Annotated in this window: 49 protein-coding genes and 1 pseudogene (2 of these 50 running past the window's edge); 31 read left to right on the top strand and 19 right to left on the bottom strand. The window is 72.1% G+C overall.

Annotated features, from left to right (window positions below):
* From ACFV8T_RS09910 to ACFV8T_RS09885, 6 genes are all read left to right on the top strand, one after another.
* On the top strand, window positions 1–1,529 hold the 3' portion of the coding sequence (locus ACFV8T_RS09910; protein ID WP_385326148.1) for a phosphatidylglycerol lysyltransferase domain-containing protein. The gene continues 313 nt to the left of window position 1, outside the view; 1,529 of the gene's 1,842 nt are visible here — the last part of the coding sequence; its start codon lies beyond the left edge, outside the window; its stop codon occupies window positions 1,527–1,529.
* 94 nt (window positions 1,530–1,623) lie between these two features.
* Window positions 1,624–2,421, top strand: coding sequence for a dihydropteroate synthase (gene folP / locus ACFV8T_RS09905; RefSeq protein ID WP_385326256.1), 798 nt, complete (start codon window positions 1,624–1,626; stop codon window positions 2,419–2,421).
* Window positions 2,418–2,900 carry a nuclear transport factor 2 family protein gene (locus ACFV8T_RS09900; protein WP_266417642.1) on the top strand — a complete coding sequence of 161 codons (483 nt, stop codon included), beginning with the start codon at window positions 2,418–2,420 and terminating at the stop codon, window positions 2,898–2,900. The genes folP and ACFV8T_RS09900 overlap by 4 nt, the downstream gene beginning before the upstream one ends.
* Window positions 2,901–3,102: 202 nt before the next feature.
* On the top strand, window positions 3,103–3,462 hold the full coding sequence (gene folB, locus ACFV8T_RS09895) for a dihydroneopterin aldolase (protein WP_072487082.1): 360 nt from the start codon (window positions 3,103–3,105) through the stop codon (window positions 3,460–3,462).
* Window positions 3,459–4,070 (top strand): 2-amino-4-hydroxy-6-hydroxymethyldihydropteridine diphosphokinase, encoded by a 612-nt coding sequence (gene folK / locus ACFV8T_RS09890; protein WP_266417638.1) that lies wholly within the window; start codon window positions 3,459–3,461, stop codon window positions 4,068–4,070. Before folB ends, folK begins: the two co-directional genes overlap by 4 nt.
* A 99-nt stretch (window positions 4,071–4,169) precedes the next feature.
* The gene (locus ACFV8T_RS09885) at window positions 4,170–4,652 is read left to right on the top strand and encodes a DUF3180 domain-containing protein (RefSeq protein ID WP_385326146.1); all 483 of its coding nucleotides are present in this window, start codon (window positions 4,170–4,172) and stop codon (window positions 4,650–4,652) included.
* 78 nt (window positions 4,653–4,730) lie between these two features.
* Here the strand turns inward: ACFV8T_RS09885 and folE are convergent, their stop codons facing one another.
* The 6 genes from folE to dacB form a co-directional block, all read right to left on the bottom strand.
* The gene (gene folE, locus ACFV8T_RS09880; protein WP_385326255.1) at window positions 4,731–5,336 is read right to left on the bottom strand and encodes a GTP cyclohydrolase I FolE; all 606 of its coding nucleotides are present in this window, start codon (window positions 5,334–5,336) and stop codon (window positions 4,731–4,733) included.
* A gap of 151 nt (window positions 5,337–5,487) precedes the next feature.
* The gene (gene ftsH / locus ACFV8T_RS09875) at window positions 5,488–7,518 is read right to left on the bottom strand and encodes an ATP-dependent zinc metalloprotease FtsH (RefSeq protein WP_385326144.1); all 2,031 of its coding nucleotides are present in this window, start codon (window positions 7,516–7,518) and stop codon (window positions 5,488–5,490) included.
* A gap of 229 nt (window positions 7,519–7,747) precedes the next feature.
* Window positions 7,748–8,287 (bottom strand): hypoxanthine phosphoribosyltransferase, encoded by a 540-nt coding sequence (gene hpt, locus ACFV8T_RS09870; protein ID WP_072487175.1) that lies wholly within the window; start codon window positions 8,285–8,287, stop codon window positions 7,748–7,750.
* A 98-nt stretch (window positions 8,288–8,385) separates the two neighbouring features.
* Complete coding sequence (gene tilS, locus ACFV8T_RS09865; RefSeq protein WP_385326143.1) at window positions 8,386–9,468, bottom strand: tRNA lysidine(34) synthetase TilS; 1,083 nt, start codon at window positions 9,466–9,468, stop codon at window positions 8,386–8,388.
* A gap of 198 nt (window positions 9,469–9,666) precedes the next feature.
* On the bottom strand, window positions 9,667–10,800 hold the full coding sequence (locus tag ACFV8T_RS09860; protein WP_385326141.1) for a zinc-dependent metalloprotease: 1,134 nt from the start codon (window positions 10,798–10,800) through the stop codon (window positions 9,667–9,669).
* A 96-nt stretch (window positions 10,801–10,896) separates the two neighbouring features.
* Window positions 10,897–12,399, bottom strand: a complete 1,503-nt coding sequence (gene dacB, locus ACFV8T_RS09855) for a D-alanyl-D-alanine carboxypeptidase/D-alanyl-D-alanine-endopeptidase (RefSeq protein WP_385326139.1) — start codon at window positions 12,397–12,399, stop codon at window positions 10,897–10,899.
* Between the two features lie 86 nt (window positions 12,400–12,485).
* On the opposite strand from dacB, the gene ACFV8T_RS09850 reads away from it, so the two are divergent.
* Both ACFV8T_RS09850 and ACFV8T_RS09845 read left to right on the top strand, forming a co-directional pair.
* Window positions 12,486–12,980, top strand: coding sequence for an inorganic diphosphatase (locus tag ACFV8T_RS09850; protein ID WP_031090989.1), 495 nt, complete (start codon window positions 12,486–12,488; stop codon window positions 12,978–12,980).
* 180 nt (window positions 12,981–13,160) lie between these two features.
* Entirely contained in the window at window positions 13,161–14,870 is a 1,710-nt protein-coding gene (locus tag ACFV8T_RS09845; RefSeq protein ID WP_385326137.1) for a threonine/serine exporter ThrE family protein, read from the top strand.
* A gap of 74 nt (window positions 14,871–14,944) precedes the next feature.
* On the opposite strand, the gene ACFV8T_RS09840 is transcribed toward ACFV8T_RS09845, so the two are convergent.
* Window positions 14,945–15,655, bottom strand: a complete 711-nt coding sequence (locus ACFV8T_RS09840; RefSeq protein ID WP_385326136.1) for a DedA family protein — start codon at window positions 15,653–15,655, stop codon at window positions 14,945–14,947.
* 170 nt (window positions 15,656–15,825) lie between these two features.
* On the opposite strand from ACFV8T_RS09840, the gene ACFV8T_RS09835 reads away from it, so the two are divergent.
* Window positions 15,826–16,191, top strand: a complete 366-nt coding sequence (locus ACFV8T_RS09835) for a YbjQ family protein (protein WP_266417616.1) — start codon at window positions 15,826–15,828, stop codon at window positions 16,189–16,191.
* A gap of 45 nt (window positions 16,192–16,236) precedes the next feature.
* On the opposite strand, the gene ACFV8T_RS09830 is transcribed toward ACFV8T_RS09835, so the two are convergent.
* Window positions 16,237–16,995 carry a MerR family transcriptional regulator gene (locus ACFV8T_RS09830; protein ID WP_385326134.1) on the bottom strand — a complete coding sequence of 253 codons (759 nt, stop codon included), beginning with the start codon at window positions 16,993–16,995 and terminating at the stop codon, window positions 16,237–16,239.
* A gap of 137 nt (window positions 16,996–17,132) precedes the next feature.
* On the opposite strand from ACFV8T_RS09830, the gene ACFV8T_RS09825 reads away from it, so the two are divergent.
* The 3 genes from ACFV8T_RS09825 to ACFV8T_RS09815 all read left to right on the top strand — a co-directional run bounded on the left by ACFV8T_RS09825 (window position 17,133) and on the right by ACFV8T_RS09815 (window position 20,645).
* Complete coding sequence (locus ACFV8T_RS09825; RefSeq protein ID WP_385326132.1) at window positions 17,133–18,419, top strand: ion channel protein; 1,287 nt, start codon at window positions 17,133–17,135, stop codon at window positions 18,417–18,419.
* Between the two features lie 95 nt (window positions 18,420–18,514).
* Window positions 18,515–19,138, top strand: coding sequence for an NAD(P)H:quinone oxidoreductase (gene wrbA, locus ACFV8T_RS09820; protein ID WP_385326131.1), 624 nt, complete (start codon window positions 18,515–18,517; stop codon window positions 19,136–19,138).
* Window positions 19,139–19,220: 82 nt separating this feature from the next.
* Entirely contained in the window at window positions 19,221–20,645 is a 1,425-nt protein-coding gene (locus ACFV8T_RS09815; RefSeq protein ID WP_385326129.1) for a glutamate decarboxylase, read from the top strand.
* 17 nt (window positions 20,646–20,662) lie between these two features.
* On the opposite strand, the gene ACFV8T_RS09810 is transcribed toward ACFV8T_RS09815, so the two are convergent.
* The 4 genes from ACFV8T_RS09810 to ACFV8T_RS09795 form a co-directional block, all read right to left on the bottom strand.
* A complete protein-coding gene (locus ACFV8T_RS09810) occupies window positions 20,663–21,304 on the bottom strand; it encodes a PadR family transcriptional regulator (RefSeq protein ID WP_385326127.1) in 642 nt (213 codons plus the stop codon).
* Window positions 21,305–21,322: 18 nt separating this feature from the next.
* Window positions 21,323–21,874 (bottom strand): DinB family protein, encoded by a 552-nt coding sequence (locus tag ACFV8T_RS09805; RefSeq protein WP_385326125.1) that lies wholly within the window; start codon window positions 21,872–21,874, stop codon window positions 21,323–21,325.
* A gap of 116 nt (window positions 21,875–21,990) precedes the next feature.
* Window positions 21,991–23,448, bottom strand: a complete 1,458-nt coding sequence (locus tag ACFV8T_RS09800) for an aldehyde dehydrogenase family protein (RefSeq protein WP_385326123.1) — start codon at window positions 23,446–23,448, stop codon at window positions 21,991–21,993.
* A 53-nt stretch (window positions 23,449–23,501) separates the two neighbouring features.
* The gene (locus ACFV8T_RS09795; RefSeq protein WP_385326253.1) at window positions 23,502–24,383 is read right to left on the bottom strand and encodes a helix-turn-helix domain-containing protein; all 882 of its coding nucleotides are present in this window, start codon (window positions 24,381–24,383) and stop codon (window positions 23,502–23,504) included.
* Window positions 24,384–24,691: 308 nt separating this feature from the next.
* Between ACFV8T_RS09795 and ACFV8T_RS09790 the strand changes: the two genes are divergently transcribed.
* Window positions 24,692–25,210, top strand: a complete 519-nt coding sequence (locus ACFV8T_RS09790; protein ID WP_385326121.1) for an ATP-binding protein — start codon at window positions 24,692–24,694, stop codon at window positions 25,208–25,210.
* Between the two features lie 179 nt (window positions 25,211–25,389).
* Here the strand turns inward: ACFV8T_RS09790 and ACFV8T_RS09785 are convergent, their stop codons facing one another.
* Window positions 25,390–25,632, bottom strand: a complete 243-nt coding sequence (locus ACFV8T_RS09785) for a DUF397 domain-containing protein (protein WP_037690973.1) — start codon at window positions 25,630–25,632, stop codon at window positions 25,390–25,392.
* A gap of 253 nt (window positions 25,633–25,885) precedes the next feature.
* Between ACFV8T_RS09785 and ACFV8T_RS09780 the strand changes: the two genes are divergently transcribed.
* Complete coding sequence (locus ACFV8T_RS09780; RefSeq protein WP_385326119.1) at window positions 25,886–26,371, top strand: hypothetical protein; 486 nt, start codon at window positions 25,886–25,888, stop codon at window positions 26,369–26,371.
* Window positions 26,372–26,389: 18 nt separating this feature from the next.
* Here ACFV8T_RS09780 and ACFV8T_RS09775 read toward each other — a convergent pair whose 3' ends face one another.
* Both ACFV8T_RS09775 and ACFV8T_RS09770 read right to left on the bottom strand, forming a co-directional pair.
* Entirely contained in the window at window positions 26,390–28,609 is a 2,220-nt protein-coding gene (locus ACFV8T_RS09775) for an FUSC family protein (RefSeq protein WP_385326117.1), read from the bottom strand.
* Between the two features lie 104 nt (window positions 28,610–28,713).
* The gene (locus ACFV8T_RS09770) at window positions 28,714–29,916 is read right to left on the bottom strand and encodes a DUF2786 domain-containing protein (RefSeq protein ID WP_385326115.1); all 1,203 of its coding nucleotides are present in this window, start codon (window positions 29,914–29,916) and stop codon (window positions 28,714–28,716) included.
* Between the two features lie 105 nt (window positions 29,917–30,021).
* On the opposite strand from ACFV8T_RS09770, the gene ACFV8T_RS09765 reads away from it, so the two are divergent.
* The 6 genes from ACFV8T_RS09765 to ACFV8T_RS09740 all read left to right on the top strand — a co-directional run bounded on the left by ACFV8T_RS09765 (window position 30,022) and on the right by ACFV8T_RS09740 (window position 38,981).
* Window positions 30,022–30,867 (top strand): ABC transporter ATP-binding protein, encoded by an 846-nt coding sequence (locus tag ACFV8T_RS09765; protein ID WP_385326113.1) that lies wholly within the window; start codon window positions 30,022–30,024, stop codon window positions 30,865–30,867.
* Window positions 30,861–33,152, top strand: a complete 2,292-nt coding sequence (locus ACFV8T_RS09760; protein ID WP_385326111.1) for an ABC transporter permease — start codon at window positions 30,861–30,863, stop codon at window positions 33,150–33,152. Before ACFV8T_RS09765 ends, ACFV8T_RS09760 begins: the two co-directional genes overlap by 7 nt.
* Before the next feature lie 67 nt (window positions 33,153–33,219).
* Window positions 33,220–34,224, top strand: a complete 1,005-nt coding sequence (locus ACFV8T_RS09755; RefSeq protein WP_385326110.1) for a DUF1259 domain-containing protein — start codon at window positions 33,220–33,222, stop codon at window positions 34,222–34,224.
* Window positions 34,225–34,435: 211 nt separating this feature from the next.
* A complete protein-coding gene (locus tag ACFV8T_RS09750; RefSeq protein ID WP_385326108.1) occupies window positions 34,436–35,641 on the top strand; it encodes a cytochrome P450 in 1,206 nt (401 codons plus the stop codon).
* Between the two features lie 436 nt (window positions 35,642–36,077).
* Window positions 36,078–37,136, top strand: a complete 1,059-nt coding sequence (locus ACFV8T_RS09745; protein ID WP_385326106.1) for a type III polyketide synthase — start codon at window positions 36,078–36,080, stop codon at window positions 37,134–37,136.
* Window positions 37,137–37,268: 132 nt separating this feature from the next.
* On the top strand, window positions 37,269–38,981 hold the full coding sequence (locus tag ACFV8T_RS09740; protein WP_385326104.1) for a bifunctional 3'-5' exonuclease/DNA polymerase: 1,713 nt from the start codon (window positions 37,269–37,271) through the stop codon (window positions 38,979–38,981).
* Here ACFV8T_RS09740 and ACFV8T_RS09735 read toward each other — a convergent pair.
* From ACFV8T_RS09735 to ACFV8T_RS09725, 3 genes and pseudogenes are all read right to left on the bottom strand, one after another.
* Entirely contained in the window at window positions 38,944–39,192 is a 249-nt protein-coding gene (locus tag ACFV8T_RS09735; RefSeq protein ID WP_385326102.1) for a hypothetical protein, read from the bottom strand. The two genes, ACFV8T_RS09740 and ACFV8T_RS09735, sit on opposite strands and share 38 nt — an antisense overlap.
* A 196-nt stretch (window positions 39,193–39,388) precedes the next feature.
* On the bottom strand, window positions 39,389–40,222 hold the full coding sequence (locus ACFV8T_RS09730) for a carbohydrate-binding protein (RefSeq protein WP_385326100.1): 834 nt from the start codon (window positions 40,220–40,222) through the stop codon (window positions 39,389–39,391).
* A 207-nt stretch (window positions 40,223–40,429) separates the two neighbouring features.
* Window positions 40,430–40,873, bottom strand: a pseudogene (locus ACFV8T_RS09725) (S1 family peptidase); the annotation flags it as partial.
* A 194-nt stretch (window positions 40,874–41,067) separates the two neighbouring features.
* On the opposite strand from ACFV8T_RS09725, the gene ACFV8T_RS09720 reads away from it, so the two are divergent.
* A complete protein-coding gene (locus ACFV8T_RS09720) occupies window positions 41,068–41,748 on the top strand; it encodes a phosphotransferase (protein WP_385326098.1) in 681 nt (226 codons plus the stop codon).
* Here the strand turns inward: ACFV8T_RS09720 and ACFV8T_RS09715 are convergent.
* Window positions 41,640–42,086: a serine hydrolase gene (locus ACFV8T_RS09715; protein ID WP_385326096.1), complete on the bottom strand. Its 447-nt coding sequence runs from the start codon at window positions 42,084–42,086 to the stop codon at window positions 41,640–41,642. The genes ACFV8T_RS09720 and ACFV8T_RS09715 overlap by 109 nt on opposite strands.
* Before the next feature lie 138 nt (window positions 42,087–42,224).
* Between ACFV8T_RS09715 and ACFV8T_RS09710 the strand changes: the two genes are divergently transcribed.
* The 10 genes from ACFV8T_RS09710 to ACFV8T_RS09665 form a co-directional block, all read left to right on the top strand.
* Window positions 42,225–42,782: a hypothetical protein gene (locus tag ACFV8T_RS09710; protein WP_385326094.1), complete on the top strand. Its 558-nt coding sequence runs from the start codon at window positions 42,225–42,227 to the stop codon at window positions 42,780–42,782.
* The gene (locus ACFV8T_RS09705) at window positions 42,779–46,168 is read left to right on the top strand and encodes a CHAT domain-containing protein (protein WP_385326092.1); all 3,390 of its coding nucleotides are present in this window, start codon (window positions 42,779–42,781) and stop codon (window positions 46,166–46,168) included. Before ACFV8T_RS09710 ends, ACFV8T_RS09705 begins: the two co-directional genes overlap by 4 nt.
* Window positions 46,165–46,851 (top strand): hypothetical protein, encoded by a 687-nt coding sequence (locus ACFV8T_RS09700; protein ID WP_385326090.1) that lies wholly within the window; start codon window positions 46,165–46,167, stop codon window positions 46,849–46,851. The genes ACFV8T_RS09705 and ACFV8T_RS09700 overlap by 4 nt, the downstream gene beginning before the upstream one ends.
* Window positions 46,848–47,513 (top strand): RES family NAD+ phosphorylase, encoded by a 666-nt coding sequence (locus tag ACFV8T_RS09695; RefSeq protein ID WP_266417549.1) that lies wholly within the window; start codon window positions 46,848–46,850, stop codon window positions 47,511–47,513. The genes ACFV8T_RS09700 and ACFV8T_RS09695 overlap by 4 nt, the downstream gene beginning before the upstream one ends.
* Window positions 47,514–47,569: 56 nt before the next feature.
* Window positions 47,570–48,643: a macro domain-containing protein gene (locus tag ACFV8T_RS09690; RefSeq protein WP_385326088.1), complete on the top strand. Its 1,074-nt coding sequence runs from the start codon at window positions 47,570–47,572 to the stop codon at window positions 48,641–48,643.
* A 262-nt stretch (window positions 48,644–48,905) separates the two neighbouring features.
* A complete protein-coding gene (locus ACFV8T_RS09685; RefSeq protein ID WP_385326086.1) occupies window positions 48,906–50,762 on the top strand; it encodes a hypothetical protein in 1,857 nt (618 codons plus the stop codon).
* 27 nt (window positions 50,763–50,789) lie between these two features.
* Complete coding sequence (locus ACFV8T_RS09680) at window positions 50,790–51,989, top strand: hypothetical protein (RefSeq protein WP_385326084.1); 1,200 nt, start codon at window positions 50,790–50,792, stop codon at window positions 51,987–51,989.
* Window positions 51,983–54,595, top strand: a complete 2,613-nt coding sequence (locus ACFV8T_RS09675) for a hypothetical protein (RefSeq protein WP_385326083.1) — start codon at window positions 51,983–51,985, stop codon at window positions 54,593–54,595. The genes ACFV8T_RS09680 and ACFV8T_RS09675 overlap by 7 nt, the downstream gene beginning before the upstream one ends.
* Window positions 54,592–56,025, top strand: a complete 1,434-nt coding sequence (locus tag ACFV8T_RS09670; RefSeq protein WP_385326081.1) for a hypothetical protein — start codon at window positions 54,592–54,594, stop codon at window positions 56,023–56,025. The genes ACFV8T_RS09675 and ACFV8T_RS09670 overlap by 4 nt, the downstream gene beginning before the upstream one ends.
* Window positions 56,022–56,874 carry the 5' portion of a VWA domain-containing protein gene (locus ACFV8T_RS09665; RefSeq protein WP_385326080.1) on the top strand. Its footprint extends 716 nt past the window's final position, so only the first 853 of its 1,569 coding nucleotides appear in the window; its start codon is at window positions 56,022–56,024; its stop codon lies beyond the right edge, outside the window. The genes ACFV8T_RS09670 and ACFV8T_RS09665 overlap by 4 nt, the downstream gene beginning before the upstream one ends.

Here is a 56,874-nt window from a genome sequence, read left to right as displayed (position 1 = left end):
TGCTGCCGGCCGGTGCGCTGGCGCAGTTCACCTACCGGCACTCGGTCATCGGCGCACTCGTCTCGCTGACACTCTGCCTGCTGCTCATCCGCAACCGCGGCGAGTTCGCCGCGCTCCCCGACCCCAGGAGCCGCTGGCGGGCCCTGGCCAACTTCGTGCTCCTCGGCGCGGGCTCGCTGGCCCTCGGACTGGTCGTCGTCAGCGCGCACCCCGGCCGGGTCGTGGGCAGCCCCAGCGTCGCCGACCGGCTCCAGCACGTGCTGTACGGAATGCTCGGCTTCGAGGGGCCGGTCGAGTACGCCGGCGACACCTCCTGGACCGTGGCGTACTCTCTCGGCGCCCTCGGTCTGCTGACCGCCGTCACCACCATCTACTTCGCCTTCCGCCCCGAGCACCCGGCCGCCCGCCTCACCGAGGACGACGAGGCCCGGCTGCGCACCCTGCTGGAGAAGCACGGCGGCCGCGACTCGCTCGGCCACTTCGCGCTCCGCCGCGACAAGGCCGTCGTCTTCTCCCCCAGCGGCAAGGCCGCCGTCTGCTACCGGGTCGTGTCCGGAGTGATGCTGGCCAGCGGCGACCCGATCGGCGACGTGGAGGCCTGGCCCGGCGCCATCGAACGGTTCATGGACGAGGCCAGGGCCCACTCCTGGACCCCGGCCGTGATGGGCTGCAGCGAGACCGGCGGCGAGGTCTGGACCCGCGAGACCGGCCTCGACGCCCTGGAACTCGGTGACGAGGCGGTGGTGGACGTCGCGGATTTCTCGCTCGCCGGGCGCGCGATGCGCAACGTACGCCAGATGGTGAAGCGCATTGAACGCCTCGGCTACGAGACCCGGGTCCGGCGCGTGAGCGACATCGGCGAGGCCGAACTGGCCCGCATCCGGCGCGCCGCCGCCGACTGGCGCGGCACCGACAACGAGCGCGGCTTCTCCATGGCGCTCGGCCGGATCGGCGACGCGGCCGACGGGGACTGCGTCATCGCCACCGCGCACAAGACCGACGAGCACACCGCCGACTCCCCCTACGGCGACCTGAAGGCCGTACTCCACTTCGTCCCGTGGGGCCGCGACGGCATGTCCCTCGACCTGATGCGCCGCGACCGCTCCGCCGACCCCGGCATGAACGAGCTGCTGATCGTCGCCGCGCTGCAGGCCTCCGCCCGGCTGGACGTCCAGCGCGTCTCGCTGAACTTCGCGATGTTCCGCTCGGCGCTCGCCCGGGGCGAGAAACTGGGCGCGGGACCGGTGCTGCGGACCTGGCGCGGGCTGCTGATCTTCCTCTCGCGCTGGTTCCAGATCGAGTCGCTGTACAAGTTCAACGCCAAGTTCCGGCCCCGCTGGGAGCCGCGCTTCGTCGTCTACCGCGCCGCGCGCGACCTGCCCCGCATCTCGCTGGCGGCCATGCAGGCGGAGGGCTTCGTGAACCTCGCCCTCCCCCGCCCCTTCGCCCGCCGCTTCCCGGCCCGCCGGCCCCGCCCCTGCGCCCACACCCAGGCGCCGGGCCAGGAAGGGCACGCGCGCGCGGCGTAGCGCCGCTCCGTACGGGGCCTACGCTGGTCGCATGAGTACGTTGCGTGGACGAGGCACGGTCCAGGGCCTGCCGGAGTGGGACCGCTGCGCGGTCATGGGTGTCGTGAACGTGACCCCGGACTCCTTCTCCGACGGAGGCCGCTGGTTCGACACCACGGCCGCGGTCAAACACGGCCTCGACCTGGTCGCCGAGGGCGCCGACCTGATCGACGTCGGCGGCGAGTCGACCCGCCCCGGCGCCAGCCGGGTGGACGCGTCGGAGGAGCTGCGGCGCGTGGTCCCGGTGGTCAGGGGCCTGGCGTCCGAAGGGGTCACGGTCTCCGTGGACACCATGCGGGCCCGGGTCGCCGAGGAGGCGGTCGCGGCCGGGGCCGCCCTGGTCAACGATGTGAGCGGCGGCCTCGCCGACCCCGACATGGTCCGGGTCGTCGCCGCGGCCGGCGCCCCCTTCGTCGTGATGCACTGGCGCGGCTTCAGCGAGTCCATGAACAGCCGTGCGGTGTACGGGGACGTCGTCGCCGAGGTCGCCCGGGAGCTGCGGGAGCGGATGGACGCCGTGATCGCGGGCGGCGTCGCCCCGGAACGGATCGTGATCGACCCCGGTCTCGGCTTCGCCAAGGACGCCTGCCACGACCTCTCCCTGGTCGCCCACCTCGACGAGCTGCGCGCCCTGGGCCGTCCGCTGCTGGTCGCCGCCTCCCGCAAACGTTTCCTCGGCCATGTGCTGGCCGGCGACGGCGCCGCACCGCCGCCCGCCCGCGAACGCGACGCCGCCACCGCGGCGATCTCCGCGCTCTCCGCCCACGCCGGCGCCTGGGCCGTCCGGGTCCACGAGGTACGGGCCACGGCCGACGCCGTACGGGTCGCCCGCGCCGTCGAGGGAGCCGCGTGACCGGGCCCCGCGACGAGCACGCGGAGGCGGCCGCCGACATCGCGGCCGTCGAGCAGGCCAACACCGCCTTCTACGAGGCGATGGAGCGCGGCGACCTCGAAGAGCTCTCCGGGCTCTGGCTGCCGGGCGAGGACCTCACCGTCTCCTGCGTCCACCCGGGCTGGCCGGTGCTGACCGGGCGCGGCGAGGTACTGCGCAGCTACGCGCTGATCATGGCGAACACCGAGTACATCCAGTTCTTCCTGACCGACGTCGGGGTCTCGATGACCGGCGACACCGCCCTGGTGACCTGCACGGAGAACATCCTCAGCGGCGGCCCCGCGGAGGACGGCAACGCGCTCGGACCGCTGGTCGGCCAACTCGTCGTGGCCACCAATGTGTTCCGGCGCACACCCGACGGCTGGAAGCTCTGGTCCCACCACGGCTCGCCCGTACTGACCGAAACCGGTGAGGAAGAGGACGAAGAGACACCCTCCTGACCGGGTGGTCGAGCGGCTGCACCCCGGAAGGGGATTGGATCCGGGCAGTACGGGTATACGCGGCTACCAGTCCCGTGAGGCCGTGTCCGCGGCCCCCACGGGCGAGCACTGTCGGTGCTCGCAGGTAGATTCGAAAGAGGGCACCTTGCCGTCCGCACGCGGCCCCGTGTCTCTACGACCAACGACAGCAGGAGTGATTCGCGTGGATCGTGTCGCGCTGCGCGGCCTCAAGGCCCGTGGGCACCATGGCGTCTTCCCCAAGGAACGGGAAGAGGGCCAGACGTTCATCGTGGACCTGGTGCTCGGCCTCGACACCCGCCCCGCGGCGGCCGCCGACGACCTGACGAAGACCGTGCACTACGGCGTCGTCGCGGAGGAGGTCGTCGAGGTGGTGCAGGGTGAGCCCGTCGATCTGATCGAAACGCTCGCGGAGCGCATCGCCCAGAAGTGCCTCAAGCACGAAGGAGTCGAGGAGGTGGAGGTCGTGGTGCACAAGCCGGATGCGCCGATCACCGTCCCCTTCGACGATGTGACCATCACCATCACCCGGAGCCGAGTATGACTGCGTTTTCCACCGAAGGGCAGAGCGACCCGACCGTACAGCCGGTGCCCGCCTCCGTGGTCGAGCAGGTGGACGCGGCGGACATCACCCTCTCCAACCCCAAGCGTGCCGTGATCTCCCTGGGCTCCAACCTCGGCAACCGCCTGGACACCCTCCAGGGCGCCATCGACGCCCTGGAGGACACCCCTGGCCTGCGGGTCAAGGCCGTCTCCCCGGTGTACGAGACGGAGCCCTGGGGCGTCGCCCCCGGCTCCCAGCCCTCGTACTTCAACGCGGTGATAGTCGTGAAGACGACGCTCCCCCCGTCCTCCCTCCTGGAGCGCGGCCAGGCCGTCGAGGAGGCCTTCGACCGGGTCCGCGAGGAGCGCTGGGGTCCGCGCACCATCGACGTCGACATCGTGGCGTACGCGGACGTCGTCTCCGACGACCCGGCGCTCACCCTCCCCCACCCCAGGGCCCATGAGCGGGCCTTCGTCCTCGCCCCGTGGCACGACATCGACCCCGAGGCCCAGTTGCCCGGCGCCGGCCCCGTCGCGGAGCTGCTGGCCGGGGTCGGCCGGGACGGCGTACTGCCCCGGGCCGATCTGGAACTCCGTCTGCCCGAGTAGTCGTTAGGCTCAACGGAAACGGATCACCGACGCCGCGGAACACCGGGCGACGGTGACCACGGCGACATGGATCACTGGCGGCGAAGGGCGGACCACTCGGTGAAGCAACTCAGGCTCGGGGTACTGGCCGGCCTCTTCGCCGCGGCCGTGGTGCTGTCCTGGGCCGGCGCCCGCCTCTGGGACTCCCTGGGCAACCTGCCGGGCGTACCCCTCGCCGCGCCGATCGTGCTCGCGGTGATCGCCGTCATCCTGCTGGCGACGGCGCTCTCCATCCGGTCCCGGCTGCGCGCCCAGCGCGAGCGCCGGCCGGGGGCCAAGGGCGTCGAGCCGCTGATGGTGGCCCGAGCGGTTGTCTTCGGCCAGGCCAGCGCCCTGGTCGTCTCCCTGGTCTCCGGCATGTACGGCGGCACCGGCGTCTTCCTGCTCGGCTCCCTCGACATCCCGGCCCGCCGCGATCAGGCGATCTACGCGGGCTTCGCGGTCCTGGCGGGCATCGCGGTGGTCGCCGCGGCCCTCTGGCTGGAGCACATCTGCAAGCTCCCGGAGGACGAGGACAAGGACAGGAGCTCGGCGCCCGCGTAGGGCCGTTCGTCCGGACCGGGCCGGATCCGGACGAAAGCCCCTGGGGCACCGAGCTCTGTCACACGGCTCCGTGGGCGTTCAGCGCGCCATGATCAGGCTCATGGCCTCGGCGCGCGTCGCGGGGTCGCGGAGCTGTCCGCGCACCGCCGAGGTCAGCGTCTTCGCCCCGGGCTTGCGGATACCGCGCATCGACATGCACATGTGCTCGCACTCGATGACGACGATGACCCCGCGCGGCTCCAGGATCTCCATCAGGGACTCGGCGATCTGCGTGGTGAGCCGCTCCTGGACCTGCGGGCGCCGGGCGTAGACATCGACCAGCCGGGCCAGCTTGGAGAGGCCGGTGATCTTGCCGCTGGTCGCCGGGATGTACCCGACATGCGCGACTCCCCGGAACGGCACCAGATGGTGTTCACAGGTGCTGAACACTTCGATGTCCTTGACCAGCACCATCTCGTCGTGACCGAGGTCGAACGTGGTCGTCAGGACGTCCTCGGGCTTCTGGTGGAGGCCCGCGAATATCTCCTTGTACGCCCGTGCCACCCGCCCCGGCGTCTCGCGCAGACCCTCACGGTCCGGGTCCTCGCCCACCGCGATGAGGAGTTCACGAACGGCGGCCTCGGCCCTCTTCTCGTCGAACTCGCCGATCGAACCCTGGCCGTCCAGCGTCACCGGGTCGGTCATCTGTGCCTCGTTCCTCTGAGCTGTCACCTGCGCATACCTCCGCACGGGCGTACGAAAAAGCCGCGCCCCCACAGGCTAGAACCTGTGGGGGCGCGGCTTCCATTCCGGGCCCGGTGCGACTCCCGTGAAAGGGGCCACACCGGGGAACGGCTCAGCTCTCGGGCCGGTCCTCCGGGACGACCTCGGTGGCCGGGACGGTGTCCGTGGGGACGGCCGTTCCGTTCGCCGTGGTGGCGCCGTTGGTGAGGGCGAGCTCCTTGGGCGAGAGCACCGGGGGTCGCGTCGACGGGGTGCGCCGGGCGGAACCGGTCCACGCCGGACGGGCCGGGCGCTTCACGATCGGGGCGAAGATCTCGGCGATCTCCTCCTTGCCGAGCGTCTCCTTCTCCAGGAGCTGGAGAACGAGGTTGTCGAGCACGTCGCGGTTCTCGACGAGGATCTCCCACGCGTCGTTGTGGGCGGTCTCGATGAGCTTCTTGACCTCTTCGTCGACGAGGGCCGCGACCTCTTCCGAGTAGTCGCGCTGGTGGCCCATCTCCCGGCCCACGAAGGGCTCGGTGTTGTCGCCGCCGAACTTGATCGCGCCGAGCCGCTCCGTCATGCCGTACTGCGTGACCATCGCGCGGGCCGTTGCGGTGGCCTTCTCGATGTCGTTCGCAGCGCCGGTGGTCGGGTCGTGGAAGACCAGCTCCTCGGCCGCGCGCCCGCCCAGCATGTAGGCCAGCTGGTCGAGCATCTCGTTGCGCGTCGTGGAGTACTTGTCCTCCTCCGGGAGCACCATCGTGTAACCGAGGGCACGGCCGCGGGAGAGGATCGTGATCTTGTGGACCGGGTCCGCCTGAGGGGAAGCCGCCGCGACCAGGGCGTGTCCGCCCTCGTGGTACGCGGTGATCTTCTTCTCCTTCTCGGACATGATCCGGGTCCGCTTCTGCGGGCCCGCCACGACGCGGTCGATGGCCTCGTCGAGCATCTTGTTGTCGATCAGCTTCAGATTGCTGCGCGCCGTGAGGAGCGCGGCTTCGTTCAGCACGTTCGCCAGGTCGGCACCGGTGAAGCCGGGCGTACGACGGGCGACGGCGCCGAGGTCGACGTCCTTCGCGACCGGCTTGCCCTTCTGGTGCACCTTGAGGATCTCCAGACGGCCCAGCATGTCCGGCCGGTCGACCGCGATCTGCCGGTCGAAACGCCCCGGGCGCAGCAGCGCCGGGTCGAGGATGTCCGGCCGGTTCGTGGCGGCGATCAGGATGACGCCGCCCTTCACGTCGAAGCCGTCCATCTCGACGAGCAGCTGGTTCAGCGTCTGCTCGCGCTCGTCGTGCCCGCCGCCCATACCGGCACCGCGGTGCCGGCCGACGGCGTCGATCTCGTCGACGAAGACGATCGCCGGAGCGTTCGCCTTGGCCTGCTCGAAGAGGTCACGGACCCGGCTGGCACCGACACCGACGAACATCTCGACGAAGTCGGAACCGGAGATCGAGTAGAACGGGACGCCCGCCTCGCCCGCGACGGCGCGTGCGAGCAGCGTCTTGCCCGTACCGGGAGGCCCGTACAGCAGGACGCCCTTGGGAATCTTGGCGCCGACGGCCTGGAACTTCGCCGGCTCCTGGAGGAACTCCTTGATCTCCTGGAGCTCCTCGACGGCCTCGTCCGACCCCGCCACATCGGCGAACGTCGTCTTCGGGGTGTCCTTGGTGATCAGCTTGGCCTTGGACTTCCCGAACTGCATGACCCGGGAGCCGCCGCCCTGCATCTGATTCATCAGGAACAGGAAGACGACCACGATCAGGACGAAGGGCAGCAGCGAGAGGAGGATCGAGATGAACGGGGACTGCTTCGACGGCGAGACCGTGTAGCCCTTGTCGATCTTGCCGCTCTCGAACTTCTTCTGCAGCGTGTCGGCGAGCTGGACACCCTGGTCGCCGATGTAGCTCGCCTGGAACTTGGCGCCGGACTCGCCCGAGAGCTTCTGGTCCTTCTTCAACTCGATCTTGATGATCTGATCGTCACCGGTGGTCAGCTTGGCCTGCGCCACCTGGTCCTTGCTGATCGCCTGGATCACCTTGCCGGTGTCCACCGATTTGTAGCCGCCCGACGAGCCGACGACTGTCATCAACACGACCACGGCGAGGACGGCCAGCACGATCCACATGACCGGCCCACGGAAGTATCGCTTCACGTCCATCCATACGGGGCGAAGCCGCCCCGTCCCTCCTGCCCGTAGGTAAATGCTGCTGTGAGAAAAGACTGTTCTTCGGACGGTACCCCAGCATTGTCACCCGCGACCGCCGGGGACGTCTGTCAAAACCCGCCTTCGAAGGCTCAACGGCGGGACCCCGGTGAAAGGTTCCCCACCGTCGCCCCCGGTCCGGTCCGGGCGCCCCGGGGGCCGGGCGAAGGGCTCCGCGAGGAGGTCAGCCCCCGTAGACGTGCGGGGCGAGCGTGCCGACGAAGGGGAGGTTGCGGTACTTCTCGGCGTAGTCGAGCCCGTAGCCGACGACGAATTCGTTGGGGATGTCGAAACCGACCCACTTGCAGTCGAGCGCGACCTTGGCCGCGTCCGGCTTGCGCAGCAGGGTGCAGATCTCCAGGGAGGCGGGCTCGCGCGAGCCGAGGTTCGACATCAGCCACGACAGGGTCAGGCCCGAGTCGATGATGTCCTCGACGATCAGGACGTGCTTGCCCTTGATGTCGGTGTCCAGGTCCTTGAGGATCCGGACCACTCCGGAGGACTGGGTGCCCGCGCCGTACGAAGAGACGGCCATCCAGTCCATGGTGACGGGGGTGGACAGCGCGCGCGCCAGGTCCGCCATCACCATCACTGCGCCCTTGAGGACGCCGACGATGAGCAGGTCCTTGCCCGCGTACTCCGCGTCGATCTTCGCGGCCAGCTCGACGAGCTTCGCGTCGATCTCTTCCTTGGTGAGGAGCACCGACTGAAGGTCGGTGCCCATGTCCTTCTCGTTCACCCGCGTCTCTTTCCTGCCTGCCGGGTCCGGGCTGTTGCCCCGCACCCGTGCGGCCGCTCGCCTGCGTGTCGGCCGCTCGTGCTTCAGCTCTGCCGAATGACCAGTCTGCCACCCTGGCGCATGGCTTCGACCCGTCCGGGCAGGTTGATGGCCCGCTGGCCGCGCCAGCCGGTGATCAGACGGTCGACTTCCTCGATGTGCCGGGCGAAGAGCGAACCGGCCGGGGAACCCGCCTCCATGGCGGCCCGGCGCAGGACCCGGCGGCGTACGGCGGGCGGCAGCGCGTACAGCTTGGCGCACTCCAGACGGCCCGCGTCGTCCCGCACGGCGCGGTCGGCCTCGGCGGCCCAGGTGTCCAGCGCGTCGGCGTCGTCGCGGGAGAGCTGGGCGGTACGGGCCAGGGCCTCGACGACCCCTTTGCCCAGCGCCTTCTCCAGTGCCGGCAGGCCCTCGTGGCGCAGCCGGGAGCGGGTGTAGGCGGGGTCGATGTTGTGCGGGTCGTCCCAGACGGGCAGGGACTGGACGAGGCAGGCCTTGCGGGCGGTCTGCCGGTCGAGCTGGAGGAAGGGGCGGCGGTAGCGGCCGGCCGGTCCGGACGCGGCGGCCATGCCGGAGAGCGAGCGGATCCCGGAGCCGCGGGCGAGGCCGAGCAGCACCGTCTCCGCCTGGTCGTCACGGGTGTGTCCGAGCAGGACGGCGGCGGCGCCGTACCGCTCGGCCGCCGCGTCCAGGGCGGCGTAGCGGGCGTCACGGGCCGCGGCCTCGGGGCCGCCGTCGTGGCCGACCTGCACGGCGACGGACTCGACCGGGTCGAGACACATGTCGGTGAGGCGGTCGACGACCTCGGCGGCGCGGGTGTCGGAGCCGTCCTGGAGGCCGTGGTCGACGGTGATCCCTCCGGCCCGGACGGCGAGTTTGGGGGCCTCGAAGGCGAGGGCGGAGGCGAGGGCCATGGAGTCGGCGCCGCCGGAGCAGGCCACCAGCACCAGCGGAGTGTCGGGGCGTTCGGGGAGTGCGGCGCGCTGCCTGCCCGCACCGGCTTCGGCGAGCTCGGGGTGCGGGGTGCGCCGGGTGTGTCCGGCGCTTCGGGTGTGTTCGGTGAGTACGTCGTGGAGTACGCGGCGGACCGCCAGGCGTATCGCCGCGACCGCAGGATGGGGACCCATGTCCGGTGCCCTTCGTGAAGTTTGGGGAGGTGGCTCGAAGTGCCGGACGGGAAGTGCGCCGTCACTCAGAGTGCGTCGATGGTGACAGAGGCAAGCCGTCCATCGAGCATTGCACGCCTTCCCATGCCCTTACGGTCCCTCGGATGGGTGATTACCGGCGCGTTCTCATCCTGTCGTCCGCCGTCGGAGCGGTCGCGATCAGGGCTCTGCCCTACGGTGCACCCTCGCGATCCAGTCCGCCGGCTTCGCGATCTCCGCCTTGGTGGGCAGGGTGTTCGGCGAGGTCCAGACCCGGTTGAAGCCGTCCATGCCGACCTCGTCGACCACGGCCCGGACGAATCGTTCGCCGTCGCGGTACTGGCGCAGCTTGGCGTCGAGGCCGAGGAGCTTGCGCAGCGCCTGGTCGAGTCGGCCGGCGCCGCGGGCCCTGCGCTGCTGGAACTTCTCCCGGATCTCGCCTACGGAGGAGACGACCTCGGGGCCGACGCCGTCCATCACGTAGTCGGCGTGGCCTTCGAGCAGGGACATCACTGCGGTGAGCCGGCCGAGGATCTCGCGCTGGGAGGGCGTCTGGACGAGCTCGACCAGGCTGCGGCCGCCGTCCTCGCCGTCCTCGCCCTCGGGACGGCCTCCGGCCAGGGACTGGGCGGCCTCGCGGAGCCGTTCCAGCACGGTCATCGGGTCGATGTCGGTCTCTTCGAGGAATGACTGGATCTCGCCCTGCAGATGGTCACGGAGCCAGGGCACTCCGGTGAACTGGGTGCGGTGGGTCTCCTCGTGGAGCGCGACCCAGAGCCGGAAGTCGTGCGGGTCGACCTCCAGTTCGCGCTCGACGTGCACGATGTTCGGGGCGACGAGCAGCAGCCTGCCGCCGCCGTCGGCCGAGGCCGGGAACTCGCGGGTGGCCGGGGCGAACGTCTCGTACTGGCCGAGGACCCGGGAGGCCAGGAACGACAGCAGCATCCCCACCTCGACGCCGGTCACCTTGCCGCCGACCGCGCCGAGCACGGCGCCGCCGGGACCGCCCGCGCGCCGGTCCTGCATCTTGCCCAGCAGCGGGCGGAGCAGTTCGCGGAAGCCCGCGACATTGGCCTTGATCCAGCCGGCCCGGTCCACGACCAGGACCGGGGTGTCCTCCGGCTCGGTCCCCTCCGGGATCATCCGGGTGAAGGAACGGACGTGCTCCTCCGCGGCCTTGGCATGCCGGCGCAGCTCCGCGACGACCTCGCGGGCCTCCTCGCGGCTGATCTCCGGCCCCGGCCGCACAAGGCGGGTCGCGGTCGCGACCGCGAGATTCCAGTCGACCATCTCGGCACCACCGATGCTCGTCATGCGTCAACCGTACGTGCTCGGGTCCGTCCGCGGTGCGGTGTTGACCGGCTCAATGGGTGCGGGCGGCGAGGGCTGTCCGGTGCTCCCCGCCGGGGATCACCGGACGGCGCTCAGGGCGGTGGCGAGGGCGTCGAGGGCGGACTGGGCGTCGGAGGGGGAGGTCGTGCCGGAGGCCAGGAAGGCGAAGGCGAGCAGCCGGCCCTGCCGGTCGACGACCGTCCCCGCGAGGGTGTTCACGCCTGTGAGGGTGCCGGTCTTGGCGCGGATCAGGCCGGTGCCCGCGGACTTGCCGGTGTAGCGGTCGCTGAGCGTGCCGCTGAAACCGGCCACGGGCAGTCCGGTGAGGACGGGGCGCAGTTCGGGGTGGTCCGGGTCGGCCGCGCGGGCGAGGAGGCCGGCCAGCAGTCCGGCGGTGACCTTGTCCTTGCGGTTGAGTCCGCTGCCGTCGGCGAGGTCCGCGCCCTTCAGCGGCAGGCCGAGCTTCTTGAGCTGTGCGGTGACGGCCCGTCGGCCGCCGTCGAAGTCGGCCGGTTCGCCCGCGGCGAGGGCGGTCTGCCGGGCGAGTGCTTCGGCGATGTCGTTGTCACTGTTGGTCAGGGCCCGTTCGACCAGGGCGCAGAGCGGTACCGAGCGGTGTTCGGCGACCTTCCGGGACCCGGCAGCCGGGCGGCCGGGCTTCGGGTCGGCCCCGGTGGCGATCCCGGCGTCGTCGAGAAGCTCAGCGAAGGTACGGGCGGTGTCGCCGGCCGGGTCGTCGCTGCGCGGGGCGGGTCCGCTGTCGGTGCTGTCGAGCCTGCCCTCGTCGGTCATCAGGGCGCTGACGGGCGCGATGTTCTCGTTGGGGCCGATCGGGTGCCGGGCGGGCCCGGAGTAGCGGGAGGTGTCGTACCCGAGGCGGACCTTCTCGACGCCGTGGTCCTTCAGGGCGCGGGCGGTGTCGGTGGCCAGCCTGCGCAGGGCGGCCCTGTCGAGGGTGGGGTCGCCGCCGCCGACCAGGGTGAGGCCGCGGAAGTCCGCGGACGCCCGGACCGTCGTGGCGATGCGGTGATCGGGGCCGAGGGCGCTCAGGGCGGCGACCGTGGTGGCGATCTTGACGGTGGAGGCGGGCGTCATGGGGGTGCCGGCGCCCTGGCCGTACAGCTGCTCGCCGCCGGCGGTGTCGATGACGACGGCGGCGTGCCGGCTGCCCAGGGCGGGGTCCTTCAGCAGCGGGCCGAGAACGGCGCGGAGGGCGTCGGCCGCGCCGTTCGGGCCGGTGCGGGCGTCCGGGGCGGAGTTGTCGACGGCGGAGGAGAGCGCCGCGAGGACGGCCGGGGCGCTGGGCGCGGGATCCGGTCCGGACGGTGCGGTGGAGTCGTGATGTGCGCCACCTGTACGGTTCCGGGCGGCGGCCCAGTCCGTCTCGGCCTTACGCTGACCCGAGTCCCAGGGGCCGGCGGCAAGGACGACGCCGGCTGCGAGCGCCAGGCCGAGGCCGGCGGAGACGGCGGTGAACTGCCGGTCGTTCAGTCCCTTCGACCTGATCATGGCGGCCCGTCGGGTCAGCCTGCTCAGCTTGTCCAGCGGGTTGACCGACGGTCTTTTCACCGGCTCGTCCACCGTTGACCAGCCCCTTTCGCGAGCACACATCTGCGTGGGGGACACTTAATCACCAGTCGTATGTGTTGATCATGGAGGAGCCACCCGTGGAGTTCGACGTCGTTATCGAGATCCCGAAGGGTTCGCGGAACAAGTACGAGGTGGACCACGAGACCGGTCGGATCCGCCTGGACCGTCGACTCTTCACCTCGACCAGCTACCCGGCGGACTACGGCTTCGTCGAGAACACCCTCGGCGAGGACGGCGACCCGCTGGACGCGCTGGTCATCCTGGAGGAGCCGACCTTCCCCGGCTGCCTCATCAAGTGCCGCGCCATCGGCATGTTCCGGATGACGGACGAGGCCGGCGGCGACGACAAGCTGCTGTGCGTGCCGGCCTCCGACCCCCGGGTGGAGCACCTGCGCGACATCCACCACGTGTCGGAGTTCGACCGCCTGGAGATCCAGCACTTCTTCGAGGTCTACAAGGACCTGGAGCCCGGCAAGTCCGTCGAGGGCGCCGACTGGGTCGGCCGCGCCGAGGCCGAGGCCGAGATCGAGGCCTCCTACAAGCGCCTTGAGGCGCAGGGCGGCGCGCACTGACCCGAGGGTCGTGATCCGGTTCCGTTTCCACGGTTCCGGAGCTGGAACGGGCGGTACTCCTTCCGAAGGAGTGCCGCCCGTTCCGCATGCCCGCCCGGTCCGCGGGCAGGCCTCTTCGTACCCGTGCCCCGGCCCGTGGCCATACTGGGCACAAGGGCAGCCGACGAGGAGCGAGATCTGGTGGTGGCGGAAAAGGGCGGTCCGGAGGACCAGAAGCCCCAGTCCGACGAGGCGCGCAGCGCCTTCGTCCCGCCGACCGGGGTGGGCAGGCGCGTGTCCGCCTCCGAGGACGACCAGCCGACATCGGAGTTTGCCATTCCGGCCGGTCTGGCGCATGAGCCCCCGGGGCCGGGAACAGGTTCCGCTTCGGGTTCCGGCCCGGGGCCGGGAACGGGTTCGGACACGCCCGGCTCCGCCTTCGCCCCGCCGCGCACCTACAGCGCCCAGCACTCGCCGCCCGCCTTCACCCCGGCACACGGCAGCCCGATGATCCGGCTGACCAAGGAGGCGCCCTGGCAGGACCGGATGCGCACGATGCTGCGGATGCCGGTCGCCGAGCGCCCGGCGCCCGAGACGGTGCAGAAGCCCGACGAGACGGGGCCCGCGGTGCCGCGCGTGCTCGACCTGACGCTGCGCATCGGGGAGTTGCTGCTGGCCGGCGGCGAGGGCGCCGAGGACGTCGAGGCGGCCATGTTCGCGGTGACCCGCAGCTACGGCCTGGACCGCTGCGAGCCCACGGTCACCTTCACCCTGCTGTCGATCTCGCACCAGCCGTCGCTGGTCGACGACCCGGTCACGGCGAGCCGTACCGTACGCCGCCGCGCCACCGACTACACCCGGCTGGCCGCCGTCTTCCGGCTGATCGACGACATCACCACCGAGGACGCCGAGGTCTCGCTGGAGGACGCCTACCGGCGGCTGGCGGAGATCCGGCGCAACCGGCATCCGTACTCCGGCTGGGTGCTGACACTGGCCGCCGGCGGTCTCGCGGGGGCGGCGTCGGTGCTGCTCGGCGGCGGTCCGCTGGTGTTCCTGGTGGCGGCGGTCGGCGCGATGCTCGGCGACCGGCTCGCCTGGCTGTGTGCCGGGCGCGGGCTGCCGGAGTTCTACCAGTTCGTGGTGGCGGCGATGCCGCCGGCCGCGCTGGGGGTGGCGCTGACCCTCACCCACTGGTCGGACGTACGGCCGTCCGCGGTCATCACCGGTGGGCTGTTCGCGCTGCTGCCGGGGCGGGCCCTGGTGGCGGGTGTGCAGGACGGGCTGACCGGTTTCTACATCACCGCGGCCGCGCGTCTGCTCGAAGTCATGTACCTGTTCATCGGCATCGTCGTCGGTGTGCTGCTGGTGCTGTACCTGGGGCTTCAGCTGGGCGCACAGCTGAACCCCGAGGCCAGGTTCGTCGGCCAGGACCGGCCGGTGGTGCAGATCCTGGCGTCGATGGCGCTCTGTTTCGCCTTCGCGATCCTGCTCCAGCAGGACCGGTCCACGGTGCTGGCGGTGACCCTCAACGGCGGTGTGGCCTGGGTGATCTACGGGGCGATGGCCCGCACCGGCCATATCTCGGCGGTGGCGGCGACGGCGACGGCGGCCGGTCTGGTGGGGCTGTTCGGGCAGCTGCTCTCGCGCTACCGGTACACCTCGTCGCTGCCGTTCATCACGGCGGCGATCGGCCCGCTGCTGCCCGGTTCGGCCACGTACTTCGGGCTGCTGGCCGTGGCGCAGGGAAGGGTGAACGCCGGGCTCGCCTCGCTGTCGACCGCGGTGGCCACGGCGCTGGCCATCGCGATCGGGGTGAATCTGGGGAGCGAGATCTCCCGGCTCTTCATGCGGGTGCCGGGAGCGGTCGGCGGGGCGAACCGCCGCGCGGCCAAGCGGACGCGCGGCTTCTGATTCCGAGGGTGTCGGGCGGCCTTCGACCGGAGGTCGCCCGACAGGCCCGCAGGCCCGCGGCGGCGGAGCGTACGTCAGCGCTTGGCGTGCCGGCCGCGCTGGCCCGAGGCCGGGCTGCCCCCCGCGGACGGGCCGGGGCCCTCGCCGTGGGACGCCGCTTCCTTCTTCGACTTGGAGCGGGCCCGCAGGAACTCGATCCCGATCGGCACCACCGAGATGAGCACGATCAGGATGAGCATCGCCTCGATGTTCTCGTGGACGAAGTCGATCTTGCCGAGGGCCGAGCCGAGCAGCGTGACGCCGACGCCCCAGAGCACCCCGCCGATGATGTTGAACACGATGAACGAGCGGTAGTTCATCCGGCTCACACCGGCGATGATCGGGGTGAACGTACGCACCACGGGCACGAAGCGGGCCAGGATCAGCGACTTCGGTCCGTACTTCTCGAAGAATTCGTGCGCCTTCTCGACGTTCTCCTGCTTGAAGAGGCGGGAGTCCGGGCGCTTGAAGAGCGAGGGGCCGACCTTGCGGCCGAAGAGATAGCCCACCTGGTCACCGATGATCGCCGCCAGCGCCACCAGGAGGCAGACCAGCCAGAGCGGGGTGTCCAGCTGGTTCGTGGTGACCAGCAGACCCGTGGTGAACAGGAGCGAGTCGCCGGGGAGGAAGAAGCCGATCAGCAGTCCGGACTCGGCGAACACGATGAGGAGGACGCCGGGAAGTCCGAAGGTGTTGATCAGATAGTCCGGGTCCAGCCAGCTCGGTCCGAGCGCAAGCGTATTCAAGGGTCCGGGGCTCCTGGATCGATCGATGGCGGCTGCGTGGCCGCCCAAAGCTATCAACGCAGGATGACACCCCCGGGTTCCAGACGGCCCGCGCGAGGACGCACACTGGGCCGACCGGGGATGCACTCCGGATCAACCGGGACAAAGCTGTCCCCAGGAGGTACCACACGATGGGCATTGAGGAATACGGCGGCGGGCAGACGGCCCAGTCGGACGTCCTGGTCGTCACCACGAACGACGTACCGGGCTACCAGGTGACCCAGGTGATCGGGGAGGTGTTCGGCCTGACCGTGCGCTCCCGCCATCTGGGCAGCCAGATCGGCGCCGGACTGAAGTCCATGATCGGCGGCGAGCTGAAGGGGCTGACCAAGACCCTCGTCGAGACCCGGAACCAGGCGATGGAACGGCTCGTCGAGCAGGCGAGGGCCCGGGGCGCCAACGCGGTGCTGATGATGCGCTTCGACGTGACCGAGGCGGCCGACGTGGGCACGGAGGTGTGCGCGTACGGCACCGCGGCCGTGATCAGCCGGAGCTGAGCGGGCGCGGCCACGGGGGTGGGGGTGCCCCCACCCCCGTGGCGGTCACGCCGGGCGCCGGGCGTTGGCGTCGATCGCGTCCCGCAGATGCTCGGCCAGGCCCGGCCGCATCGACTCGTAGAACGCGCGGAACCGCGGGTCGGACACGTACATCTCGCCGAGCCCGCGGTGCATCTCGGCGGTGCACTCGTAGAACCACTTGCCGATGTGGAGCCGGTGGGCCTCGGCCAGCTCCATCGCCCGCTCGCCGGTGGCCGGCTCCCCGGCCGCCATCAGCGCGTCGTAGGCGGCGCCCCATTCGGCGACCTCCGCCTGCATCCGCTTCCAGTCGTCCTTGGTGTACCCGGCGGCCCGGCGCTGCGACTCGGCGTACGCGGCCGTGCCGCCCCAGCGGCGTTCGGCCTCCTCCGCGTGCTCCTCGGGGTCCTTGCCCCCGAAGACCTCGAACTTCTCCTCGGGTGTGAGGTTGATGCCCATCTTCCGTGCCTCCATGGCTGTTTCGACGGCGTCGGCCATCCTTCGCAGCTCGGCGATCCGGTCGGACAGCAGCCGGAGCCGGCGCCGCAGATGCTCCTGCGGGTCCGCCCGCGGATCGTCGAGCAGTACCGCGATCTCGTCGAGCGGGAAGCCGAGCTCCCGGTAGAACAGGATCTGCTGGAGCCGGTCGAGATCACCGTCGTCGTAGCGGCGGTGCCCGGCCCGGCTGCGCGCGCCGGGCGAGAGCAGCCCGATGCCGTCGTAGTGGTGCAGGGTGCGCACCGTGACTCCGGCGAATCCGGCGACCTGTCCCACGGGGTACTCCATGACTTCCCCGCTCCCTTCTCCGATCGGGTACGTCCCGAGCCTGGGTCCTGACGTGACGTGAGGTGCAAGCCCGAATTGCCGCCACTCCCGGCGCCATTCGAGGGGTTATGTTCCTTTTAGGCCGTTATGGTGAGCCGGTGGCCACCGATTCCTCCGCTCTCGCCGGACCCGCTCCCGCAACCACGCCCGTGCACCGGCTGCTGCCCGTCATCGTGCCCGCCCTGGCCGTCGGGATCCTCTGCGCGCTCGTCCTGCTCGGCATCAGCCTGCTCGCGGAGAAGCTCCAGGACGTGCTCTGGCAGACGCTCCCCGACGCGCTCTCCGTCGGCCGCTACTCCGCGCTCTGGATGATCGTGACGCTCACCGCGAGCGGGCTGGTGGTCGGGCTGCTCATCCGGGTGGTGCCCGGTCACGCGGGCCCCGATCCGGCGACCACCGGGCTGGTCGATCCGCCGCTGCCGCCGGGCGTGGTCCCGGGGCTGCTGCTGGTCACGGTCCTCACCCTGGCGGGCGGGGTCAGCCTCGGTCCGGAGAACCCGATCACGGCCGCCAACATCGCGCTGGCCTTCTGGCTCGGCCGCCGCCTCGCACCCGGCACACCGGCGGCGCTCTGGCTCTCCCTCGCCGCGGCCGGCACCATCGGAGCCCTCTTCGGCACCCCGGTGGCCGCCGCGCTGATCCTCTCCGAGACCCTCGCCTCCCGCGCCGGACCGGGCGCGCTCTGGGACCGCCTCTTCGGCCCGCTCGCGGCGGGCACCGCGGGTGCGCTCACCATGACCCTGCTGGCCCATCCCAGCTTCGACCTGTCACTGCCGGCCTACACCCGCCCGCACCGGGGCGACCTGCTCTCCGCAGTCGTCATCGCACTGGCGGGGGCGGTGCTCGGCATGCTGGCGGTGTACGCGTTCCCGCACGCGCACCGGCTCTTCCGGACCCTGAAGCACCCGGTCCTGGCGCTGACCGCGGGCGGGCTGCTGCTCGGTCTGCTGGGGGCGCTCGGCGGCCGTCTCACCCTGTTCAAGGGGCTCGACGAGGTGAAGGAGCTCGCCGCCGACCCGAGCGGCTGGTCGGCCGGGCAGTTCGCGGTCATGGCCGTGGTGAAGACGGCCGCGCTGGTGATCGCGGCGAGCTGCGGCTTCCGGGGCGGACGGATCTTCCCCGCCGTCTTCGTGGGTGTCGCGCTGGGGCTCTGCGCCCACGCCCTGGTCCCCTCGGTGCCGGTGGCGCTCGCGGTGACCTGCGGGGTGCTGGGCATTCTGCTGGCCATCACCCGGCAGGGCTGGCTGAGCCTGTTCACCGCGGCGGTGCTGGTCGGCGACGCGGCCGTGCTCCCGATGCTGTGCGTCGCCTCACTGCCCGCCTGGCTGCTGGTGACCGGGCGGCCCCAGATGCAACTGCGCGAGGACGGCGAGCCGCTGCGCTGAGCCGGGGCTCCCGCCCGACGCGCCGGATGCCCGGCCCTTCCGTATCGTCGCATCCGTATGGATTCGTCCCATCAGGTCCGCCGGAGGTTTCCGCGATGCCCACGCCCGTCAACGTCGCCGTCATCTACTACTCGTCGACCGGAACCATCGCCACGATCGCCAAGGCCATGGCGCAGTACGCCGAGAAGGCCGGTGCCGAGGTGCGGCTGCGCAAGGCCGGTGAGCTCGCCCCGCAGGCGGCCATCGACTCCAACCCGGCCTGGGCCGCCAACGCGAAGGCCACCGCCGACATCACCGAGGCCTCGCCCGACGACATGATCTGGGCGGACGCCGTGATCCTCGGCACGCCGACCCGGTTCGGCAACGTCACCGCCCAGCTCAAGCAGTTCCTCGACACCCTCGGCGGCCTCTGGCAGGCGGGCCACCTCGCGGACAAGGTCTACAGCGGCTTCACCTCCACCAGCACCGCGCACGGCGGCCAGGAGTCCACGCTGCTCGCGCTCTACAACACGGTCCACCACTTCGGCGGAATCCTGGTCGCCCCCGGCTACACGGACCCGTCGAAGTTCGTGGACGGCAATCCGTACGGCACCTCGCACGTGGCCGGCCAGGGCGACATCCCGGTCGGCGAGCAGACCCTGACCGCCGCCCGGGTCCAGGCCGAGCGGGTCGTGAAGTTCACCCGGGCCATCAAGGACGGCCTCGCCGCCGGGAGCTGACGGCACCGCACACACCCCGACCGGACCATCACGCGTCGCGCGTCACGAAAGACCGCCGAGAGCCGAGAAGGGCTGCCCGCCGATGCCTCTCCACAAGGGTTCGTCCCCGAGCACGGAACCGTCCGAAGCCCGCCGCAAGCTCGCCCTCAACCCGTTCTACGGGGAGGCCGACCCGGCCGCCGGCATGGAGTCGGCGCCGCCCCGGCACCGGCTGCCCGACGGGCCGATGCCGCCGTCGACCGCGTACGGCCTTGTCCACGACGAGCTGATGCTCGACGGCAACTCACGGCTCAACCTCGCCACCTTCGTCACCACCTGGATGGAGCCCCAGGCCGGGGTGCTGATGGGCGAGTGCCGCGACAAGAACATGATCGACAAGGACGAGTACCCGCGCACGGCCGAGCTGGAGCGGCGCTGTGTGGCGATGCTCGCCGACCTCTGGAACGCCCCCGATCCCTCGGCGGTCGTGGGCTGTTCGACGACCGGATCCAGCGAGGCCTGCATGCTCGCGGGGCTGGCGCTGAAACGCCGCTGGGCGACCAGGAACGCCGACCGCTATCCGGCGACCGCCCGGCCGAATCTGGTCATGGGCATCAACGTGCAGGTCTGCTGGGACAAGTTCTGCACCTTCTGGGAGGTCGAGCCGCGGACAGTCCCGATGGAGGGCGACCGCTTCCATCTCGATCCGCAGGCCGCGGCCGACCTCTGCGACGAGAACACCATCGGCGTCGTCGGCATCCTCGGCTCCACCTTCGACGGTTCGTACGAGCCGGTCGCGGAGCTGTGCGCGGCGCTGGACGCCCTGCAGGAACGCACCGGTCTCGACATCCCCGTCCATGTGGACGGGGCCTCCGGGGCGATGGTGGCGCCGTTCCTGGACGAGGACCTGGTGTGGGACTTCCGGCTGCCGAGGGTGTCCTCCATCAACACCTCCGGGCACAAGTACGGCCTGGTCTACCCCGGCGTCGGCTGGGTGCTGTGGCGCTCGCCCGCCGAGCTGCCCGAGGAGCTGGTGTTCCGGGTCAACTACCTGGGCGGCGACATGCCGACCTTCGCGCTGAACTTCTCCCGGCCCGGCGCACAGGTGGTCGCGCAGTACTACACCTTCCTGCGGCTGGGCCGGGACGGCTACCGGGCCGTGCAGCAGGCGTCCCGGGACGTGGCCCGCGGGCTCGCGGGGCGGATCGAGGCGATCGGCGACTTCCGGCTCCTCACCCGGGGCGACCAGCTGCCCGTCTTCGCGCTGACGACCGCGCCGGAGGTGGAGGCGTACGACGTCTTCGACGTGTCGCTGCGGCTGCGCGAACAGGGCTGGCGCGTGCCGGCGTACACCTTCCCGGCCAACCGGCAGGACCTGGCGGTGCTGCGGGTGGTGTGCCGCAACGGCTTCTCGTCGGACCTCGCCGAGCTGCTGCTGGAGGACATCGGGCTGATCCTTCCCGACCTGCGCCGCCAGCCGCACCCGCTGAGCCGCGACCGGCAGGTGGCGACGGCGTTCCACCACTGAGCGCGATCGGCGCCCGGTCACTCGTCGTCGCCGGGATCCGGGACCCCCGTCGCGTACGGATTGCGCTGCCCGTCGGCGAGCACCCCGACGAAGGGCTCGCCCTCCCCCGCGAAGGTGTACGCCCCGCTCTCGATGCGGGCGATCAGCCCGCGCGTCCACTCGGCCCCGGCGTCCGCCGAGTGGACCCACAGGTTCATGATCTCGCCGATGTGGCCGAGCGATTCGGGCCCCGCCTCCGGCACGTAGTGCTCGGTGACCGTGGCCCGCCAGGCCGCGAGACCGGCGACCCGCTCCCGGAGCAGCGCGACCGCCTCGGACCGCTCCAGGTCGACGATGCCGCCGAGGGCCGCCGACAGCAGGTCCGGCTTCTGGTCGTACGAGGTGAGCGCCGCGCGCAGCAGCGTGAAGTACTCCGCGTCGCCCCGCTCGGTGATCTCGTACTCGGTACGGGGCGGGCCGCCCGCCGTGCTCGGGGCGGTCTCGTGGGCGAGCAGCAGCCCTTGCTTCGCCATCTGCTTCAGCGCGTGATAGACCGACCCGGGCTTGGCGTTGGACCACTCGTGCGCACCCCAGTACTCCAGGTCGTTGCGGACCTGATAGCCGTGCGCCCGGCCGTGCTGGCGCACGGCGCAGAGGACCAGCAGCCGGATCGCGGACATGTCACGCACCCTTTCTATTCAACTTTGATTAGAGTAGCCCCCCGCCTCGGCGACCAGCTCGAACGCGGTACGGCCGTCCAGGGACTCCCGGATGATGTCGGCGTGCCCGGCGTGCCGGGCGAGCTCCTCGACGAGATGGGCCAGCAGCCACCTCATCGAGACCCGCCCGTCCTTCGGGAACCAGGGCGCGTCCGGCAGCGGGAAGGTGTCGTCCAGGCTGGGCACCGAGCGGATGAACTCCTCCTCCTCGGCCACGACGCCGTCCCAGAACTTCAGCACCTGCTCCACCGTCTCGTCGCCGACGAGCCGGAAGCCGTCCGCCCAGGTGCTCTCGTTGCGGACGGTCTCGTTCAACCGCTGCTGGGCCATCCGCAGCCAGTTCAGCTCGACCTCGGCGACATGCTTGGCCAGTCCGGAGAGGGAGAGCTCACTGGCGCTGGGGCGGCTCGCCGCCTGCTCCTCGGTCAGCCCGATCAGGGAGCGCCGGATCGCACCGCGCTGGGCCTCGATGAAGGAGAGGAACATGCCGCGCTCGTCGCCGGGGGCTTCCGAGGGAACGTGAGTGACCATGGTGTCCGCCTTGATGATCCGTGCCGGTTCTTCCTGACACCGATCACGCTACGACCCCTTGAGGTCAGCCTCTGTCCTCAACGAGAAGGAGAGGGCGCCCGGATGGGGAAGGGCGGTCAGAAGGGGAAGACGGCCCGGCCGTGCTGAATGGAGATCCACTTCTGGGTGGTGAAGGCGTCGACGGTCGCCTCACCGTTCAACCGCCCGGTCCCGGAGGACTTCTCCCCGCCGAAGGCCGCCGGCGGATCGTCCTGGACGGTGGAGTCGTTGACGTGGAACATCCCGCTGACCACACGCCGCGCGAACCGCACCCCGCGTTCGGCGCTGCGGGTGTGCACGGCGCCGCTCAGCCCGTACGGGGTGTCGTTGGCGATCCGTACGGCCTCGTCCTCGCCGTCGAACGTCACCAACAGGGCCACCGGGCCGAATATCTCCTGGGACAGCAGCGGGGAGTCCTCGGGGAGCCCGGCGAGCACGGTCGGCTCCACGAGGTTGCCGCGGGTCCGGCCGCGGACGAGCGCGGTGGCCCCGTCGGCGACCGCCTGGTCGACCAGGGCGGTCAGGGCGTCGGCCTGGAAGGAGTTGATGACCGGGCCAATCCGGGTCTCCGGGTCGCGCGGGTCACCGGTCTTCAGCGCGGCCACCCTGGCGGTGAACTTCTCGGTGAACTCCCGCTCGACACGGCGGTCCACCAGGATGCGATTGGCCGCCATGCAGACCTGCCCCTGGTACACGAAGCGGCTGAAGACGGCCGCGTCGACCGCGTAGTCGATGTCCGCGTCCTCCAGCACCACCAGGGCGCTGTTTCCGCTCAGTTCGAGGATGGTCCGCTTGAAGTGCCCGGCCGCGACCGCGCCGACATGGCGGCCGACCCGGTCCGAGCCCGCGAACGAGATCACCTTGGGTACGGGGTGCTCGATGAACGCGTCCCCGATCTCGGCGACATCGGTGATCAGGATGTTGAGCAGCCCGGCGGGCAGTCCGGCGTCCTCGAAGATCTTCGCGATCAGCGCGCCGCCGACGACCGGGGCGTTCTGGTTGGGCTTGACGACGACCGCGTTGCCGAGCGCGAGGGCCGGTGCGACGGACTTCATCCCCACCAGGAAGGGGAAGTTGAAGGGGCTGATCACCCCGATGACGCCGACGGGCAGGCGGTAGAGGCGGTTCTCCCTGCCGTCCGCCGAGGAGGGCAGGATGCTGCCCGGCGGGCGCAGCACCCGATGGATCGCGTCGCGCAGGAATTCCTCGGCGACACGGACCTCGTACTCCGCCTTGACCCGGGTTCCGCCCAGTTCGTCGGTGATCGCGTCGACTATGTCGTCGTGCAGTTCCCCGGTGATGTGCAGTGCGCGTTCCAGGACCTCGCGGCGCTCGTACGGTCCGGTGGCGGCCCAGGAGCGCTGGGCACGCTCGGCGGCGCGGTAGGCCAGGTCGACCTCCTGCGCGGTCGCGATGGTGATCGCGGCGAGTTTCTCCCCGTTGTAGGGGTTGAAATCGATGATGTCCCACGAGCCGGTTCCGGTCCGCCACTCACCGTCGATGTATTGGTCGGCCAGCTCGTAGAAGAAGGACATGCGATCCCTTAACTCAGGTGCAGACTCCGTCGAACCGTCATCGTACTGACGAATCAGGTGAGTTGGAGCAGACCACGAAGCAGATCGCGGCTCCCCTCGGGCCCCGGGCTGTCTTCGTGCAGTCGCGTCATGGCCTTTTCGTACTGAGCGACTTCTTCGACCTTGTCCAGATAGAGCGCACTTGTCAGCTGCTCCAAATAGACGATGTCCGACAGATCGGATTCCGGGAATCGCAGCATCGTAAAAGAACCGCTCTCTCCGGCATGCCCGCCGAAACTGAAGGGCATGACCTGGAGAGTGATGTTGGGCTGTTCCGACATTTCGATCAGATGCCGCAATTGCGCGCGCATCACTTCACGGTCGCCGTACGGACGGCGCAGCGCCGCCTCGTCCAGCACGGCATGGAAATGGGGTGCACGTTCGGAGACGAGGGCCTTCTGGCGCTCCAGTCGCAGCGCCACGCGGCGGTCGATCTCGACGGCGGGCGCGGCGCCCATGCCCCGGGCGACGACCGCGTGCGCGTAGGCCTCGGTCTGCAACAGGCCGTGGATGAACTGGACTTCGTACACTCGAATGAGCGACGCCGCCCCCTCCAGACCGATGTACGTCTGGAACCAGCCGGGCAGTACATCTCCGTAACTGTGCCACCAGCCCGCCACGTTGGCCTCACGGGCCAGGCCGAGCAGAGCGTCCCGCTCCGCGTCGTCCGTGACTCCGTAGAGCGTGAGCAGGTCCTCGACGTCCCTGGCCTTGAAGCTCACCCGTCCCAACTCCATGCGGCTGATCTTCGATTCGGAGGCCCGGATGGAGTAGCCGGCCGCCTCACGGGTGATGCCGCGCGAGTCGCGCAGCCGCCTGAGCTGCGAGCCCAGCAGGATGCGCCGCACCACCGATCCACTCGACTCGCCTGCCGCCACTGGTCCGGTCCTCCCCATCGCTTCCTGGGCACCGGGGCTCCCCCCTGAACCCCAAGTGCCGGATTCTGCCATCAAAACGCTTCAGCCCGTACTCATTCGATTACGGAAATGAGAAGCCTTCCAGAAGGCTGCGAAAATACACACAGGAAGAAATGACCAAGAACCGGCACGGGTTCGGACAGGTCAGGCGCGTGCACGTGCATCTGCCCTTGCATCTGCCCAACGCATTGGGAACCATGGGGCTCGCGCACCTGCGTGCTCGTTCGTGTTGTGCCGCTGTACCCCCCGTCGTACCGATACAGCCGCGAATCCCGGGAGTGCCTCGCATGGGGACGAATGGATCGACGATGCTCGCGCCGTTACGGCAGGGGCTTCCCCCCATCGATCCCTCAGCCGTCTCCGGATCGGCCACCTGCACACTGCCCGCCCGCTACGAAGCCGTGGGCGGAGCAAGGCGGTTCACCCGGACGACGCTGAACGCATGGGGCCTGGCCGAGCGCTTCGACGATGTCGCGCTGGTGGTCTCCGAACTCGTCACCAACGCTCTGCGGCACGCCCTGCCCTCGGACAGCACCGCGCCCGACCCCCAGGACCCGCCCGTACGGCTGCACTTGATGCGCTGGAGTTCACGCCTGGTGTGCGCCGTGCGCGACCCCAGCCAGGAGAGCCCGATCGCCTCCGAGGCACCGGACTGCGCCGAATCCGGCCGCGGTCTCTTCCTCGTGGAGTCGTTCAGCGACTCCTGGGGCTGGCACCCTTCGCCGGAGCCGGAGAACCCGAACGCCCCTTCCGCGTCGCGCGGCAAGGTGGTCTGGGCGCTGTTCCGGCTCTCCGACGGCGTGTGACCCGTACGGGCGTGTGACCCGTACGACTGCGGCAAGGCCTCTCGTTCGGATCGGTCCGGACGAGAGGGGGCTCGGGCCGGCGATCCGGGCCGGGCGAAAGGGACTTGAGCCGGCCGTACGGGCCGGGCGAGAGGCGCTTGGGCCGACGGTTCTGGCCGGCCACGGCTCGCGGGATGCGGTCAGCCGCCCGCTATGAGGTGGTCGAACTCCCCGTCCTTCACGCCGAGCAGCAGCGCCTCTATCTCGGCCGGCGTATAGACCAGCGCCGGCCCGTCGGGGTGGCGCGAATTCCGCATCGCCACATCCCCGTCGGGCAGTTTCGCGAACTCCACACAGGAACCCTGGGAGTTGCTGTGTCTGCTCTTCTGCCAGACGACTCCGCGAAGCTCTGTGGCCGCCATGCCGTTGTACACGTGGTGCACAGGACGCTCCCCGAGTTGCAAGGTGCAAGTGTCAACTGTCTCGGATCATAGCTCTGTTCAAATTTCCTTGCATGCGCAGATGCATGCGCGGATGCACGTGCACGCGGGGTGTTCCCGCGATTACAGCTTTACTCCGTATGGAGAGACGCACCGGATGCCGTTTCGGCTCCGTCTACCCGCGATCGAGCTCCCCATCCCGTCGTATCGCGCTGATAACTTGGCTCGGTCTTTCGTCGACAAGGGGGAATTGCAGATGCACGGAGTCATACGTACGGGTGCCGTGATCGCCGCCGGAATCCTCACCGCGGTCGCGCTGAGCGGCTGCAGCAGCGACAGCAAGAAGAGCGACGCCCCGGGCGGCGGCTCCGGCACGGAACAGTCCAGCCCGGCTCCCGGCGGTGACGACGGCGGCTCCAAGACCAGTGCCGCGGCGCTGGAGGGCGGCTGGGCCGGCAAGACCGACGGCAAGGCGGTCGTCCTGTCGGTGGCGTCGGGGAAGGCCGTACTCGTCACCGAGAAGCACGCCTGCACGGGCACCGTGCAGGACGCGGACAAGGTGACGCTCGCGCTGAAGTGCGTCGACGGCGGCGAGGACCGCACCACGGGGTCCGTCGAGTCCAACGACGGCAAGACCGTCGTGGTGTCCTGGGACAGCGGGGTCCAGGACACCCTGGCCAAGACCGCCCCGGGCGCCCTGCCGTCCGGCCTGCCGGACCTGGAGGGCCTGCCGACCCCCTGACGGCCGCCGCACGGTCCGTCAACCCGCGTGGTTCCCGGGCGGGTTCGGGTCCGGATTGCCGGGCGGCTTCGGGTCCGACTTCTGCTCGGGCCTCGGGTCCGACTTCTGCTCGGGCTCGGGCTTCCCGTCCAGCCCCCGGGAGAACTCCTCCAGGGCTTCGAGGAGGAGGTGGGCCCCTTCCCGTACGAAGGGGTCCGCCTCGCCCTCGTCCGCACGCTGCCGTTCGTCCCACTCCGCCAGCGCCTCGCGCACCTCGGTCCAGTCCGGAACGCGCCGCTCCCGTACCGCCTTCGCGCCCTGTTCGGTGGCCCGGCGCAGCGCCTCGGCCAGGCGCGCCGCGTCCGGTACGGGGGTGGCGCCGCCGCCCGGGAGATGGGCCTCCAGCAACATCGCGGCCCGGCCGAGCTGGGCGAGCGCGTGCTGGGTGTCGTCGGCGGCGGCACGGGAGAGGCCGCGGTTGCGCACCGGTTCGTGCTGGGCGGTGGCCAGCGCCTCCTGCCAGGCGACGCGGGCCTCGCGGGTGTGGAGCAGCGCGGAACGCACGTCGTGGTGGCCGCGCTCGGCCGGTTCGGCGTACTGGTCGACGACCGAGGCGGCGTACCGCCCGTCCGCCTTCAGCCAGTCGCCGAGCCTGCCGCGGAGTCGCGGGGTCTCCCAGGCCGGGTAGAGGGCGTACGAGATCATCGCGAGGAGGCCGCCCACGAGGGTGAGGACGACCCGTTCGAGCACGGTCTGCGACCAGTTGTCGCCCGCCATGCCGAGCAGGAGGACGACATACGCCGAGACGCAGGCCTGGCCGACCACGTACCCGGTGCGCATCAGCAGATACATCAGCAGGGCGCAGAGCACGGAGAGCATCGCGGCCAGGGTCACACCGGGGTGGGTGGCCTGGACGATCGCGGTGGCGAGCGAGACACCGACGATCGTGCCGCCGAACCGGGCCACGGAACGCGCGTACGTCTGGGAGAACTCCGGCCGCATCACCATGACGGCGGCCATGGGCGCCCAGTAGCCGTGACCGAACGGCAGCGCGGTGCCGATGAGATAGCCGACGGCCGCGACGACGGACACCCGGACGGCGTGCCGCAGGATCGGTGACCCCGGGCGCAGCTCCGCGCGCATCGCCTTCGCGATGACGGGGACCAGCCGCAGCAGGGTGGGGCGGCGGCGGTGCGGGGCGCCGGGTGTCCCGTCCCCGGTGGCCTTGATGGCCTCGGCGGCCTCATCGGCCCTGGCATCCTGCTCCTTCGTACCCTCGCCCTCGGCCGTCTCGATGACGTCGGAGAGCAGGGCGCCGAGCCGGTCGGCGGCACGCAGCGGCGGGCCGGTGAGCAGCGTTCCGGTGTCCGGGGTCTTCAGCACGGCCACGGCGGACGGGGACAGTTCGACCGGGTCGCCGTGCCGGATCGCGCGGGCCGCCGAGTCGAGCACCGATCCGGCGGCGGCGAGCAGCTCGCGGACCCGTGCCCGCTCCGGCCCTTCGGACGGCACCCCCAGCGACGGGTCGGCGAGCGAGGCGAGCACCGGTCTGATCCGTTCGGCGATCCTTCGGGAACCCCGCAGCTCGGGCGGCCGGCGGCGGGCCTGGTGCGGGGTGACCGCGGCCGCGCTGCGGGCCGTCATCAGCGGCACCGGGTCGAAGAGTGCGACCGGGTCGTGGCGCAGCCGGCGGGCGTAGTCGGCCTCGGCGGCCAGCGCGTCGGCCAGCGCGTCGCGCTGGGCGCCCCATCTCCGTACCGGGAACAGGACGATCAGCGCCGCCTGCACCACTCCGCCGAACAGGATCATCCCGGCGTGCACGGCCGAGTTGGCGACGGAGGTGGGCAGGGTGACCGTGACCAGCATGATCGCCACGTTCGACGCCGCGATGATGCCGGCGGTGGGCCCCGCCGCCCAGGCCAGGCCCGCGACGAACGTCCAGAGCACCAGCAGGACGAGGAACAGCGGCAGTCGGGAGCCGGTGAGATAGCCGAGGAACGTCGACACGGCGAGACTCGCCCCGGAGACCAGGGCCAGCACGGGCCGGGGGCGCCAGCTGCGCTGGAAGGTGGCGATGGCCGCCTGGAACGCGCCGAACGCGGAGCTCGCCGCGACGACGGGCCCGAAGAACGCGAGGCTGATCCCGAGGACGAGAGCGAGACCGGCCGCACCGCGGATCGCGATGAGCGGTTCGAGACGTCGCCGCTCGATCGACAGCCCCGAGCGGGCGGTCTCTTTCAGCGCCCGGAGCCAGCTCATGCCGAGAGCCTAACCGGAATCACCGATTGGCCCGAGTTGTCATGAATCGGCTCGCCGGGCGGTCCCCAGGAACGCCCGACGGAACACGCCTGAAACGAAAGGCCCTAAGGGCTGTCCCGTCCATCGCGGAGCTCCGGACCGTTCCCGCCCATCCGCGCCCGGTCCGCCGCGGCCGTTCCATGGGTCCAGCCGTCCAGGTCCGTGGCGCCCCGGACCCGGGTGGTCGTGGTCTCGGGGAACATCCGCTCGGCGGTGTCCGTGACGGCCATGTCGCGGGCGGCGAGGACCGGGAGCAGATGAGGGGCGCCGGACCCGGCCGACACGGCCCCGGCCCCGCCCTCCGTCTCGGCCTCGGCGGCCGCGGTGACGCGGGCGGTGTCGGCGGCGAGCCGGCTGCCCAGCCGCTGGGCGTACGCCATCAGGAACGACTGCCGGAACGTCTTGGTCCGCTTGCGTCCGCCGGCCCGCTGTCCCGCCTCCGCCTTCGTCATCGCCACCGTGCCCTGGACCAGCAGGGAGGTGTACAGCAGCTCCACGGCGTCCAGGTCCGGCTCGAAGCCGACCACCGTGGAGAAGCCGAGGTCGCTGTTCCACACCGCACGGCAGCGGTTCGCGGCGGCGACCGCGTCGAGCAGGATCGCCTTCGCCGTCTCGTACGGCGCGTCGACCCCGATCCGGCACGCCCCCGGCGCCTCCTTGCTGTGGGTACGGGCGGCGAGCAGGGCCTCGTCGATGGAGTGCCGGGCCATCAGCTCCTGCGCCTTGGTGGTGAGGGCCTCCGCCTCCTCGGGGAAGCCGGTCGCCTCCGCCTTGGCGAGCAGGGCGCGGATCCGGGTCAGCATCCGGGGCTCGTCGTGCGCGGGTGGCAGCCGGAGGCCGTGCGCGGGGGTGCCCGGCGGGGGCCCGACCGGTTCGATGGCGGGGAGCCGGAGCAGCAGCCGGTACAGGCCGAGAACGGCGGAGGCGTAGGAGAAGCGGTCCGGCCGGTTCCGGGGCGGTGCGGCGGGGAGCCCGTCGAGCTGGGACCGCCAGCGGGGCGGGAGCCGCTCGTACCGCGCGGTCTCCGAGGCGATCAGCCCGGCGGCGAGGCAGGCCGCGGTCTCGTCGAGCTCGCGGCGGACGAGGCGTACGACGTCGGCGGGCTGCCAGCCGCGCTCCCAGGCCCGGCGGACGAACTCCTCGCCTCGCCGGAACAGTTCCGCGTCGGCCGTCGGGTCGGCGGCGAGGAGGGAGGCCCCGGTGTCGAGACCGGCGTCGCCGTCCGAGTAGAGGGCTGCCGCGAATGCCTGGTCGGTCACCGGTTCCATGAGGTCAGGGTAGGCAGGGCGGTGCGGCGGGGTAGGGCTGGCCCTACCTCCCGGACGGGCTCTGGTGGTCGTGATCGCGGGGCGCGGAAACGCTTCGATCGGGGCATGGCTTCCTCCCGCGCATCCGTTGCGCCCACGAGTGCCGCCGACGCCGTACGGCTTCGCTCCGTGCGCCGCGCCTACGGCGGGGTCGACGCCCTCGGCGGCATCGACCTCACCGTGCGGACCGGCACCTTCACCGCCGTCATGGGCCCGTCCGGGTCCGGCAAGTCCACGCTGCTGCACTGCGCGGCCGGGCTCGACCGGCCGACCTCCGGCACCGTCGAGGTCGGCGGGGTGCGGCTGACCGGGCTGAGCGAGCGCCGGCTGACGCTGCTGCGCCGGGACCGGATCGGTTTCGTCTTCCAGGCGTTCAATCTGCTCCCCTCGCTGACGGCCGCCCAGAACGTCGCGCTGCCGCTGCGGCTCGCGGGCCGCCGCCCGTCCCGTACCGAGGTACGGGACGCCCTGGCCCGGGTCGGTCTCGCGGACCGGGCGGGGCACCGGCCCGCCGAACTGTCCGGGGGCCAGCAGCAGCGGGTGGCGCTGGCGCGGGCCCTGATCACCCGGCCCGCGGTGCTCTTCGGCGACGAGCCGACCGGCGCGCTGGACACCGCGACGAGCCAGGGGGTGATGGAGATGCTGCGGGAGCTGGTGGACCTGGAGGGGCAGACGATCGTGATGGTCACCCATGACCCGGTGGCCGCGGCGTACGCGGACCGGGTGGTCTTCCTGGTCGACGGGCAGGTGGCGGACGATCTGACCGGAATCGGCGCCGAGCGGATCGCGGCCTGGATGGCGGCGGGCCGCACCGGCGGACGCGGCAGGGCCGGGGAGCCCGGCGCCACCGGGGGACACGGCGCCGCCGTCGCCGGGACCGTCGCGGATCCTGCGCGGGAGGCGTCGTGCTGACCGTCGCCCTGGCCTCCCTGCGCACCCGCTGGACCGCGCTCACCGGCACCTTCGTCGCGCTCGCGCTGGGCGTGGGCCTGATCGCGGCCATGGGTCTCGGCCTCGCCTCGACCTTCGACGCCCCGGACCGGGCACCGCTGCGCTTCGCCGCGTCGCCGGTGGTGGTGATGGGCGACGACACCCTGACCGTGCGGGTGCGGCGCGGGCCGTCCACCACGGAGATCGATCGCAGGCTCACTCATCCACACCCTGTGGATATCGAACTCCTGCGCGACCTCCGGGCGCTCGGCCCGGTGACGCGGGACGACGGCGGGGACGCCGTACGCCTTCGGCACGAACCCGACGCCGTGGGTGTGGACGCGCCCGTCGCCGAGGTGCGCCGGGTGGTCGGCGACCGCGCCCTGGTCCTCACCGGGGACGACCGCCGCCGGGCCGACCCGGCCACCGAGCGGGACGCCGAGGGACTGCTGACCGCGAACGTCCTGCTCGGCACCGCGGGCGGCCTCACCGCCTTCGTCTCGGTCTTCGTCGTCGCGTCGACGTTCACCTTCGCCGTGGCGCTGCGCCGGCGCGAATTCGGGCTGCTGCGCACGGCGGGCGCCACGCCGGGCCAGTTGCGGCGGCTGCTGCTGACGGAGGCCGCCGCGGTCGGCACCCTCGCCTCCGCCGCCGGCTGCGTACTGGGCCACCTGGGTGCACCGCTGCTCGCCGGACTGCTCGTCGACCGGGGGATGGCACCGTCCTGGTTCACCATCCGTCCGGCCGCCTGGCCGCTCCACGCCGCCTTCTGGTCCGGTCTGGCCGTGGCCTTCGCGGGGGTCTGGGTGGCCTCGCGGCGGGCGGGCAGGACCGGCCCCGCCGAGGCGCTGCGCGAGGCCGATGTCGATACGGGCGTGCTCCCGCCGGTCCGCCGGCTGCTGGGCTTCGCCCTGCTCGCGGGGGCCGCGTTCCTGATGGCGAAGTCCCTCGCCACCGACCCGTCCGCGCTGCTGAAGCGGAAGACGTACATGACGCAGCCGATGGTCCTGATCACGGCCGTCGCCCTGCTCGCACCGCTGCTCGTGCGCCCGTTGGCCCGGATGGTCCGGCTGCCGGGAGCGACCGGGATGCTGGTGGCCGCGAACACCTCGGCGGCGCTGCGGCGTACGGTCGCGGTGGCCGCTCCGGTGCTGATCACCGTGGCGCTGGCGGGTTCGGTGGCCGGCTCCGCGATGACCGTGTCGGCGGCGAAGGCGACGGAGGCGCGCGAGCACACCGGGGCCGATCTGGTCGTGACGGGCGAGGAGTTGAGGGTCCGGCCGGTGCCCGGCGCCACGCTGTCCGCCTCCGCACCGACCGCCGTCCACGTACGCGAGGAGGGCTCCGCCCTCATCACCTCCGAGGCCCGCGCGGTGGACGACGCGAAGGCCCTGGCACGGCTCGGGCGGCTGCCGGTGGTGGCGGGCGACATCAGGGACCTGGACGACCGCTCGATCGTGGTGAACGAGGAGTGGGAGCAGCACACGGTGGGCTCGACGGTACGGGTGTGGCTCGGCGACGGGCGGCCGGTCTCCTTGCGGATCGCGGCGGTGCTGGCGCTCGGTACGGGGAACAACGGGGCCTATGTGACCAGGGCGAACGCCCCGACGGCGGCCGTGGACCGGATCGACGTACGCCTCGCGCCGGGCGCCGACCGCGCTTCGGTCACGGAGCGGCTGCGCGAAACCGGCGGCACGGTGCGGTCGGCGGAGCAGTGGCTGGCCGCGACCTACCCGCGCACGAATCCGCAGACCCGGACCGGTCTGGCCGTGATCCTGGGGATCGCCCTGGTCTACACCGTGATCGCGCTGGCCAACACGATGCTGATGGCGGGGTCCGTACGCTCCGCGGAGCTGGACGCGCTCCGACTGGCCGGTGCCACCCGGCCGCGGGTCCTCGCGGTGGTGGCCGGGGAGACCCTGTTCGCGGTCGGGCTCGGGGCGCTGCTCGGCCTGGCCGTGGCCGGGGTGCATCTGGCGGGCCTGGCCGCCGCGCTGGCCTCGGTGTCGGCGCCGGTCGTGGTGTCGGTGCAGTGGGCGCTGATGGGCGGTGCGGCGGGGGTGTGCGCGCTGGTCGCGGTGGGGGCGGCGATGCTGCCGGGGGCGGTGCGCCGCCGCTCGGTGCCGGTGGGCCGAGACGCGGCGGCCAGGTGTGGCGGGCGGGGGCCGGACGAGAGAACCGGACCGGAGAACCGGACAAGAGGCCCGGTGCGGCCGTACGGGACCCGGTCGGACAGCTCGCTTAGTCCATCCAGCCCCACCCGCTGACGGTGTATCCGCTTTCATTCTTTTGTCGGGATTTCGCATGGTTTCATCTCGCCATGGAGGCGATCACATGGTGACCGAGAACCGACAACAGGACACGAGCGCACGGGCGATCACATCACGGCGGCGCGTACTGGCCGCCGCCGCGCTCGCGCCGGTACTGACCGCGGCGGGCCCCGCCGCGGCCCGCACCCTGCCCACCGGGACGACCGGGGCGGGGCACGGGGAACGGATCAAGCCGGTGCCGACCGGCCTGGACGACTGGGCGGACGTGGCGAAGGCGCTGGGCCGCCCCGGCAACATGCTGCGCGGCACGACGTACCACACGGGCTTTCCCCGGCGGGATCTCCACGTGGTCTCCGAGGGCGTCGTCGTCACACCGGGGCTCGCGCTGGGCACGCATGTGGCCTTCGTCCGCTACGCCGACGGCTCCACGATGCTCATGGGCGACGTGGTGGTCACCGAGCACGAGCTCCAGCGGGTGACCGACGCATGGCAGGCGAACGGGATCGAGCAGACCGCGCTCCACAAGCACCTGCTCTCCCAGACCCCGGACATCTGGTGGACTCATGTCCACGGACACGGCCACGACGCGGTGGCCCTGGCCCGCGGGCTGCGCGCGGGATTCGACCGCACCGGCACCCCGCCGCCCGTGCCGCCAGGGCGGCCGGACCCGGTCGCCCTGGACATCGCCGGGATGGAGGCGGCGCTCGGCGCCAAGGGCTCCATCGAGGACGGGCTCTACAAGGTCGTCTTCGTCCGCCGCGAGACCATCGCGGACGGCCATCTGATCCTGCCCCCCGGCCTCGGGTCGAGCAGTGCGTTCAACTTCCAGCCGCTGGGCCGCGGCCGGGCCGCGCTCAGCGGCGACTGCGCCATGCTCACCGACGAGGTCCCGCATGTGCTGAGGGCCCTGCGGCGCGGCGGGATCAAGCTCGTCGAGCTGCACAACCACCATCTGTCGGAGGACCCCCGCCTGTTCTTCACCCACTTCTGGGCGGTGGGCGACGGCGTCGCGCTCGCCCGCGCGCTCCGCCCCGCGGTGGACGCCACCGACGTCGTACCGAACATCTGAGACCGGCCGCACCGGGCGTACGGGGCACGAGGTCCGTGCCGGTCGCCGGACCGCATTGCGCCGGTCCAGCGACCGGCGCCGCCGAATCCGTTCTGCATATGGACCAATCGGCCCGGAGCGGCGCGTGGCCCCGCGGGCGACCGGGCACCCATGGACCGTCCAGCCCGCACATTCCACGAACCACCCGTCAGATCCCCATCTGGAGCTCCGCATGGAACCAGTCGCCGGCGCACGGCACTGCCCGTTCGACTACGCCGAGGCCCTCGAATTCGACCCGGTGCTCAGGCACTTGATGACCGAAGAACCCGTCTCCCGCATCCGCCTCCCGCACGGCGACGGCGAGGCATGGCTCGTCACCGGCTACGACGACGTGCGTACGGTGACCACCGACCGGCGCTTCAGCCGCAGCGCCATCATCGGCCGGAACTTCCCGCGTATGACCCCCGAGCCGATCGTCCAGGACGAGGCGATCAACGTCATGGACCCGCCGGGCAGCAGCCGCCTGCGCAGCCTGATCTCCAAGGGCTTCGCGCCCCGTCACATGGAGCGCATGCAGGTGCGCACGCAGCACGTGGTCGACGAGCTGCTGGACCGCATGGAGGAGCACGGCGCCCCCGCCGACCTGTTCGAGCATCTGGCGGCCCCGCTGCCGCTGACCACCATCTGCGAGGTCCTCGACATTCCGGAGGCCGACCGCGCACAACTGCGCGCCCACGCCCGGACCATGATGGACACCACCGTCGAGAACAAGGACGCCGCGGTACGCGCCAAGGCCGATCTCCGCGCCTACTTCGAGACGCTGACCGCCGAACGGCGCGCGAACCCGGGCGACGACCTGATCAGCGCGCTGGCCACCGCTCGCGACGGGGACGAGATCCTCAACGACCGGGAACTGACCGTCATGGCCATGGTCCTGCTGATCACCGGCCAGGACACCACCACGTACCAGATCGGGAACATCGCCTACACGCTGCTCACCAGGCCCGACGAGCTCGCCATGGTGCGCGACCGCCCCGAGATGCTCCCGCAGGCCATGGAGGAGCTGCTGCGCTTCATCCCCTTCCGCAAGGGCGTCGGCATCCCCCGTGTCGCCACCGAGGACGTGGAGCTGAGCGGGGTGCGGATCCGGGAGGGGGACATCGTGCACGTCTCCTATCTGACGGCCAACCGTGACGGCCGGAAGTTCGACCGTCCCGACGAGCTGGACCTGGAGCGTCAGGGGCCGTCCCACATGACCTTCGGATGGGGCGGGCACCACTGCCTCGGCGCCCCGCTCGCGGCCGTGGAGCTCCAGACCGCCATCGGAACGCTGCTGAAGCGCTTCCCCGCCCTGAAGCTGGCGACGCCGGCCGAGGAAGTGCGCTGGAACAAGACGTCGATCTGGCGCTATCCCCTCGAACTGCCCGTCACCTGGTGATCCGGCGGCGCGGGTGACTCGCCCGTCCTGGGTGTCTCACCCGGGCCGTCATCGATGATGCGCCGGCCCACGGCCGGCGGCAACCCGGAACGCTCCGGGGCGCCGGTCGCCCCGGAGCGTTCCGGCGCAAAGCCCTGCCGCACGGCCCTGCCGCACGCTCGACATGCGGCCCCGATCCGCCTGCCGTAACGTGATCCCGACGGCCACCCCAGCCGTGGCGGATCCGCTTCCGCCCACGAACGGCTAGAACTCAGTCTTCGACGGTCGGCCCGTCCGCGCCCGTTCCAGGGGTACCTGACCCGGCGCCGGAATCCACCAGCGCTCCACGTGCGCGCAACGCCGCGTGTACGGAGCCGCAGTGGCCGTCTCCGGTAGGCGAATGCCCCGGAACCCTTCGGGCCCGGCCGCGTGGACCATGTCCGCTAGGAGGAGTTCCATGGCGGTTCTCTGCAAGCCGGCCATCGCGGTTCCCGAGTACGTCATCACCAACGAGGAAACCCTTGAGCTGGCTCAACGGTTGCACGGCGACCATCCGCAGATCGATCTGGTTCTTCGGCTGATCGAACACACCGGGGTGAAGAAGCGGCATCTGATCCAGCCGATCGACAAGGTGTTGCAGCACCCGGGCTTCGACGCCCGCAGCATCACCTACGAGGAGCACACCAAGGCCCGGGTGCCGGCAGTGGTGCGCCAGGCGCTCGACCAGGCCGAACTGGAGCCGCAGCAGATCGACTTGATCGTCTATGTCTCCTGCACCGGCTTCATGATGCCGCCGCCGACCGCGTGGCTCATCGGCGAGATGGGCTTCCGGCCTGAGACCCGGCAGCTGCCGATCGCGCAACTCGGCTGTGCCGCGGGCGGCGCCGCCGTCAACCGGGCGCACGACTACTGCACGGCCTACCCCGACGCCAATGTACTGATCGTGGCCTGCGAGTTCTGCTCACTGTGCTACCAGCCCACCGACCTGGGTGTGGGATCGCTGCTGTCCAACGGTCTGTTCGGCGACGGCATAGCCGCCGTCGTGCTGCGGGGCCGCGGCGGGACGGGAGTACGACTGGAGCGCAACGGCTCGTACATCATCCCGGCCACCGAGGACTGGATCTCGTACGCGGTCCGCTCCACCGGGTTCCACTTCCAGCTCGACAAGCGGGTGCCCGGAACGATGGAGCCCCTCGCACCGGCCCTGGAGGCGGTCGCCGAGGAGAACCAGTGGAACGCCGGCAAGATGGACTTCTACATCATCCACGCGGGCGGCCCGCGCATCCTGGACGACCTGAGCCACTTCCTGGACGTGCCGCCCGAGGCGTTCCGCTTCAGCCGCGCCACCCTCACCGAGTACGGCAACATAGCCAGCGCCGTGGTGCTCGACGCCCTGGGCCGCATGTTCGACGAGGCATCGGTTCTCGACGGACAGCGTGGCCTGATGGCCGGCTTCGGCCCCGGCATCACCGCCGAGATCTCCCTGGGCACCTGGACTTCCGGATCCGAATCCTGACGCCCCGCTCCCCCGGCCCGCAGAGCCGTCCCCCGCGTCTGCGGGCCGGGGGACGGCCGTCGCACCGCCCGGTCACCGTCCCCTCCCGCGCGCCGCACCCCGTTGTCAGTGCCGGGTGCCAGACTCGAAGACATGACCGAACGTTGGGCTCTGGCCATGACGGAGACCGGCGGCGCCCTCCTCGCCCCGCTGGCCCCCACCGGCCTGCCCGCCGCCCCGGTCGTGGCCGAACCCGACCTCGTGGCGGCGGTCCGCGCCCGCCCGGACGTCACCCGCTGGGTCTGGCGGTCCACCGCCGAGATCTATCCCCGTCTGCTCGCGGCCGGCGTCCCCGTGAGCCGCTGCTACGACATCGAGGTCGCCGAATCCCTCCTCCTCGCCCATGAGGGCCGCCTCGGCGAGCCCCGCTCCGCGGCCGCCGCCCACGCCCGCCTGCGCAACGCCCCCGTGCCGCCCGATCCGCCGCCCCGCTCCGCGGAGCCCGGCTCCCAGTCCTCGCTCTTCGAGCCCCGGTCCGGTGCGCAGCTGCCCTTCGACGACCTCCTCCAGGTCTACGCCGACCAGCTCCGCCGCCACGACACCACCGAGCACCCGGGCAGGATGCGCCTGCTCACGGCCGCCGAGTCGGCGGGCATGCTGGTCGCAGCCGAGATGAACCGGTCCGGCCTCCCCTGGCGCGCCGACGTCCACCGGGACGTCCTCCACGAGCTGCTCGGCGAGCGTTACGCGGGCGGCGGCGAGCCCCGCAGACTGGCCGAGCTGGCCGACGAGGTGTCGGCCGCCTTCGGCAGACGGGTCCGCCCCGACCTCCCCGCCGACGTGGTGAAGGCCTTCGCGCAGGCCGGCATCAAGGTGAAGTCCACCCGCCGCTGGGAGCTGGAGGAGCTGGACCACCCGGCGGTGGAACCCCTCATCCGGTACAAGAAGCTGTACCGGATCTGGACGGCACACGGCTGGAGCTGGCTCCAGGACTGGGTGCGCGACGGCCGCTTCCGCCCGGAGTACCAGCCGGGCGGCACGGTCAGCGGCCGCTGGACGACCAACGGCGGAGGGGCGCTGCAGATCCCCAAGGTGATACGGCAGGCGGTCGTCGCCGACGAGGGCTGGCGCCTGGTCGTCGCGGACGCCGACCAGATGGAGCCCCGGGTGCTCGCCGCGATCTCCCGCGACCGCGGCCTGATGGAGGTGGCGGGCCATGACGGCGATCTGTACACGGCGCTGTCGGACCGTGCGTTCCACGGCGACCGGGACCACGCCAAGCTCGCGCTGCTGGGCGCGGTCTACGGCCAGACCTCGGGCGACGGTCTGAAGAACCTGGCCGCCCTGCGCCGGAGATTCCCGCTGGCCGTGGCCTATGTCGACGATGCCGCGAAGGCGGGCGAGGAGGGACGTCTCGTACGGACCTGGCTCGGCCGGACCAGTCCCCCCGCGGCCGGGAGCGGGACGGACGAGGAGGCCGGCATCCCGCAGGAGAGCGCCGAACCGCCCTCCGCCGAAGGCGATTTCACCCCTGGCTACGCATTCACCCCTGGTTACGCATCGTCCCATGCCCGCGCGCGGGGCCGCTTCACGCGCAACTTCGTGGTGCAGGGCAGCGCGGCCGACTGGGCGCTGCTGCTCCTGGCCGCCCTGCGCCAGTCGCTGCGCACCGCCGGTCTCCGGGCCGAGCTGGTCTTCTTCCAGCACGACGAGGTGATCGTGCACTGTCCGCGGGAGGAGGCGGAGGCCGTGGTGGAGGCGATCCGGGCGGCCGGTGAGCTGGCCGGGCGGACCGCCTTCGGCGAGACGCCGGTGCGTTTTCCGTTCACTACGGCGGTGGTGGAGCGTTATTCGGACGCGAAGTAGGTCCCGTCTCCGGCCCCGGAGCCGGCCCGGAAGCCGGTCGTGCGCCCCGGCCGGGACCGGTGCCCGGTCCCTCGTCGAACCCGGCCAGCCCGTGGTCGTAGTGCGCCGGACGCAGATGCTGATGCCGGTGCCGGGCGTTGAGCAGATGAATGACGAACGCCGCCATCGCGATCATCGCGAGGACGACCACGACCATGACCAAGGTGTCCATGCGATACCGGCCCCCTTCGATGCGCAGGCCGACCCGAGCGGCTCACCCGGAGCCGTACGCATCCAGGCTACTCCGCTGCCCGGCTCCCGGCCTTCGGCAGGACCGCCCCGGCGCGGACCGGGAACGTGGCGAGGTCCGGGCCGGAAAGCGTTCCCGGCCCGGACCTGCGCGGCGCGCGCCCCGCTTCGCTGCGTGGCTACCCGCGTTCCCACAGCGCGGGGACGTTCGGCGGTTCCCAGCCGGCCATGGCCGAGTGCGCCTGCAGACAGCGGTAGGCGACGCCGCCGTACGTGACGCGGTCTCCCGCGCTGTAGAGCGTTCCGGCCGCCCAGGTGGAGCCGGGCGGGTCGGTCGGCGGATCGGTGGGCGGGTCGGTCGGGGTCTGGGCGAGGTCGAGAACGAAGTCGAACGTCCCCTCCTTCGCCGATCCGGCGTCCCGGACGTTCATCAGGAGCGCCGGGTCGAAGAGGGCGTCGGTGTTGTTGCGCGGCTCGTCCGGGAAGTACAGCTGGGTGGTCAGGATGCCCGAGCCGGGCGCCTGGACCTTGACGTGGATGTGGCGCGTACGCCCCGGGTACAGCCCCGGCACGATCGTGGTCAGGCCGAAGGCTCCCGACTGATCGGTGAACTGGTGCCCGCGGAAGGCGAATCCGCTCATGTCGTACGCGCCGTTGGTGTCGGCCTGCCAGAAGTCCAGGAGCACTCCGGGAACGGGTTTGCAGGCCCGCCCGAAGACATAGCCGCTCACGGTCAGCCGGACACCGGGAGTGCTGCCGGTCACCAGGCTCGTACGGAGCGGGGAGTCGGGCTTGAAGTAGGGCCCCTCGATCTGGTCGTGGGTCGGGCCGTCACCGTCGTCGCAGTTCGGCGTGGGGGCCAGGGGCCGGCCGCCGGTCCCGGCGTCGCGGGCCAGCGCGACGCCTCCGCCCGCGAGCAGTGGGACGGTGCCGGCCACGAGCGCGGCCTTGAGCAGTGTCTTGCGGCTGATCCGGCGGTCGCCGCCGGAGCCTTCGGTCGGTTCTGGGGTCATGGCTGATTCCTCGGATGGGGGAAGGGCACGTGCATGACACAGAGCACGGAACACGGAGCAGGAGCAGGGAGCACGGAGCAGGGACCGGGGTGCGCGCCGCCCGGCCGGGAGGCCGGAGCGGAAGCCGGGCGGGCGCGGCAACCGGTGGCGGCTGGGCCAGGTGCGGCTGGCGGCAGCGGTAGCTGTCGGAGCCGTACGTCACGACATCGCCCGCCGCAGCGCCACCCGGTCCAACGCTGCCTTGGCCGCGTCGAGTTCGGCCAGACTGTGCTCGACGACGACGGGTCTGGCACCGGCCTCGCGGATCCGGGCGGCGTCCGAGGCGTCGGTGGTGGCCACGGTCAGGGCCGCGTCGGGACCGCTCACCCGGGCGCCGGCGAAGTCGGCGCCGAGGGAGCGCTTCAGCCCGGCGGCGACGGCCGCCGCCCGGGTCTCGTGGCCGATCCGGACGCGCGCCTCGGCGGCGGTCAGTCCGAGATCGCGCCGCATGGCCTCCAGCAGACCGGGCGAGAGCTGTTCGGCCCCCGTGGCGGCGGGGGTGCGGAGGTGGGGAGCCGGATCGGCGGATGCGCTGCCGGTCTGACCTGCCAGCGCGAGCACACCGACGGCCACGGTGGCGGTACACGCGGCCAGGACACGTCTGCGGAGCATGGATCTCTCCACGGAACTCTCCTTGACTTCGGGGGAATTGCCGCCAAGGTAGCCGCGTACACGTCATCCCCAGGAGATCCCGTCCGCCCCCTCACTTCGCGTTATGGGGCCCCTGACCGGCGACAACGGGCTCCTTGCTCCGCGGTCGGGCCTCGGACATCCACATACGCCGCCGATCCCCGTAGGTTCGCTCCATGCGAATAGGCGAGCTACTGGGTGCCGGACGATCCGCCGATGTGTACGCACTCGATGAGAAGTGGGTCCTGCGCCGTTACCGCGACGGCATGGACGCCACTCCCGAATGGATGGTCATGTCCTACCTCGGCGCACACGGCTACCCGGTCCCCCGTCTGGGCCCACGGGACGCGGAGACACCCCCCTGCGACCTGGTGCTGCAACGCCTGACCGGCCCGACGATGCTGGATTCCCTGCTGACCGGCGACCTGTCGGCGGCCGACGCGGGCAGCATGCTGGCCGCCCTGCTCGACGAACTCCACACCGTCCCGGCCCGGCTCTCCCCGCACCCCGAGGACCGGATCCTCCACCTCGACCTGCATCCGGGCAACGTGATGCTGACGGACCGGGGCCCGGTAGCGATCGACTGGAGCAACACCACGGAGGGCGCTCCGGCCGCGGACCGGGCCATGTCGTCCCTGATCCTGGCCCAGGTGGCGGTCGACCCCCGGTCCCCCGCGTCGTCGGGCGCCCGCTCCCTGCTGGACGCCCTGGTGCCGCGCTTCTCCGCGTCCGGCGGCATCCCCGCCCCTCACCTCGCCGAGGCCGCCCGGCGTCGCGCCGCCAACCCGACGATGAGCCCGCACGAGGTGGACCTCATCGGCCGGGCGACGTCCCTGATCGAAGAACTGACGGCCTGAAACCTGATCCGATCGGCCCGGGTGGCCGGGCTGAGCAGAGTGCCGGTGGCCGGCACCCGGGCCCGGGTGCGCAGGTCGCGCCGGTCGGAGATCGCACCTCCGGCGGCCCATGCCCAGGAACGGTTCCAGTCCGTGGCGTTCTCGGTCCTGCCGCTCGCCGTCCGGTCGGTGTACCCCTGGGCATGCGGGGGCGGGAACTCCGCGCCGCGCGGCAGGAACGTGTGGTGCATGCCCGCCGGCCCGAAGACATTCCGCCGGAGGTTCTCCGCCGACGGCCGGCCGTAAGAGCTCAAAAGTGTGGAGGCGGAGCGACCCCGGCAACGGGCGGTATCGCGCATCGGATGCCGTGACTTCGGGCGTATGCCGGTCGTGAACCGGGCGCTCTCTGGGACAGGGCTTCACGCCGCGCGGGCCGTGCTGCTTCGCTGGCGGGGTGAGTGGAGACAGCCAGGTGCGAGCACCCCGGTCGGGGCAGCGTGGACATCGGTAACGCGACCGCCGCGGCGGTCGCGCTCATCGGAGTCGTCGGCACGCTGCTGTCCGCCGTGCTGACCCAGCGCGCCGCGGACCGGAGCCGGCAGCGCGAGCACGCGCGCGCGGAGCGACTGCGGGCGCGGCGCAGTGAGGCCGAGGCACGGCACTCGACCTGTGTCGCGCTCAACACGGCCGCCCGCCAGTACCTGGCCGCCCTCACCGACCAGTTCCACGCACTCGGCGGCACCGAGGACACAGGGCCGGTACGAGTCCGGCTGGTCGAGGCCCGCGATCTGCACCGAGAGGTCCACGCGGAGGCCCAGTTGCGACTGCCGGAGCGGATCCTCACCATCGCGGACGAGGTCAGCCACGGTCTGGGCGCGCTGTACGGCAGGCTGCTGCGCCTGGCCGACGGGATACCCCGGCCGGGCGACTCGCCGGCCGCCGCGAAGGCCGACATCGACGCGCTGTGGGACCGGCTGCGCACATTGCGGCGGGAGATGCGGGAAGAACTACGGGGACCGGGCAGGGACGACCAGCAGGCCGAGGGGGATGTGTGAGCTACCCGGAGATCGAGGAGAACGGGGGCGTCCGGGCGCTGCGCGCCTGGGTGATGGCCGCCACGAAACGGGCGCTGCGGCTGCACCCGCCGGGCTCCCCCGGGGCCGGCCCGGACGTGTACGAGGGATCGATCGCCGAACTCGAAGAGCTGCTGCGCCTGCTGGAGCACGACGCGGAACTGCGTGCCACGGTGTCGGTCCAGCTCGGCTCCGTCCTGGCGATGCGTCACCTCGCCAGGGGCGGCGTGCCGGCCGACCGGGAGCGGGCCCGGCGGCTGCTGCGGGAGGCCCGGGACCCGGCGACGGCGACCGGGGCGGCGACGGACCCGGATGACCGGCGATGGGCCGCGCTGTCCCTGCTGTCCCTCGTGCTGCCGGTGCCGCAGCAGGAGGTTCGCGGCGATCGGCCGCCCTCCTTGTCCGCCCTGCTCGACTGGCGTGCCGAGCTGGGGCCGGCGGGGATGGCTGCCGCCGTGGTCGAGATGCGGGAGTTGCTGGACGAGGTCGAGGAGCTGCCGCTGCCACCGGAGCAGCACGAGCAGTTACGGCGGACGAGCGCCGTGCTCGCGCAGCTGACCGGGCCCGAATCGCCCGTCCACGCCATGCGTGCGTTCACGGACGCGATGTCCGGTGGGTTCCCGCTCGGGGACGAATGGCGGAAGGCGGCGGACCTGCTGTCGGAACTGCCCGACCCGCCGGCGGAGCCGGCACCCGCCTCGCGCACGGAAGCCCCCGCGCCTCCGGGTCCGCCACCCGGTCCGCCACCCGGTCCGCCTCCCCCCGGCACCGAGGCCTTCACCGCCGTGAACGCCGTCGTCCCCTCACTCTTCGAGGCATTCGACGCTTTCCGGAGCGGCGATCCGCAGACCCTCGACCAGGCGCTGGGCCGGCTTCGCGACGCGCACGGACTGATGCCGTCCGGCCATGAGCTGGGACCCCAGCTGGAAATGCTCAGCGCCACCCTGCTCCAGCTGGGGCAGGCGACCGGCGGCAACCTCCACGACGGGGCACTCGGCCGTACGGTCATGGAGACACTGGGCGACCGGAACGGCCTGCTCACGCCGGACCCCGCGAATCCGATCGACCGCGAATTCGCGGTCCTCCTGCGCGTGGTGCCCCTCAGCGTCCGGCTCCGCACCGCTCACGAGGCGGACGACGTCGGGGCCGTGCGCGCCATCCACGCCGAACTCGTCGCGCTCGACGCGGAGACCCCACGGGACCACAAGCTCCGTTACCTGGTCATGGCGGGTCTCGCCCAGTCCTGCATCACGCTCGGCATGCTGACGGACGACGGCGACATGATGCTGCGCGGCGCCGACTGCTTCGAGCAGGCCACCGCGGCGGCGGACTCGTTGCCCCCGCTCTTCCGGGACCTGGTCGACCAGGGCGGCCTCGGCCCGGACGCCCTGCGCGCCAGGATCACCAACGACGCGACACTGCTGCGGAACCACGCCCCCGCACCCTCCGGCGCGCCGAGGGGGCAGCAGTGGCTCGCCACGATGTCCCTGGCCCTCAAGTACGGCCTCACCCACGACCCGGCGCATCTCCCCCCGCTCATCGGTGAACTGGAGCGCATCCGGGACGAGATCCGGCAGGGCCGGCAACCCTGGTTCGCCGCGGACGCCCTGTGGCAGCTGGCGGTGGCCTACCGTGCCCGCCGGCACCATACCGGGGACGCGACGGCCCAGGCCGCGGCGACGGACACCGCGCTGGAGGCGCTGCACGTACTGGCGGGCGACGTCATTCTCCAGCGCGGCGCCGAACACGGCCTGCTCACGGCACGCTCCGGCGCCGAACGCGGCGTTCGCACCGCCGTCTGGGCCGCTTCGCAGGGCCGCGTGGAGGATGCGCTGGCCGCTCTGGAACTGGGCCGCGCCCTGGTGCTGCACGCGGCGTCCACCTCACGAGCCGTGCCGGAGCTGCTCGAAGCCCGCGGGCACGAGGAGCTCGCCGCGGCATGGCGGGCCTCCGGCACCCGCGATACCGACGCCGAGGACGGGCCGCCGGGGGAACTGCCGAGCACCCTGCGCCGCCGCGCCCTGGAGGCGCTCGGCCACCGGCAGCAGCGGCTGTTCACCACCCCCACGGCGCACGAGTTGGCGGACGGCCTCGCCGAGGCCGGGGCGGACGCGCTCGTCTACCTGCTTCCCGGCGAGGGCGAGACCCCCGGGGTGGGGATCGTCGTGGGCCCGGACCACAGCGTCGGCGTGGGGGGTCTTCCCCTTCTGTCGGACACCGCAAGCGCGCCTCTTGAGCGCTACCTCGACGCGGCCGCCGCGCGCTCCCGGCAGCTCGGCCGTCCGGCCGCCGAACAGGCGTGGGAGGAGGCCCTGTCGGAGCTGTGCGACTGGGCGTACCGGGCAGGGCTCGAAGAGATTCTCCACGCCGTCGAGGGGCGGCTCGACTCCGGTGCGTCCGGCCACGACCGCCGTCCGGGCCCCCTCCGTATCGTCCTGGTGCCGTGCGGGCGGCTGGGGGTCGTCCCCTGGCACGCGGCACGCCTGCCCGCGGCGGCGCCGCACGACTACGTCTGCCAGAACGTCGTCATCAGTTACGCGTCGTCCGGCGGCCAGTTGCTGCAGACGATCAGGCGCGCCCGGATCGACCCGGCCGCCGCCCCCGTGCTGATCGCCGATCCCCGGCAGGAACTGACCCACGCCGAGCGGGAGGCCGCGGCGCTCCACGAGTCCTTCTACCCGCGGGCGCGGATGTACGGCGAGTTCTACGAACCGCCCGTGGAGCCGGTGGCGACCGGTACGCCCGACGAGGTCCTCGCCCTGCTCTCCGAGTCCCCCTCGCTGCTGCACGTGGCCTCGCACGGCTCGGCGGGAGTGCGCCCGACGGTGTCGGCACTGCATCTCGCCTTCCCCGACGGCACCGACATGCTGCCGCCCGAGGAGGGCGGTCCCGGGGCCGTACCGGACCTGGGCATGCTGACCGTGACACGGCTTCTCGACCGGCCGTCCGACGAAGCTTCGGCCCCGCACGGCCCGTTGGTGGTCCTGAGTGCCTGCGAGACCGACCTCAGCACCCGTGACCACGACGAGGCACTGACCCTGACGACATCCTTCGTCTCGGGCGGGGCACGCAATGTGGTGGGGTCGCGGTGGACCACCCAGGACGGGGCCTCGGCGCTGATGATGGCGGTGTTCCACCACTACCTGGCGGTCGAGGGGCAGGGACCGGCGGACGCGCTCAGGGCCGCACAGCTGTGGATGCTCGACCCGGACCGCAGGAATCCGGGCTCGCTCAGCGGCGGGCTGCTGCGCGAGATCCAGCGCCCGGGACTCGACCGCCTCCCGGTCTGGGCGGCGTTCATCCACCAGGGGCACCCCGGCCCCGGACAGACGACGGCAACGACGGCGTCCGAGGAGGGAGCCGCATGAACCCGGAACAGTTTCTCGACCTGGTCGGCGAGCACTGGGACAGTATCCGCGAGTCGCTCGACGACGAGCAGTACGCGCTGTTCCTCGCCCGGCTGGGTGCGCTCGCCGAGACGGCGGAGGAAGACAACAAGTCGGTGCTCAGGGCCCTGAAAGGCGTCAAGTTCGCCCTGATTCCCCTGCCGTTCGACCACCCGGTGCAATTGGCCCTGGACCCCGCCGTCCGGTACGCCGGTGCCGCGACCCTGCCGGCGGCCGCCGTGGCCGGTGCGCGGTCACTCCTCGTACGCATCTCAAAGCCGCGGCCCGCGCCGGGGACGGCGGCCATCATCCGTGCGGTGCAGGCCCGCCTGCTTGCGGAGCCCGCGCTCGACCACCCGGTGGTGGACGCCCGTTGCCAGTCGGCGGGCCTCGACGAACCGCCGCCGGAACTGATCCGCCTCGACGACACCGAGCACGGCGACCGCTACCCGTCCTTCCAGTTCGCCGGTGCGGCCGGCGGGCCGATCCCGGTCGTCCTCCGCGTCAACCGCATCCTCCTCTCCGACACCGACCCCTGGGGCGCCGCGGACTGGTGGCTGAGCGGCAACGTCTGGCTCGGCGGAAAGCCCGCATCGCTGCTCGGGGAACTCCCCGAAGAGCAGTTGGTGGGCGCCGCCACGGCTCTCGTGGAGGGAGACCGATGACCGGAACCCTTCCCCCGTCCGCCTTCGTGCTGCGGCCCAACAGCCGCCTGCTCCCCGCCGGTACGCTGCTCTGGCGCATGCACAGGACGAAGCGGCCGGCCGAGCAGTTCAACCCGATCGCGGTGGACGCCCACTTCGGCGGCAACCGCTTCGACGGGACCGAGTCGGACCCGTACCAGTACCTGTACCTGGCCGACACCCCGGCCACCGCACTGGCCGAGACCCTGCTGCGTTCCCTTGAGTTCGACCAGGACGCCGGGATGCGCCTGATCCCGTACGCCGCGGTCCGGGGCAAGTCCCTGACCCTGCTGCGCACCCGCTGCGAACTCGCCCTGGTCTCGCTGGTCACCGAGGCGGACCTGGCCGCCGTGTGCCAGGATTCGTGGCTGCTCGAAGCGGAGGGCGAGCGCTATGCGAAGACCCGTCGCTGGGCGAGCGAGATCCGGGCCCAGAAGCCCGAGACCATGGGTCTGATCTGGCAGTCCCGGCGCAACCGGCCCCACCTCGCATCGGTCCTCTTCCACGACCGGTGTGCGGGCGAGCCGCTCGCCGCGGTGCCGGGCAACGGCATCCCGGACATGGGCTCCCCGGCCGGTGTGGCGGAGACGAACCAACTGCTCGCCCCGCTGCGCAGTGCGATCGTGCCGCCCCGTACCAGCTGATCGCCCGTGCCAGCCAATCGCTTGTGGCGGCACGCGAGCGGTGCCATCGTGACACCATGCCACTCGTTGACCACGAGTCGATTCTGGCGGACCTCAGGCAGGTTCGGCGGGCCGGACCGGTCAGACTGCGCGACCTGACGCTCTCCGCCCTCCGGTGTGCGGCCGCCGCCCGCACACCGGACGGTTCGGTCGAGGGACTGCTGCGGCTCGCCGTGGCGCGCATCGACACGGACACCCTGCGGACGGCTGCCGAGTACACCCTCGGCCTGGCACAGGGCACCCGGGACTGGGCGCCCTCGTCACGGCGCAGCCGGGCGGCCCAGGTCTACGGGGTCAGCGTCGAGCGTTTCCGCAAGCACCAGGAACTCGTGGTCCTCGGGCACGTCGCCGACCAGATCGTGGAGCTGGCGGAGGGCGGCGCCGCACAGGACTGGAGCGGGTCCTCGCACCGGCACGTGGACGTCCGCGCGGCCGGACGCAGTGTCCGCCTCACCCTGCATGTCCACCCGGTCGACCTGCTGCGCAACGTCGACGTGGTGGTCTCGCCGAGCAATACGCACTTCGGGCTGCCCGAGCCGTACAAGTCCTCCGTCTCGGCCTCGCTGCGCCGGGCGGGCGCGGTCCAGGGCGTGACCGGTGACGTGCACGACGACCCCGTCCACGACGGCCTGCGCAAATGGACCGCCCAGCACGGCACTTCGGGCCGCCCGGTCCTCCCCGGCACCGTGGCCGCGACCGACCCCGGCGCCCTCGCGAGCCAGGGGATACGCCGGATCTACCACGCGGCTGTCGCCGTGCCCCGGGCCGGCACCAACGACTACGACGTGCTTCCCGCCGACATCACCCGAGCCACCTCCCGTGTCCTCGCGATCCTCGCGGAGGAACACGACCACTTCACGCCACCGCTGCGCTCGGTGTGCTTCCCGCTGCTCGGCTCGGGGCGCGGCGGCCTGCCGTACGAGGTCAGCCTGGCAGCCATGTGGCCCGCCGTGGAGGCGGAGTTGGCCCGGGGCGCGCAGTGGGATCTCCACTTCGTCGTCCGGACCCCGGCCGCCGCCGCGCTCCTCGAACGGCTGCCCACCAGGATCCGCCCGCACCGCGACCAGTCCCCGCCCGGACCTTCCTGTTGACTGGAACCACCAGGGGAATTCCGGCCGTCCACCGGCCGTGATTCCCCAGGCTCTCCTTTTCCCTTCGCCTTTCGAAGGAGATCAGGATGAATCCGGAACCATGTGCTTCATGTAGGCGTCCGTGACACTTGCATGCTTCAAAGGTCGACTGGCTCTGCGATCGGAGAGGTAAGGATCATTGATCGGCGAAAATGATCGTGCGTGTCCGGTGTGCGGAACTCCTGACGGAAACGAACCCCGCTGCCCGGACTGTGGATGGCAGATGCACGGCGATCCGGTCCTGGGGGATCCGACCGACGCCGACCGGGAGTCCGCGGCAGCCATGCTGCAGGCCGCCGAGCACGCCTGGGACGTACGGGCGGCAGCGCTGTCGGGGGCGGGCGCCGACGGCGGAGGCCGGACGGCGGCGGTGCTGCGGGGCGGCCCCGCGGGGCCCGGCGAAGCGGATCCGGCGAAAGGGCCCGCATTCCCCCGGGACCTGCTCTCACCCGACACGGCACAGTGGGAACAGACCCTGGCGGACCTGGTCGACGGCCGTATCGGGACCGTTTTGTTCATGGAATTCACTTCCGACCGCGTCAATGTGATCAAGGCCGTCGTGGACCGGAGCGGAATACCGCGGCAGACCGACGCCGGAAGCACCGATTGGGATTCCGTCGTGCCACTGCTCGATCCGCGCGGGGAAATACGCCGGTTCCAGCTCGCGGGCGGAATCGGCACCTTGCCGGTGGTCGGCCGCGGGGAGTTCGACAACGCGCTGACACGGTGGCTCCGCGATCACATTCCGCCCGCCTGTGCCCACACCGTCGTCCTGGTCGACCGCCGGGCGGGCTGGCCATTGCTGGACCGGGCCGCGGCGCTGCTGCGGACCACGTACGCCCTGCGGGCCGAGCTCCGCCCGGCGCCGGCGGGTCCCGTCGCGCCGGGCGGGGCCGCCGGCCAACCGGTCCCGCTGCCCGGGACGGACACGGAGGCGGTGGTACGCGAGGCGCTGCGCACCGCTCCGCTGCTGGCCGACCACACGTTGCTGCTCGCCCGCGTCGACCAGGGGACCGGCACCGTGCACGCACACACCCACGTACTCTTCCCGGCCGGCTCCCGGCTCCGGCACGGCGAGACCGCCACGGCGGAGATCACCGTCTACGGCGGGCCGAGCGGCCGTACCCCGGTGATCCTGCCCGTGCTGGCCGACGCCGCCGCGGACGGCGACGGGACGGTGGTGCTGTCCGCGCGGCAGACGGCGCTGACGGCCTTCGCCCCGGTGCGGCTGTCCTTCGTCCTGCGCGGCCCCGGGGAGGTGGCGCTGCTCCGGCCGGCCGAGGGAACTCCCGACGTCCGGGCCACGAACGGCAGTGCGGAGGAGCCCCCGGAGGTCTGCTCCCTGGTCGAGCGCCTCCCCCGGCGCATCGTCCGCCCGCCCGCCCTGGACGTCTTCTTCACCGTCGAGATGAGCGGTGCCGAACCGGTGGAGACCGCCGAGCGGCTGGCGTTCGTCCGGGATGTCATCGCCGCGCTGACCCGTCGGCACGGCTCCGGAGACGGCCTCCGGGTCGGGGTGGTGGGCCACTACGACCACGTCGTCCGCGAGACCGACTACTCCCCCCGTTCCCTGCTCCTGCTGACCGTCCCCGCCGGACCCGCACGGGACGCCCAGGCGTCCCTGGCCCGCTGGCGGCCCGCCCGGCACGAGCAGGACACGGTCTCCTCGCTGGAGGACGCGCTCGAAAAGGTCGCTTCGGCCACGGCCCGGCCGTGCGGCACCCGGACCCGCCCCGTCGAGCGGGCCCTGCTGATCGTCGGCCGTCGCCCGCCGGGAACGCCCGAGCAGCACGGCGTGTTGCCGGCCTGTCCGCTCGGCGCGGACTGGCGGGCCGGGCTCAGAGCCATCCAGGACCGGGGCGTCCGGGTGCGGACCCGGCTGGAGAGGAGCCGGCCGTGCTCCGGCCACGAGGCGGACGCCGTGCAGCGCTACACCGCCGATGCGTGGAACACCCTCTCCGCCGACGGTTCCTTCCGTCAGGGCGTCGACACAGCGGCCGACGTGGCCGAAGCCCTGGCCCCCGAGTGGCGGTGGGACGGTCCGCCCTGCCGCCTCGCCCTGGCAACTCCCCTGCTGTGAACAGCCGTCAGTACGAGGAGAAACACCATGCCCGATCCGTACTACGACCCCAACGAGAACCCGCCGGGCCCCGATGAGCCGCCCTGGCGCCGGCCCGAACCGGTCCCGGTGCCCGATCTCCGGCCGAGGGATCCGGAACGCCCGGAGCCGGAGAACGAGGCCGCCGCCGCATCCTGGTCGCCTGCGCCTGCGCCTGCGTCCGCGCCCGCGTCCGCGTCCGCCGGACTGGACGGACACCTCCAGCCGGGGATGATCCCACGGCCGCCGAACAGCGTGCCGGGCGCCTCGACGGACCGGCTCCGGATCGGTCTGTGGGGTGCGCCCCTCTCCGGCAAGACGACCTATCTGTCCGCGGTGCCCATCGCCGCGATGCAGCAGAGCAGGCACGGCCACGCCGGCTGGGCGGTCAGCGGGATGAACCCGCAGTCCACCGAATTCCTCACCTCCGGGGTGACCCAGCTGGAGAGCGACCGGGTGTTCCCGGAGGCCAGCGTGGGCCAGCAGCACCTCGCCTGGTCGTTCCAGGGGGAGGAACCGCCGTCCGGGGTGCTTCGCCGACGGCGGGAGGTCGGCTTCGTGCTGGAGGTCCAGGACGTGGCGGGTGAGGCGTACGGCAAGAACAGCGAGCACGCCCTGCGGCCCAGGGTCCTCGATCAACTGGCCCGTTCCCAGGGGCTGGTCTACCTCTTCGACCCGCTGCTCGGCAGCCGTCCGGCCACCAGGGGCCTCGACTTCTTCTACTCGATGCTCACCGAGCTCAACACCCGTGTCCGGGACGAGGGCAAGCTCCACCGCAACCGGCTGCCGCACCATGTCTCCGTCTGCGTCACCAAGTTCGACCATCCCGAGGTGTTCCGACCGGCGGTGGAGGCCGGCTGGGTGACGCAGGACTCCGAGGGGTCGCGGTTGCCCCGGGTGCCCGCGGAGCAGGCCGCCCGCTACTTCGAGTGGATGTGCGACGAGTTCCAGGGTTCCTCGGCCCGGCTCGTACGCGACGGACTGGGCTCGTTCTTCAGGCCGGAGCGCATCTCGTACTACGTCTCCTCGGCGATCGGCTTCCGCCTCAATCCGCAGCACGTCTTCGACTACCGCAACTACCACAACGTGGAGATCGTCGACGGCGTCTCCCGGATCTGCACCTCGCCCGTGCCCATCAACGTCCTGGAGCCGCTGACCGATCTGGAGCGCCGGATCCGCTCGACCTCGCACCGCCGGCGGCCGTGGTGAACGAGGACCGGGGCCCCGACGGACTCGCCGCCGAGTGGGCGGTGCTGGGCAAGCATCCGGGCCGCAGCATGGGCTACGAGGTGCTGGACGGCAGCCTGCCGGAGTCCCGCGCCCAGCGCTATCTGTGGAGCGCCACCACCGGGACCCCGGACGCCCGCGAACCGGCGGGCGCACTGCCCTGGCGGGTGTTCCTCAGCGGCGCGGACGGGGAGGCGGGTTCGGTCTGCGCGGTCGTGGACACCAGCTGGGACGGCGCCAAGGACGGTACGGGCAGGCCCAGTTACACCTGGCGGCTGCTGCTCCTCGAATGGCGGGCGGCCAGCCGCGCCGGAGTGACCTGGACCGCACTGGACCGGGCCGTCTCCCGGGCCCGGTCCGGATCCGCCCGGTTCGACGCGGCCCCGGCGGCGGTGCGCGCCACCGCGGCCGAACTGGCGTACGCCGTGGACCGGTTGGGCTTCGAGTGGGCCGCCGGAATGGCGGCCCTGCTGCTGGAGGGCGAGCAGTTGGTGATCACCGCGCCGCCCGGGGGCACCTTGCCCGACCTGGACGAGCGGGTACGGACGCTGGACGCCGTCTGCTCGCTGCTGCCCTACGGATGCCGGGCCTGGCTGAGCGGCGCCACCTGGACCGGCAAGGTGGAACACGATCTGCGGCTGGTCTTCGCCGCCTCCGCGCGGTCCGGGCAGCAGGAGGTGCCGCTCGGCACCGGCCGTCCGCCGACCCCGCGGAGCGGGACGGCCGACCGCTATCGCACCGAGCTGCTGAGGCTGCGGGCCAAGCGGGGGTCCACCGCCGACGTGGTGGCCCATCTGCTGGCGGCCACCGCCGCCCTCCCGCCGGGCGACGCCGCGGAAGCGGTACGCGTACTGCAGGAGCTGGACATGCTGGACTCGGTACTGAACGACATCCGGCACGGTCGCGGCCGGGTGGACGACGTACAACGGCTCCTGGAACTGCACTCGGTGGCGTCACTGGACGAGGGGCAGCTGAAGACCGTGGTGGTCTTCCTGGCCGACTGCGCACTGCGTCCGGGCGCCGGGGCGGCACAGGCCCTGCTGACACGGCACTGGACGCCGCGGGTCCCGGATCTGCTCGCCGCCCACGTCGTCGCCCGCGCGTCGTCGAAGCAGACGCTCACGCAGGCCAAGGAGTACCTGACCCTGCTGCTCGGGCTGGAAGAGGCGCACCCCGGCTCGTTCGACCGGCTGTTCACCGCCCTTGCCGCCACGCCGGGGTACGACCCGGCCTGGGTCGGATCCCTCGTCTACATGGTGGAGAGGGAGTTCGGGCACGACTGCGAAGCGGTCGACCGCGTCCTGCTCGACTCGCGAGAGGCCGGACTTGCCTGGCTGGGCGTGCTGTTCGAGGCCCGGACCCGTGACCTGCGGCCGCTGTCCCGCCTGGTGGCGCTCGCCGCGGAGACCCATGTCGACCACCGGCCCGGCTGGCTGCGCTTCGCCGGGCTGCTCACCGGCGAGTTCGGCGCGGCCGAGGTCGTCGCGACGGACGCCGCCGAGTTCGCGGCCGGGCACAGGGACGCGTGGCGGATCGCCCTGGAGACGGCGCGGGATCACGGCCGGCCGGACGTGATCGGTCCGATGTGGACCGTGCTGAGGCAGTTGGTCCGCAGCGGCGGTCACGACCGGATGCTGGCGGTGCTGGACGACGTGGCACCCCCCGGAGCGACGGAGGTGCCACCGCAGACGGCCGCCGACGCGGACCTGCTGCGGGTGTCGGCCCCGATCGGCGGCGTCGGTGGGCGGCTCGCCCCGACGATGGGGCGACTGCGGCAGCTCGGCGCCGACGACCCCGGCCTCGACGCGTACACCGCCGCGGTCGTCCGGCGCACCGAGGCCGAGCCCGAGCTGAAGGACCGGGTCGTCGAGGCGCTGCTCGGCGACGAGCCGGACCCCGGCACCGCCTGCTGGGCGGTGCTGTCCCGGTGGATGCGGCAACGCCCCAGCATCGAACCGGCCGTGCGGGCCGGCCTGACCCGGCGGCTCACCTCGGCGGCCCGCGCCCGCTGGATCGACCTCGACCTGCCCGAGGACCTGGTGGACGGGCTGGTCCACCGCGACGGACTGGCGTGGCTGCGCCCGGTGCGGCAGCTCCGGGCGGCCGCCGCCGACCGGGCCCCGCTGAACGAACTCGGCCGGATCGTGGCCGGGGCGTGCCCCCATCGCGTCTTCTCCCCCCAACTGCTCGACGAGGTCGCCCTGCTCGTGCGCCACCACGGGTCCGGGTTCGCCTTCGGCCTCACCACCGAGCTGGACAGTCAGGTGCACGGACTCGGACTCGCGCTGTACAGGGCCCTCGGCGGCAGTCGGCAGTACCAGGACGTACGCGAGGGGCTGATCCGTCACAGCCTTCAGCAGGAGAGCCGCCACCGCGTGATCCTCACCGCGCTGGGCGCCGCCGGAACCGTTCCGTCCGCCGGGGTGGGCGGAGGGGCGGGCGCCGGGCCGGCCGCGCTCTCCCCGGAACCACGGGCCCGCACCGGCACCGCACGCCCCGTTCCCCTCCCCACGGCCGCCGACTACCCGCCGGCGGGCCGGCGGAGCGGCTTCCTCTCCCGGTTCCGGAAGAAGCGGAGGGACTCGTGAACGCCATCGGGATCGACATCGGTACCCGGTACGCCCGGGTCGCCCGCATCGACGGTCGAGGAACCCCGGAACTGGTCGAGTTGCCGGGAACGGTCCCCGGTGAGGGCCTGCCCGTCCCGGCCGACGCGGGAGCGGGCCGCGAGGAGGCGCTGCGTGCGGTGTACTGCGCGTACCGCCGACAGCACGGCACCCCCGACCACCTGGTGGTGGTCGTTCCGCAGAGCGGCCACCTGGAACACGCGCGGCGCGCCACCGCCGCCCTGGCCGAGCTGCACGGCGACGGCCGGGCTCCGCACCTGCGCACCCTGAGCACCCCTCGGGTCGTGCTGGCGCTGCTCCGGTACGCGGGGACGGCGCCACGCGGCCGGGTCGTGGTGTGCGACCTCGGCGCGGCGGCGGCCGAGGTGTCGCTGTGCGTGATCACGGCCGCCGCGGTGGCCGTGGCGGGAACCTCGCGGCACGCTCCCGCGGGCGGCTACGGCGCCGGCTCGGACGCGGCCCTCCTGGCGGAAGCCGGTCTGTCCGACGACGGGACGGGCCGGGCGGCCCTCGCCGCCGCGCGGGCCGAGGACGGCGCCGATCAGCGCCTGGCCCTCGTCCTCGGACGGGCCGAAGCCCGCCCGGACCGCTTCGACGCCACCGCCGTGCACCGCGCGGCGGGGCGCGACATCACCGCGGGCACGGTCCGCGTGGCCCTGCGGCGGCTGACGGCCGGCCTGGACCTGGCCCTGTCCGAGGTGCCGGGGGGCGACGCGCCCGCGGAGGGAGCGCCGGGGCACGGTCCTTCCGGCGGGACGGCGGCCCCCGACGGCGCCCCCACCGCCCGGCCGACCGGCCCCGGCCACACCGCAGCCCGGCACCTGGTCGCCGTGGGCGGCACCGCCCGGTTCGCGCCGCTGGTGCGGCATCTGACCGGCGGCGGATGGCACCTCGCTCCGCTGCCGGCCGGCACCGATCCCGCGCTCGCCGCGGTCTTCGGCGCCTCGCTGGTCGCCTCGGGCCGGATCGATCCGGCGGACCGCTATCCGTACGCCGTGTGCGTGGGCGCCCACCGGACGGTCGCGGGACGGCCCGAGGGCCAGGAGCTGGTCATCAGCGAGGCCGGACACCTGGAGCCGGGTGGCGAAACGGTCTACGCGCACGCGGCCGGTCAACGGCTGCGCGTACGGACCGGACCCGCGGGGGCCGCCGTCGGGCGGCCTGTACAGGTGCGGGTGCGCGATCCGGAGCGGGGCGTGAGCGCGCCGGTCCGCACGCTGGCGCTGCCGGGCGGCGCCGAGGAGGACCGTTTCCACGTGGGCGTACGCCTCGCCGTGGACGGGACGGCCCGGCTGGTGCTGCACCCGCTCGCCCCGGGAGCACCCACGGAATTCCCTCTCGGCGACCTGCCGACCGATCTCGGAACCGATCCCAAGGGAGAGCCTTCGTGAAGCACATCAGTCCGTCGTGGCCACTCCGGTTCGGCCCGGGATGCGCCGCCGTACTCACCGCCGCGCTGCTGGCGGCCTCGCCGGTGGCAGCGGCGCACGCGACACCCGCGGCCGGCAGCGGGGCTCCGAGCCGCGCCGAGATCTACCGGGCGCTCGCGCTGGACCAGGAGCCCGCCGACTACGTGATCCTCGTGGACACCTCCGGTTCCATGGCGAAGGACGGCCGCTACAACACCGTGCGCTCCACGCTGCGCCGGTTCCTGGACGGCCTCACGGCCAAGGACCATGTCGCGCTGTTCACCTTCGACTCCCAGCCCGAGGGGCGGTACATCGGCGCGGCCGGCGACACCGGGAAGATCGTCTCGAAGCTGCCGTCCAAGCCCGAAGCCGCGGGCGACACCGACATCGGTGCCGCGCTGAATGCCGCGCTGACCGAGCTCGACCGCGACGACGCCGCCTCGGTGGCCTCGGTCGTGCTCCTCACCGACGGCCGGCACCATCCTCCGCGCGGTTCCCGCTACCCCAAGTCCGAGGGGCCCTCCTGGGACGCGCTTCGCAAGCGCGCACAGGTGATCGCCGGGCACACCGATCTGGCGGGCTACGCCCTGCCGCTGGGCAGCGGGGCGACGGGCGCCCGGCTGGTCGGGAACGTCGTGCGGAACACCTCCGTGCTCCGGCCGCAGAGCATCCAGGACCTCGGCTCCTACCTGGCCCGAGCCGGCGAAGGGGCCCGCGCCCGCAAGGCCGGACTCCTGCTGGCCGAGGACTCCGGCAAGGGGGTGAGCGCCACCTGGCAGGGCGGCGCGACCGACGTCACCGACGGCCGGGCGACCGCGAAGCTCGTCCTGC

Origin of the sequence: Streptomyces sp. NPDC059832 (assembly GCF_042731715.1) — a bacterium.
In the GTDB taxonomy this organism is placed as follows: domain Bacteria; phylum Actinomycetota; class Actinomycetes; order Streptomycetales; family Streptomycetaceae; genus Streptomyces.
Note: the sequence above shows the minus strand (reverse complement) of the source record. Positions and strands in the feature narration are given on the sequence as shown.

What these genes read in the sequence shown, in the direction of transcription:
- ACFV8T_RS09745 (WP_385326106.1), top strand. Translation starts at nt 36,078, where the DNA reads ATGGCGGTTCTCTGCAAGCCGGCCATCGCGGTTCCCGAGTACGTCATC.
- hpt (WP_072487175.1), bottom strand. Translation starts at nt 8,287, where the DNA reads ATGGGCACCGACCTTCAGTCGGTGCTCCTCACCAAGGAAGAGATCGAC.
- ftsH (WP_385326144.1), bottom strand. Translation starts at nt 7,518, where the DNA reads ATGGACGTGAAGCGATACTTCCGTGGGCCGGTCATGTGGATCGTGCTG.
- ACFV8T_RS09770 (WP_385326115.1), bottom strand. Translation starts at nt 29,916, where the DNA reads ATGGAACCGGTGACCGACCAGGCATTCGCGGCAGCCCTCTACTCGGAC.
- ACFV8T_RS09695 (WP_266417549.1), top strand. Translation starts at nt 46,848, where the DNA reads ATGACCGGAACCCTTCCCCCGTCCGCCTTCGTGCTGCGGCCCAACAGC.
- ACFV8T_RS09750 (WP_385326108.1), top strand. Translation starts at nt 34,436, where the DNA reads ATGGAACCAGTCGCCGGCGCACGGCACTGCCCGTTCGACTACGCCGAG.
- ACFV8T_RS09805 (WP_385326125.1), bottom strand. Translation starts at nt 21,874, where the DNA reads ATGGTCACTCACGTTCCCTCGGAAGCCCCCGGCGACGAGCGCGGCATG.
- ACFV8T_RS09830 (WP_385326134.1), bottom strand. Translation starts at nt 16,995, where the DNA reads ATGGAGTACCCCGTGGGACAGGTCGCCGGATTCGCCGGAGTCACGGTG.
- ACFV8T_RS09835 (WP_266417616.1), top strand. Translation starts at nt 15,826, where the DNA reads ATGGGCATTGAGGAATACGGCGGCGGGCAGACGGCCCAGTCGGACGTC.
- ACFV8T_RS09690 (WP_385326088.1), top strand. Translation starts at nt 47,570, where the DNA reads ATGCCACTCGTTGACCACGAGTCGATTCTGGCGGACCTCAGGCAGGTT.
- folP (WP_385326256.1), top strand. Translation starts at nt 1,624, where the DNA reads ATGGGTGTCGTGAACGTGACCCCGGACTCCTTCTCCGACGGAGGCCGC.
- ACFV8T_RS09700 (WP_385326090.1), top strand. Translation starts at nt 46,165, where the DNA reads ATGAACCCGGAACAGTTTCTCGACCTGGTCGGCGAGCACTGGGACAGT.
- wrbA (WP_385326131.1), top strand. Translation starts at nt 18,515, where the DNA reads ATGCCCACGCCCGTCAACGTCGCCGTCATCTACTACTCGTCGACCGGA.
- ACFV8T_RS09860 (WP_385326141.1), bottom strand. Translation starts at nt 10,800, where the DNA reads ATGACGAGCATCGGTGGTGCCGAGATGGTCGACTGGAATCTCGCGGTC.
- ACFV8T_RS09755 (WP_385326110.1), top strand. Translation starts at nt 33,220, where the DNA reads ATGGTGACCGAGAACCGACAACAGGACACGAGCGCACGGGCGATCACA.
- ACFV8T_RS09795 (WP_385326253.1), bottom strand. Translation starts at nt 24,383, where the DNA reads ATGGGGAGGACCGGACCAGTGGCGGCAGGCGAGTCGAGTGGATCGGTG.
- ACFV8T_RS09730 (WP_385326100.1), bottom strand. Translation starts at nt 40,222, where the DNA reads ATGACCCCAGAACCGACCGAAGGCTCCGGCGGCGACCGCCGGATCAGC.
- ACFV8T_RS09765 (WP_385326113.1), top strand. Translation starts at nt 30,022, where the DNA reads ATGGCTTCCTCCCGCGCATCCGTTGCGCCCACGAGTGCCGCCGACGCC.
- folE (WP_385326255.1), bottom strand. Translation starts at nt 5,336, where the DNA reads ATGACCGACCCGGTGACGCTGGACGGCCAGGGTTCGATCGGCGAGTTC.
- tilS (WP_385326143.1), bottom strand. Translation starts at nt 9,468, where the DNA reads ATGGGTCCCCATCCTGCGGTCGCGGCGATACGCCTGGCGGTCCGCCGC.
- folK (WP_266417638.1), top strand. Translation starts at nt 3,459, where the DNA reads ATGACTGCGTTTTCCACCGAAGGGCAGAGCGACCCGACCGTACAGCCG.
- ACFV8T_RS09815 (WP_385326129.1), top strand. Translation starts at nt 19,221, where the DNA reads ATGCCTCTCCACAAGGGTTCGTCCCCGAGCACGGAACCGTCCGAAGCC.
- ACFV8T_RS09800 (WP_385326123.1), bottom strand. Translation starts at nt 23,448, where the DNA reads ATGTCCTTCTTCTACGAGCTGGCCGACCAATACATCGACGGTGAGTGG.
- ACFV8T_RS09780 (WP_385326119.1), top strand. Translation starts at nt 25,886, where the DNA reads ATGCACGGAGTCATACGTACGGGTGCCGTGATCGCCGCCGGAATCCTC.
- ACFV8T_RS09740 (WP_385326104.1), top strand. Translation starts at nt 37,269, where the DNA reads ATGACCGAACGTTGGGCTCTGGCCATGACGGAGACCGGCGGCGCCCTC.
- ACFV8T_RS09790 (WP_385326121.1), top strand. Translation starts at nt 24,692, where the DNA reads ATGGGGACGAATGGATCGACGATGCTCGCGCCGTTACGGCAGGGGCTT.
- ACFV8T_RS09715 (WP_385326096.1), bottom strand. Translation starts at nt 42,086, where the DNA reads ATGCGCGATACCGCCCGTTGCCGGGGTCGCTCCGCCTCCACACTTTTG.
- ACFV8T_RS09775 (WP_385326117.1), bottom strand. Translation starts at nt 28,609, where the DNA reads ATGAGCTGGCTCCGGGCGCTGAAAGAGACCGCCCGCTCGGGGCTGTCG.
- ACFV8T_RS09685 (WP_385326086.1), top strand. Translation starts at nt 48,906, where the DNA reads ATGCACGGCGATCCGGTCCTGGGGGATCCGACCGACGCCGACCGGGAG.
- ACFV8T_RS09680 (WP_385326084.1), top strand. Translation starts at nt 50,790, where the DNA reads ATGCCCGATCCGTACTACGACCCCAACGAGAACCCGCCGGGCCCCGAT.
- ACFV8T_RS09810 (WP_385326127.1), bottom strand. Translation starts at nt 21,304, where the DNA reads ATGTCCGCGATCCGGCTGCTGGTCCTCTGCGCCGTGCGCCAGCACGGC.
- ACFV8T_RS09720 (WP_385326098.1), top strand. Translation starts at nt 41,068, where the DNA reads ATGCGAATAGGCGAGCTACTGGGTGCCGGACGATCCGCCGATGTGTAC.
- ACFV8T_RS09735 (WP_385326102.1), bottom strand. Translation starts at nt 39,192, where the DNA reads ATGGACACCTTGGTCATGGTCGTGGTCGTCCTCGCGATGATCGCGATG.